Below are 56858 nucleotides of genomic sequence, written 5' to 3'. Positions count from 1 at the left end.
TGCCCACGGCACATCCGCTCGACGAATCTCATAGAAATCGACAGGAAGCTGCTTTTTAGAAATCTCGCTCAGTGTTCTGGTAACTACTTCATTAAGTTTTTCGCCAGGGAAAGTCTTACCGGCCCTGGCCAGAATAGCGCGCTTATCATCAGGTAAAAAAAGAATAGTGCCTTCACTCACGGCGGCATCTCCTGTCGCTCTTGTTATTCTTACATTATGCGAATGGAGCAATGAGTTGCACAACCCCAAACGGGACACTATGTGTAACCCACTACACTTCCTTCGGAAGTTGCGGGCCAGCGTGCCGCTGGACTGCAGGTCGCTGCGCTCCGAAAAGTCGCGCCCGCTTTGGGCGCCACCCGCCCAGGGATCGCCCTGGATGCTCGGGAGATGGGGGTAAGAGCTCTCCCCACCCCCCTTGCACAGCTTGCGATCAAAAAGGCGTCAAGGGTTCGCTACGCCACGATCCTCGCCCGTTCCTGCTCGCTTCGCTGTGCGGGCTGCGGCCTCCGGTCATGCCCTTGACCCCCACCAAGATCAGCTAAATGGTTTAGGTTCGGTGAAGGTATCCCGCCCATGCCGGATATACTCTAGCCAACGTTCAAATGGATATCGTGATGAACGCCTACCTCATTTTTATATTTCTGCCCGAGAACGACATCTAAACGGCCTCAGGAACCACCCGATTTAGAAAAACCTTTAATACACTACATACCTTAGCTACATCTTCAGGATATTTATCATTCAAGTAGATATATAAATCCTGATACGAGATTCTAAATTGTCTTTTTATGGCAGTGACGAGTTTTTTGTCTCGTTTTCCACCTACCAGCTCTTGCTCCAAAGGCGCAGGCAAAACAAACTTACCACTATCATAGTCTTCCAATATTTTCTTTTCGACACTTAAAAATGGGATGCAATATGTATTATTCTTTTGACCAACGCGCTTCCCCTCATAATCTCCATCAAGAATAGCTAGCACATTGGATTCTGGGCCAAAAAAACCTTCATAAATATTTTTCTCCCGAAGCTGGGAAACATTTTCACCCCCTCCGACTGGAATTATTTGGAACGAGTAGAAGCTAGGAATATTATGAGTAGCTATAAGGAATTTGAAAAAACCTTCCAGCACAGGATCTTCAGTTAAAATGTAACGATCCCACCCTGCAAAACCAAAAAGAACTGATTTAACGTAATTATATGATACCGGCTGTGTCGTTATAGCATCACCTTCACAGCCCATATAATAAAGCTCACCATCGTTCATGGTTCGCATTATGGCCATTGAATGTGTAGTAAATACTACACTCATTTTTTCCGTCTCGCAGAATCTCCTAAGCCACCCGACTAACCGACTTTGCGCGGCAGAATCCAATGAAATATCAATTTCATCAATTACAATCAGCCTAGATGCACCCTTTATTTTTCTGTAAAGTGAAATTAAGAAAAACTCCCCCGAACTTAGATGATCCTCTCTAACATACCTATCATCCTTCAAAGGCATTATATAGTAACTATTCTTGCCGACCTTCACCTCCTTCAAATCTGAAAACTTATTGCTCCCGTACACATCAGCCAGCAATGCTATCAACTCTTCAGGTACAAAATAATCACCCAACATGACAGCGGTTCTAATATCACTATCGGCAGAGCTAATACTTTGAAATGTGTTGAAGCGCTGCCCCCAGGGCATGGGCAATTCTACTTCAATTTGCCTCTTCAACTCCTGAGGAAAAACATCCTTGCTATTTAGATCATCCAGGCTTTGGTCGTATTCAAAATGATAAGCCGCATCATCGCAATAATAACTTATCTTACTACCGGGTTTAATCGCGCCAGGCTGAGCCATTTTTGAGAATGTATCAGCAACTTTAAGATTTCTAATCGACTTAATCAGCGTGGTTTTACCCACGCCATTTTTACCAACTATACAGGTCAGCCCATTCTTATTAAGATCCAAATCGATACGAAGAGAGCTAATATGCTGAATATTTTTAACTTCGATACATAGCTGCATCATGAAGCCACCGAAACATGTATCATCTTATCTACCGCAGCGGCGCCATACTTTTTTCTCATTTTATCTAGAAAGCTAGGATCCACGGTATTTATGTAATTGAGCTGACCTGAAAACTTTTTTAGCGCCCTTTCTAAATCCGGCTCCTTCAAGAAAGACGTGAACATTTTCTTATCCTTGATTAGAAAATGCATTGCTGTTTCGGAATCCTTTTTAAGCTTTCCATCGACAGAAACCTTTCCATTTGGAAGGATTGAGACACCAAGAATTCTAACTTTATCGCCTGGCTTAATGAACCTAGTCTTCTTCGGATTTAGCTTTAAGTCACCACCAAATTCGGCATATAAAAATTCAATAACCTTTTTACACGCCTGGTGCATAAGATCCTCGCTTTCCCCGGAGACTATTAAATCGTCAGCATATCTAGTATAGGTAAGCGAATTATCGTGACACCATGCCAAAAACACTCTATCAAACTTATATAGACAGGCATTACTTATAGCCGGAGAAGTTGGATATCCAGGTGGAAGAACACCGTCAACTGTTACAAGCTCCAACACCCTATCTAACCAGGCTTCTATGTCAGATATAGGGCATTGATCTACAGCAGCAAGAACACTTCTAGCAATCATTTTATTAGTGATGCTGCCGAAAAAATTTGCAATATCGGATTGAAAAAAATATTTATTGCCACTGTGTTTCTCTACGGCATCAACTACATTCACGCCCTTCCTATACGAAAACACCACATCTTTTTCGATAGGAAGCCGATCAAATAATACTCTACTCAAAAAACCCAGATAGAGCTTGAGAGCTTTTCCAGGACTATATACTGTTCGCCCATCAAACTCTTTTTTCGAATAAGCCTCGTTTACAACGAGATTTGAGAAGTCTGCGAAGTCCTGCTTCCCTCGAAATGTTGCGAAGAACAACTGCTCTAAAGGTCGTCTATTCATGACTTATTTGCTCAATATGCTGACCTTAAATCAGCAACTGTTTCTCTGATAAGTAAAAAGGCATATTAGACCAATATCGGTAAAAATTCGACATCTTCGATATATCCAGAGCACTGAAGAGGAGAGACTCATACGGACGCCACGCAGAATAAGCAGCTCCGGATATCTAGCTAGCCTTGGGGGAGTAGCGTCTTGGCAGCACATTGCGAATTTGCCATGTCTAAGAAAAGACGAAATCTACAAGAAAGCGTAGCTACAACCTGAGTTCGGTTTTTTTGACTGGATGGGCTATGGGGCGGGGCGGATGCTAGGAGGTGCTGGGAGGTGCTGGGAGGTGCTGGGAGGTGCTGGGAGGCGGAGGAAGTGTTCCTTACTATCTGTGTAGGCTTATGTTAGTAGAATATTTCCACCAAGCATAAACCTACACAAACGTAAGACGGAAACTAGACACCTGTAGAGGCCAGCATTACAAACCGACCGGAGATACTCCTAGTCACTGACATGCGTGGATGATAAGTGATGCTAAACCTATAAGCAAGCCTGAAGGGCGTGGGATTTCGGCTGTATGCTAGCGCTGTGGAACGCTTGAACCAGGTATGCCCACTACTGGAACCTACGCACTCGTGTCGACCTCCGGCAAGCCAGACAGCTGATAGGGCATAGCCGCTCGTCGGAAAAATCAAAGCACTCGTCCCGCCATTATTTTTACAACTCTACAGCTTATAGCCCAAGCGATGATCGAAAGACTCAATGCTTACAACCCTGTATCCCTTCCTGTATCCCTCTACTGAAAATCATGCTAAAAGCCCCGTTATTGCTAGGCTGGTAGAGTCCCCCTCGGGCACCATCTTAAAGAAAGACCTTGAAATTCAAGGTCTTTTTTTTCGCCTGCAAAAAAGTGCCAGGCGTGGCAGTGGAGGTAGCGGGACCATGGAGTTGACGCTTGAAGCGGTTGCGTTGTTCGCGTTGAAGCTGGTGCATGAGACTGACCACGGCAGCCCATTGCTGCGCGATGATCCCGTGATGGAGGGCTATGATCGCGAAGTGTTCGGGTTGTTAGTGCGCCAGGGAAACCTGGCCGAGATCCAGTTGAAGCTCGATGAGTGCATCACCCAGGCGTTGATTGCATTGGGTGGAGCGGACAGCGTGCTCGGGCGTGAATTGCAAAGGCTATCCACCGATGTGCAAAACATCGCTCGTCTTGATGAGTTGATCTGCCCACTGACCTTACTAAAGGGCTATCTGAAAGATGTGCAATGAATCGTTGATCAGCATAACGGCCAGGTAAACCATCAACACCGCCACCCCTGCATCCAGCCAGCGCCAGACCGCAGGCTTGCGAAACAATACCGTCAATCGCTGACAGCACAGCGCCAACACCACGAACCACACGAGTGATGCCGTCATGGCGCCTGTCGCGAACAGCGCCTGTTGGCCCGCAGGTTTCGTGGCACCGATGGAACCAATCAGCACCACGGTATCGAGCCAGGCGTAAGGGTTGGCAAAGCCGAGTATGACCGCCGAGCGCAACAGCCCTCTTTGCGAGTTGCCGCCTTGAGCATCCGGCATGGACTGATCCCGGATACAAGCCAACAGACGTTGGCCACCAAACCAAAGCAGATAGGCCGCGCCGGACAACAGCAATAGTGCCATCACCTCAGGCCGACTTCCCAACAACGAACCTAAACCCGTGACCCCGAAAGCGATCAGGAGAATATCGGCCAAAACGCAAATAGCGACAACGCCCCAGATCGGCCCGCGACCGACACCTTGGCGGATCACCAAGGTGTCTTTCGGGCCAGGGGCGGCGAACAGTCCGATACCCAAGAGCAAACCTTCGAGGTAAAGGGCATTGAAGTGAGGAAACATGGACTGTTCGAGCCCTCCAGGACTATTTAGCGCAGTTGAATCGGTTGATTACCGAAACCGGTATGACGAGCATTCACAGTACTGCCCAGATCAATGGGTTTCTGGCGGTAAAAGGTCGTTAGCAACTGATCCGGATTGGGGTTTGCAAAGTAGATCAATGAGCTTCTGGCAACCGGTTTGCTAGGTGCAAGTACAGCATGGTAGGCGGCAGGCACGGCATGATCGGAGAGTTCTGTCAGCAAGGAGCCCGCCAGCACCGCGACCTCATTCTCCAGAAGGCGTACCGGCTCCAACGATCGTCCTTTCATCAAAACCAGCCCTTCGCGGGTAGGCTTGATAAACGAAAGCATATGCCCGTCTTCATGAGGATCCTGGGCATATTTACGAGAACTGTCTTTGGCCTGTGGACCATAGACGCACAACTGGATGTACGATGCCGAGCGAAAGGGGGCCAAAGTTTGAACGCCAAACTCCGCGCAAATGCCATCCATCACTCCCTGGGCCAACTCGCTCATCTGTCGCTCATAACTGCCGACTGCGGCAACGAAAGTACTTCGAGTGAATTCGAAAGCGGTTCTTTTTGAAGCGTGGGCGGGCCAGTAACAAAACCGCTCGCACAGGTCCGGGTGTTCCTCGGCAAGGGAGTACTCGGCGCCAAAAGGGAAAAACCCATCTGTATCCTGGGCAAAGGAAAATTCATCCTTGATGGCCTGGGGAATGGCCGAATACCCATCAATGATCTTTTTGTAGTCCTGCAACATCGCATCAGGAATTTGCAGGATGCCAAAGCCTGATCGGGCTATGGATTCGCAGCATGCTTTAAATTGAGACATAGCTATATCCAAAGATAGTTGTAAAGGAATGCAACACACCAGGTTCGCAAGCATGCGAGAAACCGCGACACTGGATATAGTCAAACAGAAAGGGACCGATCCATGTCCTTCACAACGTCGCTAGCAGGTTGCGAGTGTGCACGGTCCAATACACGCAACGGCGAGCAAGTTGTCCTTTTTGGCGAACAAGTTGACGACTTTTTTCAAGGATTGGGGGATCACATACGGACATGAGCATCAAAACCCGCGACACCCTCCAGGCACTGGTCATACGACGCAGTCGGGAACTGGGAAAGTCCATGACTACCCTGGCTAAGGAAGCCGGTATTTCGCGAACCTATTTGTACGGATTGGCGGGTGGCATCTCAAAAGATCCGTCGGTACGCACCTTGATCAAATTGGCCAAGGCGCTGCAGGTGTCCCCCTTAATGCTGTTCCGCTACTTCGCCGATTTGTCCGGCTCGCCCGTCGATGCCCATTCAATGGCAACCACCAACCGAGCCATCGGCCTGCATGATCTTGGCGACGTTGTGGTATTCAACGCCGATGTCACCACCCCCGACCAAACCGTCGTGTTGCCAGGCGAAACATTTCAGAAAACCTGGGAGATCCAGAATGTGGGCACCCGCGCCTGGCGCGGTCGACGATTGGTACGAGTAGACGGTGAATACGTCATCGCCCGTCGAACGGCTACAGGCGCGCCCCTGGAAGTGGTGATGGACAGCCACCTGCGTAGCCTTGACAGCGAAGTACCGATCGCCGAAACCCTGCCTGGGCAGCCGGTGCATATCACGGTGGAGTTTGGAGCGCCGCGGGAGACCTGTACGGTCACCTCGATCTGGCGTATCGAAGATGAACACGGGCGCCCCTGCTACGGGCCTGCATTCATCCTGCATGTGATCGTCAACGTCATGGCACGCTGAAAGCAGATTTAGCGCCGCCCTTCCACCGCCATCCGCACCGCCAAGCCCATCAACACCGACCCCATCAGCCAGCGCTGCAGCACCTGCCAACCTGGCCGGGTGACGAAGAACACCGCGATGGACCCCGCCATGCAGGCAATCACCGCGTTGACGCTCACACTGATAACAATCTGCAGGGAGCCCAGCGCCAGGGATTGCATCAGCACACTGCCATGCCCATTCGGCTCGATGAACTGCGGCAGCAGCGACAAATACATCACCGCCACTTTGGGATTGAGCAGGTTGGTGACCAAGCCCATGGTGACCAACTTGCGCGGGCTGTCCTTGGGCAAGTCGCGCACCTGGAATGGCGAGCGCCCACCCGGCTTGACCGCCTGCCAGGCCAGGTACACCAAATACAGCGCCCCGCCGAGCCGCAGCGCGTCGTAGGCAAACGGCACCGCCATCACCAACGCCGTGATACCCAGCGCCGCGCACACCATATACACCACAAACCCCAGCGCCACCCCACCGAGAGAAATCAACCCGGCCGTGCGCCCCTGGCAGATGGAGCGGGAAATCAGGTAGATCATGTTCGGCCCGGGAGTCAGTACCATGCCGAGTGAAATCAGGCCGTAGGCGAGCAAGCTGGACATATCAGGCATGGATTGGCTCCTGGTTTTTTAGGCTGCCAGCGTGAAATCCTTCGCCGACGCGGTCGTGTTGAGCGTCATGCTAGGGGCTTGCAGGCCCAGGCGTTAGATACAGATCCGCAAGTAAAACGTCATACACCGGCACCACCACTTACCCAGGACAGGCACATGATCGACTTCAACAACAAAGGCTTCTTCAAACTCAAGCAAAACAACGAATACGCCGAACGCGTAGCGGCCCTGCTGCTGGACGACGAAGAAGTGGTCGACGCCTACAAAGCCATGCGCGACGGCGTCGTGTTTACCACCAAACGCATCATTGCGGTGAACGTGCAGGGGATTACCGGCAGCAAGAAGGACTTCACTTCATTGCCGTACAAGAACATCGTGGCGTACTCGGTGGAAACTTCAGGGACGTTTGATCTGGATTCGGAGTTGGAGATTTACTTTTCTTCGTTGGGGAAGGTGAAATTCGAATTCACCGGCAAGACCTCGATCGTGGAAATCTCCCGGCTGATTTCCAAGCATCTGCTGAGTTGATCCACATCGCTGTTCAAAAGTGAGCCACCGTTGGGGCGGAACCCTAGGTGGCCGTTACCTCAGGAATGGATATGTACTCGGTATAACTGTGTCAGCTGTCAGGCCGTCTTCGCAGGCAAGCCAGCTCCCACATTTGGATCGCAGCGCGTCAGCTAGACCAACGCCCGCTGTCAGGCCGTCACGGGAGCAAGCTCCCTCGCCACAGGTTCAGCGTCGCACAGCTCGCCTAATTTTAAGTCGCCCCTCAACCCCGTCGAAGTACACGATCATTCCCGCCCCCGACTCAAACGCCTGCCATACCAAACCGCCCCGCTCAACGCCGCTCCCAAAACCACAACCCCATTCCCAACCAACCAAAACCCAAAATTCCTGCTCTGATCGGCATCCCCTTGGTAAAACGGCCCAAAATACGCAGACACGGCCACCACCAAACCGTTAAACACTCCGAGCGCCACTACAACCACCCCGACGACAAACACCACGCCCTTAACCAGCTTCATATGACCTTCTAAAACCAGCGTATTTTTCACACGAACGTAGCAAACGCTTTGCCGATAATGGTGAGGTCAGGCGCAAATCAGAACGGTCCTACTTGTGTGTAGGCTTTGGATGCAAGCTAAGGCTCACACTGTGCTTTTTTTGTAGGAGCGAGCTTGCTCGCTCCTACAGAGGACAGAGCGCGGTGATGCGTGTCAGCCTGGGCCCCTCACTTGGGCTGGAATGTCGCTAAGTACGCCAGGATATTTTCAATCTTCTCCTGGTCACTGATCCCCCAGAAGATCATCCGCGTGCCACTCACCACCGACTTCGGATTTTCGATGTAGGCCGCCAGTTTTTCCCGCGTCCACACCACGCCCGAATTTTTCATCGCATCCGAGTACTGGTAGTCCGTGGTGGTACCGGCAGGCCGGCCAATGATGCCGTTCAGTTCCGGGCCAAAACCGCCCCGCGCGCCTTCACCGATGCTGTGGCAGCCGCCGCAAGTCTTGGTGAAGAGTTTGCCGCCCGCCTCGGCGTCGCCCGCAGCGAGCGCGGGGGCAGCGATAACGGTCAGGGCAAGGGTCAATAACACATACTTCATTCAGGTCTCCCTATCGGCTGTTGCCGTCGATTATGCCTGTTCGACCGGCCTTTCCCCCAGCCGCTGCACCAGGCGTACCAGATAACCGTCCGGGTCTTGCACGATAAACTGGCGTTGCCCGGCCTCCACGTCACCGGCTCGGTACCAGGCATCTTCAACATCGCGGAACAATGGCCAGCCGAGTTGCGCCAGGCGTTGCAGGATGGGCGCCACGGCGGGCACATCGACTTGCAGGTTGATGCCGCGCCCGAACGGTGGCTGCAACGGTGCGGTCAGCCACTGGCCGGCGTCGGGGTCGTATTGTTCGAGCATGATGTGCGCGCCGTGCAGGTCGAGGTAGGCAAAGCCTTCTTCTGCGCGCTGATAGGCAATGGCGAAACCTAACTGTTCGACCCAGAACGCCAGGCTGGCGCTGAGGCGGGTGACGATCAGTTCCGGCACGAGCGGGTTACGGTTAAACATGGCATTCCTTGGGCGGCAGGGTGGCGTTCACCTTAACGGATTGTCGTGCCCATGGCTCACAAGCGGCCAAACGACCACCCATCGATTAAAAAACATCCAATCGAACCTATCCGGCCACCTTCCACTCCACCTTACTGAACCCCCTGATGGTGGAGTAAGGATCATGGCTCAGCCATCGATTTTGGTATTGGAAGACGACGAGATCATTCGGGCGTTGATGGTGGATGTGCTGGAAGACTTTGGTGCGGTGGTGACATCGTTTGCATCGGCAGACGAAGGGATGATTTACCTGGAGCGCGGCGATGACCCGGTGGATTTGATTGTCAGTGATATTCAAATGCCCGGTTTGCTCAATGGTTATGACTTGAGCCGTGTGGTCGCCCATCGCTGGCCTGAAGTGCAGGTGGTGTTGACCTCAGGCAACACGAAAATCGCCGCCGAGTTGGGCAGTTCGGTGCGGTTTCTGCCCAAACCGTGGAGTACCGACCACTTGCTCGAGTGCGTGCAGACGGCATTGATGCACTAGGGCCCGCCCCTGCATTGATAGCAGCTCGATATCATTTCAACCGAACTTGAGGGCCCGGTCTGCGGTCATGTAAGGTGCAGGGAGCGACTTTTCTGATCCGCTGGTCAGCCTTTTCGCTTCTGCGTTCAGCTGACGACAATGAGTTGTGTAGAATCGTCGCCCATTTTCACGCGTCATTCATGGCCAACAGGCCCACAGTTCGAGCTCATTGAATGCATTCACAGGCCCATGACGTTGGTGCGCCCTCCTTGTTGGAAACGTTGCGCACGGGCACGGGCCTGCTGCATGTGGCGTTGGAACAGCGTCTGCCGTTTTTTTCCGAACGCCTGGATGCCCAGTGGTATCGGCGCTTGCTGCAGGCGTACTACGGCTTTTATCAGCCGATGGAAGCGGCGCTGTATGACAGCGGTTTGATTCCCGAGGGATATGAGTCTGCGTTGCGTGTGAAAACGCCAACACTGGTGCATGACCTGCACGCACTCGGCCTGACTGACCACGCCATCCATGCCCTGCCTCGCTGTACACAACTCCCCGTATTAGACACACCGGCTGCGTGCCTCGGCGCCCTGTATGTGCTGGAAGGCGCCACTCTGGGCGGCCAAGTGCTGCGCCGGGAAATGGCCTTGCGCCTGGATGTGAACGCCGACAACGGCGGTGCCTTTCTCAATGTATATGGCGCCGAGACCGGACGGCGCTGGAAAGATTTCCTCGATTATCTGGGCCGCCAGCCACTGGACACACATGCCGCCGCGCGCGCGGTGATGGCGGCCCGTTCGACATTCAGCGGCTTTGAGCAATGGCTCGACAGCCAGGAGGTATTGCTATGAAACCCGAAGATTTTGAAGAGCTGCTTGCCAACTGCGCCGACGAACCCATTCGTTTTCCGGGGGCCATCCAGCCCCACGGCGTGCTGCTGACCTTGTCGGAACCTGGTCTGAACATCATTCAGGTAAGTGCCAACGTTGGTACGTTGTTCGGCCACACCCCGGAGGCGCTGTTGAATCAACCGTTGCACAGGTTGATTGGCGAGGAGTACGCCCAGGCCGTGCAAACCATGGCCGAGGACAGTGCATTCCTGGACTCGCCGCCCCTGCTCATCACCTTCAAGGGTGAGCAGTTCGAAGGCCTGTTGCATCGCCACCAGGGCGTGTTGGTGCTGGAATTCGAACCACGGCTCAAGGATTTCAAACCCCGTGCGCACAATGGCCGCACCAGCGACCTGGGCAAAATGCTGCATCGCCTGCAATCGGCAAAGACCTTGCAGGCGCTCTACACCATCACCGTCAACGAAATCCAGGCCATGACCGGCTATGACCGGGTGCTCATCTATCGCTTCGAAGACGAAGGCCATGGCCAAGTGATCGCCGAAGCTTCGGCACCTTCCATGGAATTGTTCAACGGGCTGTTCTTCCCCGCGTCCGACATCCCCGAGCAGGCTCGCGAGCTGTATCGCACCAACTGGCTACGGATCATCCCGAATGCGTCCTACGAACCGGTACCGCTGCTGCCCAAATTGCGCCCAGACACGGGCCTGCCCCTGGACCTGAGCTTCGCCACCCTGCGCAGCGTGTCGCCGATTCACTGCCAGTACATGCAGAACATGGGCGTGTTGTCGTCCATGAGTATTTCACTGATGAAGGGCGACAAACTCTGGGGCTTGATCAGCTGCGGCAACCGCGAGCCACTGCTGGTGCCTAACGATTTGCGCATGGCCTGCCAAACCATCGGCCAGGTGCTGTCATTGCAGATCAGTGCCATGGAGACCCTGGAGCTGACCCGCCAGCGCGAAGAAAAAGTCGAAGCGCTGGCGCTGCTGGACCTGGCGATGAAGGCCTCTGCCAATAACGTATTCGACGGCCTGGCCCAGCAAGGCCGAATGCTGATGGACCTGACCCTCTCCGGCGGCGTGGCGATCATCGAAGATAAGCAATTGCACCGCTACGGCAACTGCCCGGAACCGGCGCAGATACGCGCGCTGCACAAGTGGTTGCAGGGCCACGGCGCACCGGTATTTTCCAGCCATAACCTGGCCTCGGTTTATCCGCCTGCCGCCGAGTTCCAGAGCGTGGCCAGCGGCGTGCTCGCCATGAGCTTGCCCAAGCCTGTGGATAACGGTGTGTTGTGGTTTCGCCCGGAAGTCAAAGAGAACATCCACTGGAGTGGCGACCCGGAGAAGCCGCTGAACCTGGAAACCTGCGACGCGGGCATGCGCCTTCGCCCACGTACCTCGTTTGAAATCTGGAAAGTGGAAATGGCCGGCATCTCCACCAAATGGAGCCATGGCGACCTGTTTGCCGCCAATGATTTGCGCCGCTCGGCCCTGGAGAACGACCTGTCCCGGCAGGTGCTGCGCGAGCAACAAGCGGTGCGTGCGCGGGACGAGCTGGTCGCGGTGGTTTCCCACGATCTGCGCAACCCCATGACCGTCATCTCCATGCTCTGCGGCATGATGCAAAAAGCCTTCAGCTCCGATGGCCCCCACACCTCACGACGCATCTCTTCCGCCATCGACACCATGCAACAGGCTGCCGGGCGCATGAACGTGTTGCTGGAGGATTTGCTCGACACCTCGAAAATCGAGGCCGGGCGCTATGTGGTCAAGCCGGTGGCGCTGGACGTCAGCCAGATTTTTGAAGAGGCGTATTCGCTGCTGGCGCCTCTGGCCTCGGAAAAGGGCATCGACCTGTCGTTCAATGTCGAGCCTGGCCTGCAGATCAAAGCCGACCCGGAGCGCTTGTTCCAGGTGCTGTCAAACCTGATCGGCAACGCGATCAAGTTCACCCCGCGTCAGGGCAACATCGGCATCAGCGCCATGAGCAACGGCGAGGAGATTGTATTTTCGGTGCGCGACTCCGGTGAAGGCATTGCGCCGCACGACCTGCCCCATGTGTTCGATCGCTATTGGACCCAGACTGAAAACAACCCCACCGGCAGCGGACTGGGACTGTACATCACCCAGGGGATTGTCCAGGCCCATGGTGGGCGCATCGAGGCCGAAAGCGAGTTGGGCCGCGGCAGTGAATTCAGGTTTACGGTGCCAAAGCCTGCTTGAAACGCGTACAAATCCTACAAATTCAACATATGGTTACTTATGGCCGGGAACGAAAAAACCGGCCAGCCCCACTCAATCAGTGCGCAGTCAAAGGGATTATTGATGCGACAACAATCCTTTAATTGAGTAAGAGGTTTACCATGATCATCGGCAATTCGTTTAGCAATCTCACCTATAACATCGAGCAATCCGTAAAAGATACTCAGCCCCCTGCCAATCCCGAATCAACCTCTTCGCAGACTGACACCCTCTCACAGGGGCAGAACACGCGACCAAAACCTAAATATTCGAGTACGACCTCTCTTGGCGGAGGCAAACTGCTTTAAACCGTGACCGGACACCGGCAACAAGTGCAGCGCACAGCGCTGCACTCCGTTAACAAAACACTGACATCCTCTGCGCTATCCTCCCCAGTTCCACTTGGAATGAGCAGCATTCTTCATGCTTCAACCCGACACTTTGCCCGCGGTCATTGCCGGCCCGCTCCTACGGCGCCTGGAGCCGCAGCGCCTGGTTATCTGGTTGGTGGGCAGTCGTGCCCTGCCACTGTCCTTGAGGCTGCAATTACCCTCGGGCGAGGCGCTGGATAACCCACTCGATGCAACGCACTGCCAAGTTGTGCCCGTCGGGCGCCACGCCTTTATCCACCTGATCGACATCGCCCTGAGCCACGCCCTGCCACAGGATGAAATCATCGGTTACGACCTGTTGATTGACGGCCTCGGCATTGCACAATGGGCACCGCACTTGCTGTATGGCGACGCCACTACGCCCAGCTTCGTGCTGCATAGCCGCATCCACCACTTGGTGCATGGCTCGTGCCGCAAACCCCACCACCGCGCCGACGAAGGCTTGTTGTGTGTCGACCGCCTGTTGGCAGATGCTCGTACACCGCTCGACCGCCCAGCCTTATTGATGATGAATGGCGACCAGATCTACGCCGACGATGTCGCAGGGCCCATGCTACGCGCCATTCATGGGCTGATTGCGCGCCTGGGCCTGTTCGATGAGTACCTGGAGGGCGCGGTGGTGAGCGACAGCGCCAGCCTCTATGGGCATCGCGCCAGCTACTACCACCGGGCCGACCTGCTTCCCGCACTGGACAGTAACGAGACCTTGCGCGAACGCTTTTTCGGCGGCGTGAAGAAGCCGATCTTCACCAGCAGCACCGCCGACAATCACCTGGTGACCTTCGCCGAAGTGATCGCGATGTACCTGCTGGCCTGGTCGCCAGCATCCTGGGCGCTGATCGCGCCAGAACCGCCGCCGCTGAGCGCGCAAGAGCAACAACGCTACGCCCGCGAACAGGTTCACATCGACCAGTTCCGCGACGGTCTGCCTGGAGTGGCCCGGGTGTTCGCGCACCTGTCGACACTGATGATGTTTGATGATCACGACATCACCGACGACTGGAACCTTAGCGCGCAGTGGGAGGAAACCGCCTACGGCCATCCCTTTTCCAAACGCATCATCGGCAATGCCTTGCTGGCGTATCTGCTATGCCAAGGCTGGGGCAACCAGCCCCAGGTATTTGGCGAACTGCTGGGGCAAACCCAGGCACTGACCGGCCAGGTACAGGCCAATCATCTCGACGCGGCGGCGCAAGACGCGTTGCTGGAGGCCCTGCTGAAATTCCAGCAGTGGCACTACGTATTGCCCACCACCCCGGCGCTGGTGGTACTCGACACCCGCACCCGACGCTGGCGCAGCGAGTTCACCCTCAAGCAACCCTCTGGCCTGCTGGACTGGGAAGCCTTGAGCGAACTGCAACAAGCGCTGCTGGACCACCCGTCAGCCATCATTGTCTCGCCCGCGCCGGTCTTTGGCGTCAAGCTGATCGAGACGGTGCAAAAGGTCTTCAGCTGGTGCGGCTTTCCCCTGCTGGTGGACGCCGAGAACTGGATGGCCCACCGCGGCGCCGCTCAAGTGATTTTGAATATCTTCCGCCATTCACGCACGCCGGGTAACTACGTGATCCTCTCCGGCGATGTGCATTACTCGTTTGTCTATCAAGTGCTGATCCGCCATCGCAACGGCGGCCCCAAGATCTGGCAAATCACCAGCAGCGGCATCAAGAACGAGTTCCCGCCGCGCCTGCTGGAATGGTTCGACCGCCTCAACCGCTGGCTCTACTCCCCGCGTTCGCCGCTCAACTGGTTTACCCGCCGGCGCACCATGCAGGTGGTGCCCTATATTCCCGAGCACGCCGAAGCGGGTGAACGGCTGTGGAACTCGGCAGGCATTGGCCAGGTGTTTTTCAATGAGCAGGGCCAACCGCAGACCATTTACCAGCACAACGCGGATGGAAGGCCTCGGACAAAGATGATGGCGCCAGAAAAATAGCGTTTCGCCACTCGTCAAAAGCAGCACACCTGCCCTATTCAAAGCGCGCAAGCGCCGATGTACAGTAGCCCCAGCCACGGAGTATCGGCGTCAACCATGACTGGCCTTGGGCGCCAGCCCCCGCAGGAAGCGCGCAGATGGACGATACATCCGGCAAAGAACCGCTACGCAATGAGGTGTCCGACCTTAACGTCGACCTGTTGCACGCCATCATGGAACTGGTCAGTGATGGCATCTGGGACTGGAACGCCAACACCGGCTTCGTCTACCGCAACCCCGGCTGGTACGAAATGCTTGGCTACTCCCACCACTCCCTGGAAAACAGCGTGTTCACCTGGGAGAACGTGATCCATCCCGAGGATTACCCCTGCGTGATGGCAGTGTTCGATGATTACATCAGCCAACGCGCCCCTCATTACCGGGCCGAATACCGTTGTCGCAAAGAAGACGGTACGTACCTGTGGATCGAGGACCGTGGCTACGTCATTGCACGCAACCCCGACGGTTCCGTGGCGCGCATGGTGGGCGCACACCGCGATATTCATACGCGCAAATGCTCCATCGAACAGCTGCAAAAGCGCAACCGGTCCCTGGAAGCGCTGGTCGCGGAGCGCACCCTTGAGTTGTCACGCGTCAACCAGCAACTGCAATTGCAACTGGATGAAAACCGCTCCCTGGCCGAGCGTGACGCCCTGACGCGCATCGCCAATCGGTACCGCCTGGAAAAAGTACTGCTGGAAGAATGCGACCGTGCCGAGCGCTTCCGCCTGCCACTGGCGCTGGTGGCCATGGATGTCGATGACTTCAAGCCGATCAATGACCAATACGGCCACGGCGTCGGCGATCAGGCACTGATACGGGTGGTGGAAACCTTGGAAACCTGCGTACGCGCAAGCGACTTGCTGGCGCGCTGGGGTGGCGATGAGTTTATGGTGGTGCTGCCCAAAAGCAGCCTGGACACGGCCAAAGAGCTGGCCGAAAGGATTCGCCATAAAATCAAGGAGGCAGCCCCCGTGGGCGCCTTGAACGTTACCCTGAGCCTGGGCGTGGTGGAGCGGCGCATGGGGGAATCGCCGGCAGCGCTGATGGCGCGGGCCGATCAAGCCTTGTACCGGTCCAAGGCGGCGGGCAAGGATGGGGTGTCGGAATAGCCGCAGCTCCTTCCAAGGTGGAATGACCCGGCAACTTTATTTCGTTTGCGGCAAGGCCGGGCGCGCGGCTTAGATAGCGCTGCGCCCACCACTGCCGAGTCCCAGAGTCATGAGCCACGCTAGCATCAGCCAGTCGATTTCCATCGTTCACCCCATCAGCCTGAGCCACGGTAAAAACGCCGAAGTCTGGGACACGGCGGGCAAGCGATATATCGACTTTGTCGGCGGTATCGGCGTACTCAATCTGGGCCATTGCCACCCGGCCGTGGTGGCGGCGATTTGCGAGCAAGCCACCCGGCTTACTCATTACGCGTTCAACGCTGCACCGCATACGCCCTACATCGAGTTGATGCAACGCCTCAGCGCTTTTATCCCGGTGGAATACCCGGTCAGCGGCATGCTCACCAACAGCGGCGCCGAGGCGGCGGAGAACGCGTTGAAGATCGCCCGTGGTGCCACCGGGCGCACAGCAGTGATCGCCTTTGACGGCGCCTTCCACGGGCGCACCCTGGCAACCCTCAACCTCAATGGCAAGGTCGCGCCCTACAAACAGAAAGTGGGCGTACTGCCCGGCCCTGTGTATCACCTGCCCTACCCCAGTACCGATAACGGCGTGACCTGCGCCGAAGCGCTGAAAGCCATGGATCGTCTGTTCAGCGTGGAAATCGACGTAAACGATGTGGCCTGCTTCATCATCGAGCCGGTGCAGGGCGAAGGCGGTTTTCTCGCCTTGGATACTGAGTTCGCCCAGGCTCTGCGGCGCTTCTGCGACGAGCACAACATTGTGCTGATCATCGATGAAATCCAATCGGGTTTCGGGCGCACCGGCCAGCGTTTCGCCTTCTCGCGCCTGGGCATCGAGCCGGACCTGCTGCTGCTCGGCAAAAGCATCGCCGGCGGCATGCCATTGGGGGCGGTGGTCGGGCGCAAGGCGCTGATGGATAACCTGCCTAAAGGTGGGCTGGGAGGTACGTACTCGGGTAACCCCATCGCCTGTGCGGCGGCGCTGGCGACCCTTGAGTTGATGAGCGACAAAAACCTGCACGCATGGGGCGTTGCGCAGGAGGCCGCGATTGTGGGCCGCTATGAAGCCTGGCGCGCACAGCAACTGTCGCCCTACCTGGGCCGCCTCACCGGTGTCGGCGCCATGCGGGGCATTGAACTGGCGCATGCCGACGGCACACCCGCCACCCAGCAACTGGCGCGACTGCTGGATCTGGCGCGAGAGGCTGGCTTGCTGCTGATGCCCAGCGGCAAGTCGCGGCACATCGTGCGCTTGCTGGCCCCGCTGACCATTGAGCCTGGGGTGTTGGAGGAAGGCCTGGATATTCTCCAGGCGTGTCTCACAAAGTTGGACGAATAGCGGCCTGCCTTGACCTGATCCCCTCACCCGCTGAAAATGCCCGACGTTTTTTTGTCTCTCCGCTTACTACGCAGTGAAATTTTAATGCCTGATTCCTACACCGAAAAATCCGCCGAAGAATCCGTAGTCGCCCTGCACGCCAAAGCCGAATACGAAAACGCCATCAATCTTTCACAGCATGTGCCAGCCGCCAAGATCATCAGCGAGATGGTGCTGGACGCGTTTCACACCTCCAAGGAAAGCGACCAGATCCGCGAGCTGCGGGTTGCCATCCGCCAGGCCCATGATGCCTTCGACGATGACAAAGCCTATGAGCTGATGGGCCAGCTCAAGCAATTGAAAGACGCCGAAGCCGCAGACAACGCCGCCCTGGAACACCTGAGCAGCCAGTTCTCGATCAGCCGCATCCTGTCCAGTTTCAAGGACGACCCCGAATTCCAGGAACTGGTCTACGGCCTGGCCCTCAAGGTCCTTAACCAGTCGCACCAGGCCATCAGCAACCCGAGCGCTGGCAAGGGCAAGGCAGCACGTGCCAAGAAAGACACCGAAGTGTTTGTGATCAGCAAGGATGGCATCAGCGTCACCCTGCCGCTGCGCACGCCGCGCTCCAAGCTCAATGTGGACCGCGAGGCGTTGGAATTCCTGGGCTTCACCTTTGTGGGCGAAGGCAGCGAGGCGGAGCTTGCGAGCGAAACCTTCATCGACAACAGCGGCGCCGAGCAGCCGGTCACGCGCAAGAGCATCGTGACCGCGCTGCAACAGCAAAGCGCGTTTGACGGCTACGCCATCGCCGCCCAGTAAATAGCTGACGCAACCCGGCGCGCGTGCAAGGCGCAGCGCCGGTTGCCGTCTACGCCGATTTGTTCCACAACACCGCCGAGCTTTTCATCATCCCCACGGCGATTGCGAACAGCACCAACACGCAGCCTGTCAGCAGCCACGGTGATGGCAAGGTTGGCCGGGCCAATAACATGAACGCCAACGAGGGCGCGATCATCACGCCGATGTTGACGCCTGCCGAGTAATAGCCAAGGTTGCGGCCCACGCTATCGCGGCTGGAAATGCTGCTGACATAGTGGGTGATCGCGGGGAACACAATCATCTCGCCCAGGCTCCATAACACCGTAGCAAGCATCAACAGCGCGCCGACCTGACCAAAGCCCATCAAGAAGAAACCGCTGCCTGCCAGCAAGAAGCCGATGATCAGCGAGCGGCTGCTCGACAAGTGCGCCATGCGCAGGTTGATCGGCACTTCAAACACAATCACCAGCAAAGCATTGATAAAGAAAATGATGCCCACGTAATAGGCCGGCAATTGGGTGTAGTTGATGATGTACGCCGACAGAAAAGTCGGCGGCAGTGCGTATGCCACGTGCACCGGCAGCGCCGCCAACAGGATCACCAGCAGTCGCGAACGCTCATGAGCCGCCACCTCGGGCAAGCCCTCGCCCTTGCCGGCGACGGGCGCGTCTTGGGTGGCTGGCCGGGGCCGTCCGAACCGCAGGCAGGCGGCGAAGGCCAGCAAGGACAACACGGCATTGATGTAGAACACCGCATCGGCATTGCGCAGAAAGATCAAGCTGCCCAGCAACGGCCCGATGGCCATGCCGATGTTGATCGCCAGCCGGTTGCACGAAAACGCCACTTTGCGTGACTCAAGGTTGCTGTGAGCCACCGTCTCGGAGAACGCGGCCGGTGTGAAGGCTTCGTAACAAGCGCCCCAGAGAAACGACAACAGGAACAGCGCGAGCAGGTTTTCCACCGAGGGAATGACCAGCAGCAACGCCGCGTTGAACACCAACGAACCGAGGATGACCCGGTTGGCCGAAAACCGCTTGATCACGGCGCCGATGACCAGGTCGGTACACAGGGCGCCCGCGCCATATACCCCGACCAACAGGCCAGCCGTGCCCGCCGATATCGCGTGTTGATGAATCAGGTACGCCGCGTAGAAAGGAAACGCCAGAGTGCCCATGCGGAACACCAGCGTGATCATGAACAGTGCTTGCAACCGCGCATTAAGGCCGCGCAAGGCGTGAAAAGTGCCCATCAGCGCAACACGCTGGCACAGGTGTGGAGCAAAGCTACAGAGCGGCTCATCCGAATGTCCTTTGGCAATGGCGGCGCCGGTGTGTCCGACGCCAAACTCCATAGCTGGGCAACCTAATGCAGCACTGTGCGGCGAACAAGCTACCCATTTGGACAGGTAGGTGCTGATTGCGACCTCAGGCCGGGTGGCGGATATAGCCCAATTGCAGGGCCTTGCCGATTGCTGACTTGCCGTTGGTGACCTGCAATTTGCCGAAGATATTCTTCATGTGAAACTTGACCGTATGGGAGGTCATCGAGGTCAGGAGCGCCACTTCGTTGTAGGTCTTGCCCAGGCTGACCCAGGACAATACTTCGGTTTCCCGTGGGGTCAGCACCGTCTGTTGAGCGACCGGCGCGGCGTGATCTTCCAGGGCCTCGTCGTACATCGAGACCAACAGCATCTGCAGTTCACTTTGATGGGCCAGCACGGTCTCGCGAAATTGCTGGTCGTCGCCGAAACTGCACAGATTGAGCACCGAATAGAAGCCGCGATTGCCATGCACGATAAAACTGGCGCCCTCGCCAACGGGTTTGTAGGGGCCCGGCACCGGCACCGCCTCATCGGCCACGGCCAGCAGGTGTTCATCACTCCAGAAAAACGGTTTGATCCGGGTGCGGGTCAATGAAACCAGCTCGCCACGCCGGTAGAAATCGTCGGCCGTGTCGGAAGGCTCCATGGCCTCAGGGTAATTGGACACAATCTGCGCTTGGTCCATCGGCGGCCCACACTGATAGACCTCAAAGTGCCCCAGGCCACGGCGGCTCAGCTCGGCATCGAGCAAGCGGCGCATCTCCTCGGGCAGCATGGGCGATTTCTTATCGGGTTGGCCATTAGGTCCCACGGGTATCTTCCTTGAGCATTCGACCCGATCGAGCATGAAGCATGCCTGGCTTACCTGTCCAGGCAGCGGATGACAAACACTGGGCCTAGACCTGCGCCGCGAACGCCTCGCGAAAGCGCTGCATCTCTTGCTCATTACCCACTGTCACCCGCACCCAATGCGGCCAGTCCTTCCATACCCGCCCAACCAACACATTCTGCGCCGCTAACTGCTCAATCACCTGCTCTGCCGGGCGCTTCACGTCGATCATGAAGCAATTGCTGTGGGAAGCGGTGCAGGTAAAGCCCCGGCCCTTGAGCCAGGCGATCGTCTCATCGCGCAACCTGGCATTGCGCGCTTTGCGTTGGCCCACCAGTTGCGAATCTTCCAGGCTGGCACGGGCGGCCAGCAAGCTGGCGCCGGCCGGGACGTTGTCGCCGCCAAACACCGCCAACCGCTCCAGCAGCGCCGGGTGGCCGATTGCCAGGCCCAGGCGCGCACCGGCCATGCCGTAGATCTTGGAGAACGTGCGCAGCACCAGCAGGTCGTCGTGGTCGTTGACCCAACTCACGCAACTGGGGGCATCACAGAAGTCGATATAAGCCTCGTCCACTACCAGCACGCTGCCCTTGGGTTTGTGCGCCAAGGCTTGGCGGATGGCCTCGGTCGAGGTGAGCGTACCGGTCGGGTTGTTGGGGTTGCACAGGTACAGCATGCCGGCCTGTGGGTCCGCCGCGAGCATGGCGGGCACATCGTGGGCATGCTGGGCATCGAGGCTCACTTCATGCACCGGCGCCTTGATCGATTCCGCCGCCTGGCGCGGTACTTCGTAGGACGGCGTGGCCATCACCAGGCCGCGGGTCTGGCTGGTGAACGCCAGCACCGCGTAACGCAGGGCGGCCATCGAGCCGGCAAACACTCCGACGCTGTCTTCGGCTATGCCCTGTTGTTGGGCGAACAGCGCGGCCAATGCATACATGTCCGGGTAAGGGTACCGCCCGGAGGCTGCAATCGCGCGCTGCATCGCCTGGCGAGCCGCGTTTGAAGGGCCGTAGGGGCTTTCGTTGTAATTGAGCAGCACCTTGTCAGATTTCGTCGGCGCCGGGCTGGCGACGGCCCAATTGAGCTGCCCCATCACAGGCAGGGCCGCGCCCAGGGCGAAAAGGGATCGACGACTGACACGCACCATGGTGACTACTCCTTGTAGAGGCGCGAGGGATTCGCGCAGGCCGTTCAGAAGAGTATGACGAGAAAGCCGTTGCCTGATTTACCACCAAGGCGTATCCCTGCACTCAGTACTTTATTGTTATAGCGGGCGCATGCAACACTTTCACTGCCGCCAAACCCGCAACATCGGGTTCTGCCGGCATGGACTGATGACTAAATGGAAGTGGTGAGCACTTGATACACAGACGGGAAAAAACCGAGCACTTGAAGAGCAACATCAAGTACTTGATCAAAAGTCGTGGCGAAACCCAGCTTTCGCTAAGCAATGCCGCCGGCCTGACCAGAACGACTATCTACAACATCCTGGAAGGCAAGGTCGTCAACGTGCAGCAGTCGACGATTCGCAAGATCTCGGACTTCTTTGGCGTGTCCTACGAAGAAATCGAGACCATCAGTTTTGAGGCCAAGGAAGTCATCGAGAGCAACGTTTCCCCACTGGGTAACAAGAACCCGGCGGCAGTGCCTGTGCTCAAGGAAAGCCTGCTCATGCAGAACCTGGGCAAGCGCATCGGTGAACTGGCCACGCTTCATCCGCTGACCTACTACTTTGGCAGCGCCTGCAACCTGATCGGCGTGCGCCTGGAGCACGGGATTCCCGGCCTTAATGAGCCTGGGGACTTGCTGATCGTGCAGAAAGGCTCATCCAGCGACGATAAAGAAAAGCTGGTGTACGACCGCGCCACCAAGAAGCTGTTCATCACCCTCGAACCCTGCGGGAACTCAGAGCGGTTGTGTGTCATCGGCGACATCCTTGAGGAGCGCTTCAATGACACCATCTGAGGGCGCCGTTGAAAACAGCAAATACAAGTTGCTGGGCTTTGAAAATGACAAGCGCCTGGCGGTGATCATGGTGATCGCCACCGGCAAGGTCCTCAAGATCAAGCTGAGTGAAGTGCTCAGCAGCGAAATGATGGACAACTTCAACAAGATGGAAATCAAGAACCTGTACAAGAAGTTCTATTCCCAAGGCGGAGCACTGACCGCTTACGAGATAAACGACCGCAATGAAAACTCCTGGATGATCTACATCATCCTGAACTTGCTGCTGTTCACCTTCTATATCTTCACCAGCATTGCCGCGACCAAGCCGATTTATCTGGAGTCCTTGGGCATCATCGTCACGCCGGGCACGTTCCTGTACCCGCTGACCTTTTTGATCGTGGACTTGCTCAACGAAAATTTCGGCTTGCGCCTGGCCAGGCGAGCCATTCTGTTTGCGTTTGCCAGCAACGCGATGATCATCATCCTGCTGTATGGCTCGACGTTCCTGCCGGGGCTACCGGGCTGGAAGCTGGATGGGCCTTATACCGACGTGATCCTGCAAGTGTCATCGGTGCTGGTGGCCTCTTCGGTGTCGTTCCTGGTGTCGGAGAACATAAATTCCTACCTGCTGTGCAAGATCAAGGAGCTGACCAACTCCAGGTACCTGTACCTGCGAATATTCCTCAGTACGTTCTTCGCGGTAATTATCGACAGCTTCCTGTTCTGCTTTATTGCCTTCTACGGGGCGATGCAGACCAGCGATATCCTCAGCATGATTTATGTGCAGATCGCGATCAAAGTCGGCTTTGCGTTCTTCAATATCCTGCCCGCCTATGGCGCACGCTCATTATTCAAACGCTATCAATAACTTGTAGGAGCGAGCTTGCTCGCGAAGAACGTCAACGATCACGCAGCGCATCGGATGGAACGCGGCGCTCTCAGGTTCTTCGCGAGCAAGCTCGCTCCTACAAGGGTTATTTGAGTTGCAACTTGTGCTTGAGGCTCTGCATGACAGGTGTCTTGTTCTGCAGGTAGTCATTCAAGCCACGGGCGCGCAGGTTGCATGCATCGCAGTTGCCGCAGCCGGTGCCAATCACGCCGTTGTAGCAGGTCAGCGTCTGCTCGCGCACCAGCTCCAGTTGCCCGTGGTAATCGGCCAGGGCCCAGGTCTCGGCTTTGTTCAGCCACATCAACGGGGTGTCCAGGCGCACGTCGTATTCCATGCCCAGCTTGAGGGCCTGGTTCAGTGCTTTGACAAATTCATCCCGGCAATCCGGGTAGCCCGAGAAGTCGGTTTCGCACACGCCGGTGATGACAGTCTCGGCTTTCACTTGATAGGCGTAGATCGCAGCCAGGGTCAGGAACAGGATGTTGCGCCCCGGCACAAAGGTACTCGGCAGGCTTTCACCCGAGCTGTTCACGGTCGGCACCGGAATGTTGTCACGGGTAAGGCTGCTGATCGCCAGCTCATTGAGCAGGGACACATCCATCACTTTGTGCACGGTGGCACCCAACTGCTTGGCCAACTTCTGGGCCACTTCGATTTCTGCCACATGGCGCTGGCCGTAATCAAAGGTAATGCAGTGCACTTCGTCATACAGCGGCAGGGCCTGGATCAGGCAGGTGGTCGAATCCTGCCCGCCACTGAAGACCATTACGGCTTTTTTACTCATTGCATTGCTTCCTGCATTCGAAGAATTAGGGTGTAGGAGCGAGCTCGCTCGCGAAAAACGTCAACGATAACGCAGCGCTCAATAAAAAACCCCGCGCGACTTTCGAAGGCGGGGCTTTTTTACTGCAAGACCACTCAGTGAGCGTAGGTCAGCAACAGCTCTTTCGGCACTTGGAAATCCAGGGACATCATCACGCTGAGCGCGGTGATGGTGAAGATCGAGAACACGAACAGCTTGCGCGCCCAGACGGTGTCATCCACCGCCTTGTAGCCGGTCCAGGCCATGTACAACCAGTACATGCCCATGGCGGCGGCAACAGCGAGGTAGCTCATGCCGGCGTAGCCACTGAAGGTCAACATCAAGGTCGCCACGAGGAAGGCCAGGATGTAGAGCAGGATGTGTTTCTTGGCCACCTGGATGCCACGTTTGACCGGCAATACCGGAATCGACGCAGCCAGGTAGTCATTGAAGCGGAAAATCGCAATGGCGTAGGAATGCGGCATCTGCCACAGGCTGAACATCACCAGCAGCGTCAGCGCGGCCATGTCGAAGCTATTGGTCACAGCCACATAACCAATCACCGGCGGCATCGCCCCCGACAGACTGCCCACCAGCGTGCCGTGAACCGACTTGCGCTTGAGGTACAGGCTGTAGAGGCCGACGTAGATGACAAAGCCGATCACGGCAAACAGCGCCGCCAACGGGTTGGCCACCTTGTACAACAGGGCCACACCGGCAACACCCAAGACGGTCGCGTAGATCAGTGCCAGCTTCAGGGAGATAAGGCCCTGGACCAGCACGCGATTCTTGGTGCGCTCCATCTTGATGTCGATGTCACGGTCGATGCAGTTGTTGAATACGCAACCGGAAGCAACCACCAGGGACGTACCGATCATTGCCGCCAGGAAGATGGCCAGATCGACATGTCCCTTGGAGGCCAGGAAGAAACCGCCCGCCACAGAAAGCACGTTACCGAAAATGATCCCCGGTTTGGTGATTTGGATAAAGTGCTTAAGCGACATCGGGTCTTACCTCACTTCGCCATCATGTAGGTGTGGATGCTGAACATGATCCACAGCGACAGACCAACCAGCAGAACGATCACCAGGCCTGCGAACACAAACGCGATCACGTTCTCGCGTTGCTCTTTGGAGCGGTCCAGGTGCAGGAAGTACACCAGGTGAACCAGAACCTGAATCACCGCGAACGCCAGGACGATCATCAAGGTGATCGACTTCGGCAAGGTTGGGTACATCACCAGGCCGAACGGGATCAGGGTCAGGATGACCGACAGGATGAAGCCGATGGCGTAAGACTTTACGCTGCCATGGCTTGAATCGTGGCTGTCATGGGAGTGTGCATTAGCCATTACAGAGTCCCCATCAAGTAAACGACGGTGAATACGCAGATCCAGACCACGTCCAGGAAGTGCCAGAACAGGCTCAGGCAGCTCAGGCGAGTCTTGTTGGTGTTGGTCAGGCCGTGCTTATTGACCTGATACATCATCACCGCCATCCACAGCAGGCCGGCGGATACGTGCAGACCGTGGGTGCCGACCAGCGTGAAGAACGCCGACAGGAAACCGGAACGGTGCGGGCCGTAGCCTTCGGAGATCAGCAGGTGGAACTCGTTGATCTCCATGCCGATGAAGCCCAGGCCGAACAGGAAGGTCAGGCCCAGCCAGGTCAGCACGCCCTTCTTGTTGCCCTTGTAGAAGGCCAACATGGCGAAGCCGTAGGTGATCGAACTGAACAACAGCAAGGCGGTTTCGCCGAGCACGTAAGGCAGTTCGAAGATGTCGTGGCCCGACGGGCCACCCGCTACGTTGTTTACCAGTACCGCGTACACCGCGAAGATCGACGCAAACAAGATGCAGTCGGTCATCAGGTAGAGCCAGAAACCGTAGACGGTTATCGGCCCCGAGTCGTGGTGGTGGTCATCGTGCCCATGGTCATCGACATGGGCGTGTCCAGCATTGGTCACTAAGTTCGACATGGTTTAAGCCTGTTCCAACGAGGTTTCTACACGGTTGGCCGGGATCTTCTTCTCGGCTACCAGGCGAGCGTGCTGCTCGGCTTCGATGCGTTCGATCGTTTCGACCGGCACCATGTAGCCTTGATCATCACGGGCAGCGTGAATGATGAAGTAACCGATAGTGCCCACCAGGCTCGCGATTGCCAGCCACCAGATGTGCCAGATCATCGCGAAACCGAACACGGTCAACAGCGCACCCATCACCACGCCAGTGGCGGTGTTGTTTGGCATGTGGATCGGTTCGTAGTGCTTGGGCTTCTGGTACGCAGTACCGTCTTCCTTGGCTTCGGTGAACGCATCAATGGTGTTCGCAGTAGGGATCACAGCGAAGTTGTAGAACGGTGGTGGCGACGAGGTCGACCATTCCAGGGTGTGGCCGTTCCATGGGTCGCCGGATTCGCACATGTTCTGCTTGCGATCACGCACGCTGACGTACAGCTGGATCAGCTGGCAGGCGATACCCACAGCGATCATCACCGCACCGAACATGGCAACGTACAGGTACGGTACCCACTCAGGGTTGGTAGTGGCGTTCAGACGACGGGTCATGCCCATGAAGCCCAGTGCATAGAGCGGCATGAACGCGACGAAGAAGCCCGAGATCCAGAACCAGAACGCAGCCTTGCCCCAACCTTCGTGCAGCTTGAAGCCGAACGCTTTCGGGAAGTAGAAGCTGAAACCAGCGATGTAGCCGAATACCGCACCACCGATGATCACGTTGTGGAAGTGGGCGATCACGAACAGGCTGTTGTGCAGCACGAAGTCAGCACCCGGGATGGCCAGCAGTACGCCGGTCATGCCGCCGATGGCGAAAGTCACCATGAAGCCCAGGGTCCACAGGACCTGGCTGGTCATGCGCAGACGACCGTGGTAGATGGTGAACAGCCAGTTGAATAGCTTCACCCCCGTCGGGATGGAAATCAGCATCGTCGCCAGGCCGAAGAAGGCGTTAACGCTGGCCCCCGAACCCATGGTGAAGAAGTGGTGCAGCCACACCATGAAGCCCAGTACGGAGATCGCGCCCGAGGCGTAGACCATCGAGTGGTGACCGAACAGGCGCTTGCCGGTAAAGGTCGAGATCACTTCGGAGAAGATACCGAACGCTGGCAGGATCAGGATGTACACCTCAGGGTGACCCCATGCCCAGAACAGGTTCACGTACATCATTGGATTGCCACCAAGTTCATTGGTGAAAATGTGGAAATCCAGGTAACGGTCAAGCGACAGCAGCGCCATGGTAGCGGCCAGGATCGGGAACGAAGCCACGATCAGCACGTTTGCCCAGGTGCAGGTCCAGGTGAAGATCGGCATGTCCATCAGTTTCATGCCAGGGGCGCGCATTTTCAGGACGGTGGCCAGGAAGTTGACCCCCGTCAATGTCGTCCCGAGCCCTGATAACTGTAGCGCCCAGATGTAGTAGTCCACACCCACGCCCGGACTGTACTGCAGCCCCGACAATGGCGGATACGCAACCCAACCGGTCTTGGCGAATTCGCCGACGCCCAGGGAAACGTTGATCAGCACCACGCCGGACACCAGCAGCCAGAAGCTCAGGGAGTTCAGGAACGGGTAGGCAACGTCACGCGCACCGATCTGCAGCGGCAAGGCAAGGTTCATCAAGCCGGTGAAGAAAGGCATCGCCATGAAGATGATCATGATCACACCGTGGGCGGTGAAGATCTGATCATAGTGTTCAGGTGGCAGGTAGCCAGGCGAACCCTCGGTGGCCATGGCCAACTGGGTACGCATCATGATGGCGTCGGCAAAACCACGCAGCAGCATGACCATGGCAACGATGACGTACATGACGCCGATTTTCTTGTGGTCGACCGAGGTCAACCACTCGGTCCACAAGTAGGACCACTTCTTGAAATAGGTGATACCCGCAACCAGCGCCAAACCACCCAGCGCGATCATGGCGATAGTCACCATTACGATCGGCTCGTGGAATGGGACCGCGTCCCAACTTAATTTACCAAACATCGTTTACTCCTCTGCCCCAGCAGTTGAATGCGCGCCCGTATCAGAACCTTCAACCACGGCCACTTCTTTCTTCTCGTGCTTGACCGGCTTGCCTGGCTTCATACCTTCGTACTTGTCGACGATTTTCTGAAACAGGTCCGGCTCATACGCGGAGTACAAGGCGACAGGGTTGTTCTGGCTCGGTTTGGTCAGAGCGTCGTATTCAGCTTGATCAAGCTGTTTAGGTGCGGCCTTGACTGCAGCTACCCAGGCGTCGAAATCTTCCTGGCTTGTCGAGATCGCTTTGAATTTCATGCCGGTGAAGCCAGCGCCGCTGTAGTTGGCGGAGATGCCTTCCATTTCAGCTTTCTGGTTGGCGATCAGGTGCAGGCGGGTCTGCATGCCTGCCATCGCGTAGATCTGGCCGCCCAGTGCAGGGATGAAGAACGAGTTCATCACGGCGTCGGAGGTGATCCGGAAGTTAAGCGGGGTGTGCTCCGGGAAGCGGATCTCGTTGACAGTGGCGATACCCAGGTCCGGGTAGATGAACAGCCACTTCCAATCCAGCGCGACCACCTGGATGTTCACAGGCTTGACGTCGGATTCCAGCGGACGGTACGGGTCCAGCGCGTGGGTCGACTTATAGGTGATGTAACCCAGGGCGATGATGATGAGGATCGGAACCAGCCACACCGCGATCTCGATCTTGGTGGAGTGCGACCACTTCGGCGCGTAGGTAGCGCTGGTGTTGGACGCGCGGTATTTCCAGGCGAAGGCGAAGGTCATCACGATCACAGGCACCACAACCAGCAGCATCAGCAGGGTAGCGGTGATGATCAGGTTTCGTTCATCCAGACCGACCTGTCCTTTTGGGTCGAGCAAGGTCCACTTGCAGCCTCCCAGCATTAACATCATGCCAAGCAGCGGCAAAAAGCCTAGTAATCGGGGGTACCTGTTTTTACTCATCTCACGACCTCTAAAGCAGCTTGCGCAATGCAGTTGGGTTTTGATCGCCAACACTTCACCCTGCCAAGGGTTGGCATTTCTCTTCGATTGAATAAGAGCCTGCCCGACACGTCATGACTGTACGTTTCACGGACCTGCAGTGAGTTCTTATTCGATTTCGTGGCTAAAGGCCTTGTTACAGACCAATTCCATTTGGTGCGGATAGTTGAAAGGCTGCCGGAACCTGGGGTCGCATTGAGCCTTCCATCTGCTCCTCGACCGCTCCAATGCTCAAATATTGAACAGCACCGGACATTCAGTGCGGGCGATTGTAGTTAGCTAGCGATGTATAAACCATGTCTTATAAAGAAATAATTTTTATCGATTCCAGCAACAATCCTTCACCAAAGTTGCAAAGATTCGCGATCTTATCGTGTTCGATTCTCAACAAAAACCACAAAAATTGCCGTGTTATTGGGCACAGTGCCACTTCCCTTACGGCTTGTAAGGGCATGCGGATGCCGTCCAAGTCCCCATAAAACAAGGCATTCATAGAGGCTGCAGGGGTTGGGGCCGCACACAAATCGGGCCACCGCACGAACCACGAACTGACAGCACAATTTGTGCGCTGGGTGCAAATTTAAGGGCCGATTTGGCGGGTCAGAAACGTCCTGCGACAGTGTCCGTGTGACAACATGTCGCACGCTGCGCGCACCTTCCGTTGCCCCTCGTCACGGTGCTTTCACAAATCCCTACAAACAAAAACGCTCCGGCCTTCATTCAGAAGGAACGGAGCGTTTGGCAGGCGCGGCGACTCAGGCTTTGGGGTGACGGTTGCGATAGATGCACAGGGGCACCAGGATCGCCGTCAGCACGAATGCCACCAGCGCCCATTGGGCCAGGGACAGGCCGAGGATCGGCGGGTAAGGAGTGCTGCAGAAGCCATCGACCTGGAAGCCCAGGGGAAACACCTTGGCCAGGGGCAGGTCGTCGACGATCGGTTGCAACACATCGATACCGCAACTGACCTGGGGGAAGAACTGGGTGTACACATGGTGGCCGGCCGCAGCCACGCCACCCAAGGCGCTGAGCACCACCAACCCTTCAAAGAACGTCAGCGCGCCCTTGGTGCGCATGGCGGCGCCAATGAACGCGAAGAGCGCAATCAGCAGCAAGGCGTAGCGTTGCAGAATGCACAGCGGGCACGGTGCTTCGCCCAGCACCACTTGCATGTACAGCGCCCCGCCAATCAGCGCCAGGCAGATGATGCCCAGCAACACCAGAAAGCGCCGCTCCCTGCCTAAACGCATGTCGTCAATCATCCCCGTCTTTCCCTTTCTCTGATTATGGTTGTGCCTGATGGCAACAAGTTTACACACAGGCAGTGGTTAAAACAGAGAGGGGTTAACTGCGGATTAATCGGGAGCAATAGAGGGCCAAATGTGGGAGCGGGCTTGCTCGCGAAGGCGGAGCATCAGAGACACATGTAGTGACTGACACGCCTCTTTCGCGAGCAAGCCCGCTCCCACATTTTGGACAGTGTTGTTGCTAGGGGGGATTATTCCAGCGCCGCTGCCGGCCCAAAGAACTCATAGCGCGCCTGCTCCTGCGGCACACCCAGCGCTTTGAGATGGCGCTTGACCGCCGCCATGAAGCCCTTGGGCCCCAGGAAATAGGCATCAATGTCGCGCTGCTCAGGCAACCAGGCCGCCAGTTGCTCCTGGTTGAGCATGCCGACCTTGTCTGCCGCCGGGCTGATGCCGTCATCCTCGGCGTAGCAGTAGAAACGCTTGAGCTGCGGATGCTGGGCCGCCAGCGTGTCCACCCAGTCACGGAACGCATGCACCCCGCCGTTACGGGCGCAATGGATGAAGTGCACCGGGCGTTCGGTTGCCAGGGCGGCTTCGAGCATCGGCAGTGTGGGCGTAATGCCTACCCCGCCGCTGATCAGCACCAGCGGTTTATCACTGGCAGCCAGGGTGAACTCGCCCGACGGTGGGAACAGGTCAATGGTCGCGCCGACATGCATCTGGTCATGCAGGTAATTGGAGACCCGCCCACCCGCTTCGCGCTTGACGCTGATGCGGTACAGGCCAGTGTCGGTGAGGGCCGACAGGGAATAGTTGCGGCGCACTTCCTCGCCATCGAGCACCAGTTTCAGGCCGATGTATTGGCCGGGGGCTGCGGCCAGGATCGGGCCGTTGTCCACCGGTGCGAAGTAGAAGGAGATGATCTCGTCGCTCTCCTCCACGCGCTTGACCAGCAGGAACGGCCGCGCACCCCGCCAGCCGCCGGGCGCCTGGGCTTTTTCGTCGTAGATAGCCGCTTCGGCGCCGATCAGAATGTCTGCCAACTGGCCGTAGGCCGCGCCCCAGGCACTCATGACCTCGGGGGTGGCAATCTCGCTGCCCAGCACTTCAGAAATAGCCCGCAGCAAGCACGCCCCAACGATAGGGTAGTGTTCCGGCAAGATCTGCAAGGCCACGTGCTTGTTGATGATCTTGGCCACCAGGTCGCCCAATTGGTCCAACTGGTCGATATGCCGCGCGTACATCAGCACGCCATTGGCCAAGGCGCGAGGCTGGTCACCGCTGGCCTGGTGGGCCTGGTTGAACAGCGGGCGCACCTCGGGGTACTCGGACAGCATCATGCGATAAAAGTGGGTGATCAGCGCTTCGCCGCCGCTTTCCAGCAGGGGCACGGTAGATTTGATGATTGCACGGTCTTGGGCACTAAGCATGGGAGACTCCTGGGTCTTCTTACTGATTGCCTTAAAGCAGTCAGTAATCGTGCCAACTTATAAATCCTTTAATTTCAACAAGTTAAATATTCTGTAGTCAGTATGACTTCCTACACTTTATAGTCATAAGGACTACAAGGAGTCATTATGACTGCACAACCCCTGCTCACCACCTTGCTGCCACTGGTCGCTGACCTGTCCCGGGACTTGCCCGAAGGCGAGCGCTACCGACGCCTGCTGCAAGCCATGCGCGCCCTGCTGCCCTGCGACGCCGCCGCGTTGTTACGCCTGGATGGCGAGTGGTTGGTGCCGTTGGCGGTGGACGGCTTGAGCGCCGATACCTTGGGCCGACGCTTCAAGGTCAGCGAACATCCGCGCTTCGAGATCCTGCTGAGCAGCCCCGGCCCTACCCGCTTCGACAGTGACAGCGAATTGCCCGACCCCTATGACGGCCTGGTCGCCGGTTTGCATGGCCACTTGGAAGTCCACGACTGCATGGGCTGCCCGCTGTTTATCGACGACCAGCCCTGGGGCCTGCTGACCCTGGACGCCCTCGATACCGAGCGATTTGAACGGGTCGAGCTGGACGCCCTGCAAGCCTTCGCCAGCCTTGCCGCGGCCACCGTCAACGTGGCTGAACGCATCGAGCGCCTGGCACTGCGGGCCGAAGACGAGCACCAGCGCGCCGAGATCTATCGCCAGGCCAGCGGCCAGCAGCACAAGGAAATGATCGGTCAGAGCAAAGCGCACAAGCGCCTGGTCGAGGAAATCAACTTGGTCGGCGGCAGCGACCTGACCGTGCTGATTACCGGCGAAACCGGGGTCGGCAAGGAGTTGGTGGCCCAGGCGATCCACGCCGCCTCTTCGCGCGCCGACAAACCGCTGATCAGCCTCAACTGCGCCGCCCTGCCCGAGACCCTGGTCGAAAGCGAACTGTTCGGGCATGTACGCGGCGCCTTTACCGGCGCGTTGAACGAGCGTCGGGGCAAGTTCGAACTGGCCAATGGCGGCACCTTGTTCCTGGATGAAGTGGGTGAGTTGTCGTTGACCGTGCAGGCCAAGTTGCTGCGCGTGCTGCAAAGCGGCCAGTTGCAGCGCCTGGGCTCGGACAAGGAGCACCAGGTGGACGTGCGCCTGATTGCCGCCACCAACCGCGACCTTGCCGAAGAGGTACGCAATGGCCGCTACCGTGCCGACTTCTACCACCGTTTGAGCGTCTACCCGCTGCAAGTGCCGGCGCTGCGCGAGCGCGGGCGTGATGTACTGCTGTTGGCAGGCTTCTTCCTTGAACAGAACCGTTCGCGCATGGGCCTGGGCAGCCTGCGCCTGACCGGCGACGCCCAGGCGGCACTGCTGGCCTACAACTGGCCCGGCAATGTGCGCGAGCTGGAGCACTTGATCGGACGCAGCGCGTTGAAAGCCCTGGGCAACTGCCGCGAGCGCCCGAAGATTCTCAGCCTGAGCGCCCTGGACCTGGACTTGCCCGATGTGAGTGCGGCGGTGGCCGAAGAAACAACGGCCCAAGCCCTGCCCATGGTCAGCGGCGACCTGCGCCAGGCCACCGAGCACTACCAGCGCCAACTCATCAGCGCCTGCCTGGAGCGTCATCAGCACAACTGGGCCAGCGCCGCCCGCGAACTGGGCCTGGACCGCGCCAACCTGGGACGCATGGCCAAGCGCCTGGGCCTCAAATAAAGCAGGCACCTCAGTCAAATGTGGGAGCTGTAGCAGCCGACGGTAACTACGATGCGAAGCGAGTCGCTCTTGATCTTGATCTGCTTTTGATCTCAGGCGCCCCGTTAAACCACGCTGGCCGGAATTCGCCAGTGATTTGGGGGGTAAACCGGCAGGGATGCCGGTTTAGCCGCCCCGCGCCATGGATGGCGCGTGGCGGCGGCCCCCCAAATCACTGGCGGATTACGGGCACACCGAGCCCAAGCGAGGTGCCGAGTGGTGGGGCGAGGACCTTTTGGTTACTTTTGGGTCCTTCCAAAAGTGACCCGCCGTCAGGGCGGAACCCTAAGCGGCCGTTACCGCAGCAATGGATATACACACAATCCAGCTGCGTTGACTGTGAGGCCGTCTTCGCAGGCAAGCCAGCTCCCACATTCAGGCTTGGCTAGCCTTAAGGTCCGGCACGATGGCCCGAGGCTTACGAAACACCAGCACATTCCCCAGCATCACCAGCACCAGCCCCATCAACGCCGGCGCCGTCCACTGGTAACCCTCGGCCACTGCCGATACATTCAGCGCCACCACCGGAAACAGCACCGTGCAATACGCCGCTTTCTCCGGCCCCATACGGCCCACCAGAGTGAGGTAAGCGGTAAAACCAATCACCGAGCCCGGGATCACCAGGTACCACAGCGCACCGATATACCGTGCACTCCAGTCCATCTCGAAGGGAATGCCACGCACCGCGCAATAGGTCGCCAACATCGCCGCCCCATAGGCCATGCCCCAGGCATTGGTGGTCAGCGGCTTGAGCCCGGCCTTCTGTTGCAGGCTGGACAGCAGGTTGCCCGCCGAGAAGCACAGGGTGCCCAGCAGCGCCAAGCCCAGGCCCAGCAGCGTTTGCGGGCTGGCGGTATGCCCAACCAGCTCCGGCCAGAACAAAAAGCCCAGCCCCAGCAGCCCAAGCGCCCCGCCCATCAGCACGTTGCGCGCCACCCGCTGGCCGAAAAACACCCGGGCATTGAGCGCGTTCCACAAGGTCGCCGTGGAAAACACCACCGCCACCAGGCCGCTGGGAATCCATTGGCTGGCGGTGAGAAAGCACATGAAGTTGACGCAGAACAGGCACAGCCCCTGCGCCAGGCAGATCAGGTGCCCGCGTCGGTTCATCACCTGCAACTTGCGGCTGAGCAACAACAGCACGAACAGCACCAGGGCGGCCAAGCCGAAGCGATAGACAATCGACACCGGAATCGCCACCACGCCCAACTGCCACTTGAGGGCGATCCAGGTGGTGCCCCAGATGAGCACCGTGAGTAAATACAGGAAAAGATTCATAGCCGGCTCCGTCGATTGAGCCACAGTGTGGTCCTCCCCCCGGATAACGTTCTTGCACATTCTTGCGCTTTTGTCGGGCGATGGGCTCACAGCGCCAGCGGTGGAGCGTAGGATGCAAAGTGTCGGAGAACACACCATGCCAGAGCTGCAATCGCTGCACGTCTTCCAAGCCCTCAACCGCTCGCCCCACGCACGCTTGCAAGCTTGCGCCGAGCTCGGTGACGGGTTGGCTGCGGCCGTGTGGAGCAACCACCATGACGCCCAGGATTACCAGGCCCCCAGCCATCACACTTTGTCCTGCTACATCGGCGGCGGCACGGGCACCTTTCGGCGTGATCAGCCGAGCCTCAAGGGCGGCCCCGACAAACTGTGCATCCTGCCGGCCGAGCATCAGTCGGCCTGGGTGATCAATGGCGATATTCGCCTGGCCCACCTGTATTTCAGCCCGGAACAATTTGCCCTCGGCTGCGTCACCCTGCTGGACCGTGAGCCACGGGAGCTGCACTTGCGTGAGGGCACCTTCCTCGAAGACCCCTTCCAGGCCCGGCGTTTTCACCAGTTGGTCAGCCTCAACTGGCACGAGCCCGGCGAGCGACTGCTGACCAGCAGCCTGGCCCATGAACTGCTCAGCCATACCTTGCTCAGCCAGGTCGGCGCCCGCGAAGGCTTGCGCTTGAAAGGCGGGCTGGCCGCGCACCAACGACGGCGGTTGGTGGAGTACATCGACCAGCATATGGAAGACGCCATCAGCCTCGGCCAGTTGGCCGCCATGTGCGCGCTGTCCGAATACCATTTCGCCCGGATGTTCCGCCAGAGCTTCGGCGTGCCGCCCCATCAGTACCTGCTGGCACGGCGCCTGGCACGAGCGCAAAACCTGCTGCGCAGCAGTGCTTTAGCGATCAGTGAGGTGGCCTTGCTGTGCGGTTTTTCCAGCGCCAGCCATTTCAACCAGCGTTTTCGCCACGCCATGGGCGCCACGCCGAGCCAATACCGCCAGGCATTTAGCGCCTAGACCATCAAGCCCAACGTCTTCGCCTTGGCCACCGCCTGGGTGCGTCGCTCTACCCCGAGTTTGCTGTGGATACGCCGCGCGTGCGTCTTGACGGTGTGCAGGGAGATATACAGGCGATCAGCGATTTCCAGGTTGGAGTTGCCGAGCGCGATCAGTTGCAGCACCTCCAGCTCACGCTGGCTCAACGGGTTCTGCGCCGCCCCGGCAGGCGCCGCCTGGGGCTCCAGGCCCAGCTCGCTTAAAAGCCCCGGCGCACGCAAACGCAACTCGCGGACCGCCTGCTGCACCTGGCAACGCTCCGCCAGCGCCAAGCCAGCTTGCAGCGACCGGCGCGCCAACGCCGGGTCGCCAAGCTGCCAGGTCACTTCACCGAGCACCAGGTGCAATTCGGTTTCCAGGCACAACATGCCGCGTTGCCGTGAGGTGTCGAGCAAAGCATTAAGCCGCGCGATAGGTTGCTCGGCACAGCCCAGCTTGACCTCGGCCAGCACCAGCAAATATTCCAGGCGCGGGATCAGTTCCAAGGTGGCCGGCGGTGCCTGCTTGGCGCAAGGCCCGCGAAAGTGGCGCAATACCCGGCGCACGGCTTGCACCGTCAACTCGGCGCGACCTTGCTGCAACCAGAAGTGCCCACTGACCAACAGCAATACCGCGCGGTACACCGTGTCGGGCACATGGCGCTGCTGCATCAGGCGCTCGGCGTCGCGCAATTGAATGAACGCCTGGGCGTAGTCGCCACGATTGGCTGCCAACAACGCAAGGCCCAGAAAACCATACAACACGCGCTTGTCCTGGCTCTGCAGGCACATGCTCAAGCCAGCCTCGAAACATTCGGCGGCCAGGCCGTCCTGGCCCTGACGCAAAGCCAGATGCCCGCGGCGCAAGACAATACGCCCCACCAACGGCCCGGCGGTGAGCCGTTGCCCGGCCAACATCGCCTGCACCGTCTCCAATAGGCTCTGTGCCCGGTACGGCGCGCCACGCTGCTCCAGCAATTGGGCGTGATCCAACTCCAGCAGGGCCTCCAATACCAGCGAACCGTGGGACCGGGCCAGGCACAGCGCTTCACGGTTCAAGCGTTGGGCGGCCTCCAGCTCACCGCGCAGCAAGGCTTGCTGGGTCAAGCCCGACAGGCACATCAGACGCGATGTCCAGGCGCTGTCGGGCAGCGCTTGCAGGGCTTCAAGAAAATGCTCGCGGGAGCGTTCGGCATCGCCGCTCAAATGCAGCAACCAGCCCCATTGCGCCTGCCAGCGCGCCAGCAGATAGCGTTGCGCGGCGGCCGTCGGTTGCGGGGCAAAGCGGGCCAGTTGCTCGATGCACAAGGCTGCCTGTTCGAAGCGCCCGGCAAACAACAACGCGGCCGTGAGCAGCCCCACCAACTGCGCCGAGCCCAACATCAATTCATCGCCCTGCTGTTCATGCAGGCGCAACAGCAGTACGGCGTTCTGCTGGCGAAACAAATCCTCGAAACTGAAGTGCTGCAACAGGCTCACCGCCACTTCATATTCCTGCGCCAGCAACGCCTGCTCGAAGGCCGCTTGCCAGTCGCGCTCGGCGCTGAACCATTGGCAGGCGCGGCGGTGCCACGAACGTTTGGCCGGCCAGGGTTCGTCGCGCAGCAGTCGCGTCAGCGGTGCAAACACCTGCAGCCAGTCGCCGGTGCCTTCCCAGGGCTGGATAAATGCACCGAGTGCTTGTAGCTCGCGCAGGTACTGTTCGCCGTCACCATGGCCGAACAGGTGTTCACACAAGCCTGGGTTGAAGCGTGGCAGGTGGGCCAATACATGCCAGGCTTCGACCAATGGCGCCGGCAAGGTACTGAAGAGTTCGTGTTGCAGGTAATCCAGCAAGGTCTTGTCGGGGTGGTTATCGCCCAGCGCGGCGATGCGTACACCGGCACACCAACCGCCGCTGAACTGCATCACGCTGTCAACGCTCTGCCCTGGGGCGAGCAGTGCCTGGACCTCCGCAGCGTTGAACGACAACTCACTGCATTCCAGCAGTTCGTCCTCCAACAACAGGCGCGGCCAGTTGCACACCGGGCGCCGTCGCGCACCCAGCCACCACGTCAGTTGCGCACTGCTGGCGCTGAGCAGACGGTCGAGCAACGCGTCCAATTCGGGAGCCGGCAGGCGGCAGAAATCATCCAGAAACAGCCATGCAGGATTGGACCAGTGGCTGAGGTCGAGCAATAAGGTGGCTTCATCGACAAACACCAGGCCCAGGTGTTGCGCCAGCCGTGTGCACAACTCCAACGGGCTGAGTGCTGCGCCATGGAGCGGCACCCAATGAACCAGGCACCCCGCCGGCGCCTGCAATGCACACTCGGCGAGCAGTGCACTCTTGCCACTGCCAGCGGGCGCGCACAGCAACTTCACACGCGCCTGCGCCGCGAGCAAAGGCTGTGACAAGCGCGGACGCAACAGGTGGTGGGCGGACAGCCGTGGCATGCATCCAGGACGGTCCAGGCAGCGGGTCATGGCGGTCATTGCTGCATCCTGCTGTTTTTATTGTTGCGTCACCCTAGACCTGTGGTTGGCGGTTGTTGAAGAAGTATTCAGCGGGGTGATTGAAGACCATAAAAATCGCGGTGGACACCATTCAGTGTGGGAGCTGGGTTGCCTGGGATGGCTTGCTCCCGTGACGACCTGACAGCCGACGCCTATCTATCTGACCCACCACGATCAAACTGTGGGAGCGGGCTTGCTCGCGAAGGCGGCCTGGCAGTCAACCCAGCTGGACTGTGTACATATCCATTGTTGCGGTAACGGCCACCTAGGGTTCCGCCCTGACGGCGGCTCACTTTCGAAAAGCGCGAAAGTAAGCAAAGCGCTCTTGCCCCACCACTCGGCACCTCGCCTGGGCTCGGTGTGCCCGTAATCCGCCAGTGATTTGGGGGGCCGCCGCCACGCGCCATCCATGGCGCGGGGCGGCTAAACCGGCATCCCTGCCGGTTTACCCCCCAAATCCCTGTCGAATTCCGGCCAGCGTGGTTTAACGGGGCGCCTAAGATCAAAAGCAGATCAAGATCAAGAGCGGCTCGCTTCGCATCGTGGTTACCGTTGATTGCGACAGCGTTGTGTAGAGACCTATGGCTAATGCAGGCAAGCCAGCTCCCACATTTTCAACCTCACTTCGATGCGGAGTCAGCGAACGCCCTCCGTCCTCAGTGCCGCCGGGGTGTAGTCCGCAGCCTTGGCGGCAAAGCCGAACACGAAGCTGCTCTTCTCTTCATTCTTCATGCCCAGCGCGATGTAGCGCCCGGCAATCAGGTCGTACAGGGTTTCCACGGTGTAGGCCGGCACCTGGTGGTCGTAGTAGAACTGCGCATGGCCTTCGGCGACGCGCCACAGTTGGCCGCGGCCGTCGTAGTGGTCCACCAGCGCGACTTGCCAGCTGTCTTCGTCGATGTACATGTGGCGCTTGGCGTAGATGTGCCGCTCGCTGGGTTTGACGGTGCCGACCACTTCCCACACGCGGTGCAGTTCGTAACGGGTCAGGTCCTGGTTGATGTGCCCGGCCTTGATGATGTCGTCGTACTTGAGGCTCGGCGAGTCGAGCTTGTAGCTGTTGTAGGGGATGTACATCTCCTTCTTGCCCACCAGTTTCCAGTCATAACGGTCGGGCGCGCCGGAGAACATGTCGAAGTTGTCGGTGGTGCGCAGGCCGTCGGAGGCGGTGCCTGGGCCGTCGTAGGACACCTGCGGCGCGCGCCGCACCCGGCGCTGGCCGGCGTTGTAGATCCAGGCCAGGCGCGGTTCCTTCACCTGGTCGAGGGTTTCATGCACCAGCAGCACGTTGCCCGCCAGCCGCGCCGGGGCGGTGACCGATTGCTTGAAATAGCTGAGCACGTTGGCGGCCTTGGCCGGGTCGATATCCGGGATAGCTTGCGGCACCGCCACTTCTTCTTCGAAGCGGATCGGCGTGTAGCTGCCATTGGTCTGGGGCGTGGCCTGGGTGATGATGCGCCGCAGGTTGCCGCCGTGGTAACGGGTGATGTGGTTCCACAGCACCTCCACGCCATTCTTCGGGATGGGGAACGCGTAGTAACGGTTACCGGTGAAGTTCTCCAGGCCGTTGCCATCGTTGATCGCCTTCACATTCACGGCGCTGCGCTTGATCGACTCGTAAATGTCCGCCGGCAAGTTGACCGTGCGGTGGCTGGGGTATACCGGGATTTTGTAGGTTTCTGGATAGCGCTTGAACATCGCCACCTGGCCGTCGGAGAGTTTGTCCTTGTACTTTTCCACCGTGGCGGCGGTGATCACGAACAGCGGTTTTTCGTTGGCGAAGGGGTCTGCCAGGAAGCCCTTGCTGTCCACTGCGCCGGCGTTTTTCGGGATACCGCCGGTCCAGGCCGGGATCGAGCCATCGGCGTTGCCGGCTTTTTCGGCGCCGACCGGGGTCAGGGTAGTGCCGAGCTTGGCGGCTTCTTCGGGCGATACCGCCGCCATTACGTTGGCGGCCAATACGCTCAGGGCCAACACTGCAATCATCTTACGCATAGGGTCTTGTCCTTCTTTTAAGCCAGATCAGAAGTTCACGCCGAAGCTGAGGGCGAGGAAGTCGCGGTCGGTCAGGGTGTTGTAGTCCCCGCCAAAAAAATCGGTGTAGCTCAGGCTTGCGGTGTAGGTGCTGCGATAGTCCGCATCCACGCCGACGCTGATGGCCTTGGCCCCTTTGTTGAACAGCCCGTTGGGGCCGTAACCGGCCACGTCATGGGACCAGGACAGGTTGGGCTTGAGGTTCACACCGGCAATGGCGTTGTTGTAGTCAAGGATCGCCCGCGCCCGGTAGCCCCACGAGGTGGAGGTGACAAAACCGTCGGTGTCACCTTGAAAACCATAGGCGCCGTATACCGAGTCTCGGCCGTAGCGCAGTTTGCTTTTGTCTTCCAGGCCGGCGACGTGCACCACCGCCGCTTCGCCCACCAGGGTCAGGCGCTCGGCGCCCAGTACCTGGTCGAAGAACTGGGTCATGGTGCTCTGGATCTGGGTGATTTCCTTGCGGCGGTAGCCTTTGTTGTCATCGCCGAAATTGCTGCGGATGGGTGAGGCGAGTTGGCCCGCAATAGGGTTGACCAGGGCCAGGGTCAGGTCAGTGGTGTTGAGCTGCACCGGCGCATTGGGCCGATAGCTGATTTCGCCGGTCCACGCCGTGCCCGTGGGCAAGGTGGTGGAGAAACTGGCGCCGAACAGGCGAATGTCTTCCGGGTAATCCAGGTAGTACTGGCCGCGGCCGAGCATGGTGCTTTGCGCCAAACCGCCCCCGGAACCGGGTGCCAGGGCGTTGGCAGTGTTGATGATGCGCCCGATGGTGGCCAGGTTGGTATTGGCGGTCAGGGTGCCGACGGTGGGTGTGCGGCTGTGGTAGTTCATGAAGTACAGGCCGTATTCAGTGTCATCGCCCAGCCAGCGCAGGGCCGCGCCGAACTGGCCCGAATCGCGCGCATCGCGGTCACCGGCACGCCGTACAATCATGCCTTCATTGGTCACGCCAAACCCTTGGCCAAAGGCCGCCGCCACCGGTTGCAGCGGTCGGATCGCCGGGCTGCCCACGGTGTAGTTATTGGTACAGCCATCCGCCGCCACGTCCCCGCCGAAGAAGGTGCCGCAGTTGTCGAGCACCGTCTGGTCCCATTCCAGTTGGTAGAAACCTTCCACGGTCAGTTGATTGGTGAGGCTCTGGGAGGCAAACAGCATGTTCACCGGGATCAAGCCTTCCTTGATCTCGGCACCGGGCCTGCGGAACGCCGACACGTCGATCGGGTTGATGCTGTTGATGGAGTTGCCGATGAAGGTACTTTCGCCCCAACTGACCACCTGCTTGCCGGCACGCACGGTGCCGGGCAGGTCGCCCAGGGAGTAGTTGTGGTAGACGAAGGCATCGAGGATCTGCGCACCGCTGGATTTGGCGCCTTCCTTGCGGTTGTGGTCGCTGATGGGCTTGAACTCGCGGTCTTCGTCCTTGAGTTCGAAGTCATACCAATACTTGCCACGCACGAACACGCCGGTGTCGCCGTACTTCAATTCAAGGTCGTGCAGCCCCTTGAAGATCTTGGAGAAGGTCTCGCCCTTCTTGAAGTTGAGTCGCCCGTCATCCCCGGTGGACGCCTGGCCCGTACCGCCATTGACGGTGCCGACCAGGCCTTTATCGGCATCGCGCATGCCCCAACTGGCGCCGACCGACAGCGAGGAGTCGAATTGCCCTTCGATCTCGCCAATATTGAACGAAACAGCCTGCGCCTGGGCACAGCAGCCCAGCGCAACCGCAGTGGCCAGCGCCTGTGGCGTGAAGATGGCGCGCATTGTTGTTTTTGTCATGCGTCTTCCCCGGTGAGTGACAGAAGGCCCCACCCTACTGCCGCCCTTGAGGAGCGATAAGCGCACCAAGGAGGTATTCGTGTTGTCGCCCGAAAGGATGACGGGGTTCGCTGGCCGGGCGTTGGCCTGGTGGCATGCATGCGATGGATGAAGGGTTATCAGAAGAATCGATGGCGCCCTGTAATTATTGCCGATCTGGTAACAGTCCTTGTCCCGATTTGCTATTACTCATTCTGTTACAACCGATTATTCTTGCCTGGCTTTCAGGGCAAAGAGCCCGCTCCCGCATTGGGGAGAAAAGCTGATTTATAACGGATTGATCCTGTAATCAGTCTGTTCCCGGTGTTCACTGACGTTGATTTGTCGCTCCTTGATCCAACGTCTTACTTCGGCCGCTGCCTATGCAGCGGCCTTTTTTATGCCTGCAATAAAACGGGGCGTCATCGACGCCCCGTGGGATTCATTGATTTACCGGCAATGATCAGAGGCTGAACTTCTGCAAGTTAGCCATCATTTCCTTCAATGCCTCGATGTTGTCCTTGGGGTGCGCAGCACCTTCAAAGTCGCAGATTTGCTGCCAATGCGCGGCCACATCCTCCGGCGAAAAACCGGCCTCGGGATCAAAACCCACACCCAGACTACGCTCCCAACGGGTCTTGCCGATCCAGCCGCCACCCACTTCAAACAAGCCTGCGGTTTCCTCACAGGCGTCACTGCCCAGGTAAACCACCAGTGGGCTGACCAGTTCTGGCTTGAGGCGCTCGAACACCTGCGGCGGGATCAGCCCTTCGGTCATACGCGTGCCACCGGTGGGGGCAATCGCGTTGACTAGGATGTTGTTCTTGCGCCCTTCCAGGGCCAGAGTGCGGGTCAAACCATACAAGCCCAGCTTGGCCATGCCGTAGTTGGACTGGCCAAAGTTGCCGTAGATACCGGACGTCGACGCAGTAAAGATCACCCGGCCATAACCCTGCTCGCGCAAATGCGGCCAGGCGGCGCGGGTGACTTTGTAGGCGCCTTCGACATGCACCCGGTAAACCAGGTCCCAGTCGCTGTCATCCATTTTATGGAAGGTCTTGTCGCGCAGGATCCCGGCGTTGTTGACTACCACGTCGACCCGGCCGAAAACATCCAGGGCGTTCTGTACGATCTTGTCGCCGTCGGTGACGGAGTCATGGTTGGCTTCGGCAATGCCGCCCGCCGCGCGAATCTGCGCCACCACCCGGTCGGCCGCCGAGGCATTGGCGCCCTCGCCTTGGGTTGACCCCCCCAGGTCGTTGACCAGCACTTTGGCCCCGTGCTTGGCGAACAGCAGCGCATGGGCCTGGCCCAAGCCACCACCGGCGCCGGTGACGATCACGACCTTATCCTGGAACTGCACTGACTCACTCATACCGAACTCCGCTGGCGACAATGGGAATAGGCAGAGTGTCACGCACGCAGCCTTTGGTCACAATAAAGACGGCCAAGGCTGAATGGTGCCTGATAAGGCAGCGGGATGATGCGCAGGCTCAGGAATAGGCCGCACGCGGTGAAGGCTGGCCGATGCGCTCACGAAACGCCTGGTAGTGCCTGAGTACCTGGACCGGCGCCTCGATCTGCGGGTAGTGGCCGATATTGGCCAGCCTTATCGTGTCGGGCTCGGGCACCAGTTGGCGATAGCGCTCGACCATATGGGCACCGGAAATCGGGTCTACTTCGCCGTCGATCACCCGCAACGGCACTTCGCCTTGCTGCATGGCCGCCAGCCAACGCTCGCGCAGGCGACGGCGTTGGGGAATGTAGGCGATGAGTTTGTGCAGAATACGCGGGCCGTCGTTGCAACTGATCAAACTCCAGAAATCATCCAGCACACTTTCACTGGGTCGCGTCTGGGGGCCGAAGATCTGGTTGAAACTGCTGGCCAAGGCATTGCGCCCAAAGGCCCGGCCGATCATCCAGCCCAACGGGCTGAGCAATAGCTTTTGCACCAGCGCCGGCCGATGGGTCTCCGGAAACAGCCCGCCGTTGAGAAATACACAGCTCGCCATCTGGAACCCTCCCTCGTAATGCCGGGCCAATAATTCCTGGGCGACGCTGTCTCCATAATCATGGGCCAACACATGCACCGGCCGCTCTACCCGCAGATGCTCAAGCAGCGCCTGTTGCAGATCGGCCTGTTCCAGCAGGCAATACTCGTGGCTCAAGGGTTTGGCCGAGTCGCCAAAGCCGAGCATGTCGCAGGCGATCACCAGGTTGCGCTGGGCCAGGGGCTGCCACAGGTAGTGCCAGTCCCAACTGGCCGTAGGGAAACCATGAATCAACAGCAACGGCTCGCCCTGCCCGGCCACCCAATACCGCACGGTGTGGCCACGAAAGACGAAGTCCTGGCCGCGCTTGCGCCAGGCTCTGAGCGGTATCTCGGCGAGTGGCATCAGCTTTTATACCCGGGGTCCTGTTGGTCCAATTTGCGCAGCAGTGCCGGCCAAGCCAGCGCACCGCCCATACCTTGGGCGCTTTTTGTGACAGCTGCCACCATCGCCTTGGCACCGGCCAGAATCTGCGGCCCGATGGCGATCAACTCGGTGCCGCCGCTCTGGGCCAGTACCTGGATCTCGCAGGCGCGCTGGAAGGTGAACATCATCAGGAAGGTGTCGGCGATGCTACCGGCGCAGGTCAGCAGGCCGTGGTTGTGCAGCATCAGGAAATTATTCTGGCCCAGATCCGCTTGCAGGCGGGCCTTTTCCTCGTGATTGAGCGCCACGCCTTCATAGGCGTGATAGCCAAGGCTCGACAGCACGAACAGCGATTGCTGGCTGATGGGCAATACGCCCTGCTTTTGCGCACATACCGCCACACCCGCAGCGGTGTGGGTATGCAGCACGCAGGTCACGTCATGGCGCACTTCGTGGATGGCGCTGTGGATGGTGTAGCCCGCCGGGTTGATCTCGTAGGGGCTGTCCATTTGCTTATTGCCGGCCTGGTCAACCTTGACCAAGCTCGACGCGGTGATCTCATGGAACATCAACCCATAGGGGTTGATCAGGAAATCTTCAGTGCCCGGCACCTTGGCCGAAATATGCGTGAAGATCAGGTCATCCCAGCCGTGCATGGCCACCAGCCGATAACAGGCCGCCAGGTCCACACGGGTTTGCCATTCGGCGGGGCTGACCTGGGCTTTGACGTTTTGTGGCGATGGAGCAGGGGCTAGGCTCATGGCAATGACCTCCTTGGCGCACTTCTTAGGGTGTCTAAAGTGAGAGCCAGTCTAGTCAGACGCCGAGGCGCAAGGAGTTGCCTTGGCAGCCAGCTTGATGACTGAGCGAGTCAGTCATGAGAATAGTACAGATATGGGTCAAACAAGCGCCGTCAATAACGGCGCTACCTGGGGTTCAGCCTCGCAGTGCAGTGACCAACTCGGCCAGCCAAGGCTCGGCGTCAGCTTCCGGGGTGACGCTCTCGCTGGCGTCCAGGCGCAGCATTGGCAGCACTTCGCGGATGCCCAGTTCGGCGAACAATTCGCGCATTTGTTCACCACCGCCACAGAAGGTATCGCCATAGCTGGCGTCGCCCAGGCCGATGACTGCACCTGGCAGGCCGCGCCAGGCGGGGGGCAGTTGGTCACGAATGGTCGAATACAGGGGCATCAGATTGTCGGGCAGCTCGCCCATGCCGGTGGTCGAGGTCACGGCAAGGAATGCATCGGGAGCAAAGGCCAGCACCTCTGCCAGCGTGGCACGAGAATTGTGCCAGGCGTTGAAACCTGCGTCCTTGAGGATGTCTTGCGCGTGGCGAGCGACTTCTTCAGCCGTACCGTAGACCGAGCCGGAAAGGATGACGACTTTCATCAATCTGATCCTGTAGTTGAGTGAAAGCGTGGGATATTAGCAGCCTGTGCCAATATTTCAGTGCGCACCGTGCAACATTCCAGACTTGCCATAAACTGGCAAGGTCAAAATCAGGCCAGGGACCGCTCTATGATTAACGCCAAACTGCTGCAAATGGTCGTCAATGCGTCCAATGACGGGATCGTCGTTGCCGAACGCGAAGGCCGGGACAAACCACTGATCTACGTCAACCCGGCCTTCGAACGGATGACCGGCTACACGCTGGACGAGATTCTCTATCAGGACTGCCGTTTCCTGCAGGCGGGCGACCGCGACCAACCGGCCTTGATGGCCATTCGTGACGCGCTCGACAGCGGCGGCGCCTGCCGAGAGATCCTGCGCAACTTCCGCAAGGACGGCACACCTTTCTGGAACGAACTGTCGCTTTCGACCGTGTACAACGAGGTCGACAAGCAAACGTATTTCGTCGGCGTGCAAAAAGACGTCACCACTCAAGTCAAAGCCCAACAGCGCGTCGCCCAACTGGAAGCCCAGTTAGCCGAGCTCAAGAGCGAGCTCGCGGCACTCAAGGCGACGAGTGGATTTAACAAACTGTAAAAAACGCGGTCTTTAGAGCGATAATGGCTTTTTAATGCCTCAGCCTTGAGCTAGATCAATGCAACGCGACACGCTATTGACGCAGGACGAACTGGATTTTATCCAGGACATGCAGCACAACCCGCAGCTCAACCTGCGGGATGCATGGTCGAGCCTGACGGTTAATGGCGGCGCTCAGATTCGCGACCTGCTCACGCGGCTAGCGGCTCACGACCAGGTCACCATCCAGGCGCAGTTCGACAACCAGCAACTCACCTTCCCGTTGCACCTGGTGGAAGATGAGTTCCATGCCGTGCATTTGCGCCTGGGCGTACCGAGCATTTTTGAAGACGGGCCGATGATCCGCCCGTGGCGCCTGGCCCTTGAAACGCCGGTGGCGCTGGAAAACATCAAGGGCTACCCCAGCGCGTTGTGGGTGCACGAAGTGTCATTCAAAGGTGTGTTGGTAGAAGTGCGTGGCCGGGTCAAACCGCCGAAGACCTTTTCCCTGTGGTTCAGCCCTTCCGGCTACGAGCGCATCGCCCTGCGCGGCACGCTGGAGCGCGAAACCGCCCGAGGCCTGTTCGCTTATCGCCTGAGCCAGAGCGATGCCGATGAGATCGAACGGCTACGCCAGTTCATCCTGCACCAACACCGCCTGGTGCATCCTCACGTTCACGCCTGAGGCTCGGTACCCGGATGGCCGCTGAGCAGTTGCTGCAAGCGGCGCGGCATCAAGCGTCCATCATTGCCCAGGCAACCAATCGACGACCCTGCCAGGCTGTGTTCTGCCAGGTCCGACGCTTCTCCAGCCAGCAGCAACGGGCAATCGAGGGTGAAGGCCAGGCGATTGAGCCGCGACGCCAGCTCTGCCCCTGGAGCGTGGTTGGAAAACATCACCAAGGCTTGCGGGCGGGTGCGCTCGCAGATCAGCGTCAACTCATCCAGTGGCTGGCCAACGCCCAGGACCTTGACCGCCAGCTTCTCGCTCGACATCAACAAGCCCGCCACCAGTAACTCCAGCTCACGGCACTCTCCGGCAATGGCTGACAGCAACACCCTGGGCACGGGCGAGGCACTGGCCACTTGCAGGCACCGCGCGACGCGCGAGCGCAGGAAATTGTCGAAGAACAGCCACTCGCTGGCTTGGCCAAAGCGGCCTTGGTGACGTAACAGCTGTTGCCACAGCGGGACCAAAATGTCCTGGAACACCACGGTCGTCGAATAGACGCTGAAGATCTGGCCGTACAACCGGTCGAGCTCACGATCATCAAAGGCACTGATGGCCAGCCGCAGTTGCGCCTGCCACTGGCGCCACTCCAGTTCGGTATCGCTGCGTGACGCCGTGGCCGGTTCGTTGGCCTGTGGGTCGCGCGCCAGGAGCTTGCCGACTTTGCTCACCGCCACGCCCCGCTCGATCCAGTCGAGGATGCGGTGCACGGTGTCGATATCGGTGCTTGAGTACAGCCTGTGCCCACTTTCGGTGCGTAAAGGCTGGATCAAACCGTAGCGACGCTCCCAGGCACGCAAGGTCACCGGGTTTACGCCTGTGAGTCTTGCCACTTCACGAATCGGAAACAGCCCCTCGCAGTCAGTGTGGCTGTCGGGTGTCGTTTCGCGAAGAGGCGCAGTGATTTCGGGCATCAGCGGTCAAAAAACTTGTATGAATTTGAATACCATTTAACGCCGATTGAACTGAATGATTCAAGATCTACGGCGATCCATCCGAAGTTTCTGGCGTATTTGGGCAAATCCGGAATAATCCTTGCCTGTTCTTTTGCGTCGCTGCACCACCCCGCAGCTTCGCCCGTGCACAGCCTACCCGGCTCGGCGCACTTGCTGATTTGGAGATATACGATGTCTACCTCACCCGTCACCTTGATGGTTGCGCGCCGCGTGGCCAAGGGTCGCTACGAAGAGTTGATGGCCTGGCTGCGCGAAGGCGAGCAATTGGCGACTGACTTCCCCGGTTACCTGGGTTCCGGCGTGCTGGCCCCGCCGCCTCATGATGATGAGTTCCAGATCATCTTCCGCTTTGCCGATGAAAAAACCCTGCATGCGTGGGAGTTCTCCGCTTCGCGCAGCGCGTGGCTGAGCCGAGGCAGCGAGCTGTTTGCCGACCCGTCGGAGCACCGTGTCAGCGGTATCGATGGCTGGTTTGGCGCAGTAGGTGCCCGCCCGCCACGCTGGAAACAGGCCGTGGCCATCTGGTTGGCATTTTTCCCGGTATCGTTGCTGTTCAACTTCGGCCTGGGCTCGCTGCTCAATGAGCTGGACCTGTTCAGCCGCGTACTGGTCAGCACCGCTGCCCTGACCCCGTTGATGGTCTACCTCTTTATACCGCTGTCGACCCATCTGCTGGCGAATTGGCTGCACCCCTCGCCCACTCGCAAGGTCACCGAAGCCGCCGCTTGAGTACAGGGAGGCCGGGGCGCTGGTATAGTTTGAGCCTGCCAGCGACTTGAGCCTCCCATGAATGCAACCAACGCTCCGATCCTGATCACCGGTGCCGGCCAGCGTGTCGGCCTGCATTGCGCCGAGCGCCTGCTGGATGAAGGCCAAGCCGTGATTTTCAGCTACCGCAGCGAACGCCCCGGCGTGCAGGCGCTACGTGAACGGGGTGCCATCGGCGTGTTTGCCGACTTCTCCAGCGAAGCCGGCGTGCTGGCTTTCATTGGCGCAGTCAAAACCCATACCCAAAGCCTGCGCGCAATCATCCACAACGCTTCAGCCTGGGTCGCCGAAACGCCGGGCGACGAAAGCCGTGCCTTTATCGACATGTTCAGCGTGCACATGCTTGCGCCGTACCTGATCAACCTGCATTGTTCACCTTTGCTGCAACGTTCGACACCCGCCGATATCGTGCATATCAGCGATGACGTGGTGCGCAAGGGCAGCCGGCATCACATCGCCTATTGCGCCACCAAGGCCGGGCTCGACAGCCTCACGTTATCGTTTGCCGCGCAGTTTGCGCCGCTGATCAAGGTCAACGGCATCGCCCCGGCGATGGTGATGTTCAACGAAGGCGATGACGCGGCCTATCGCACCAAGGTCCTGGCCAAGTCAGCCCTGGGCATAGAGCCCGGGCCCGAGGTGATCTACCAGAGCGTGCGTTACCTGCTGGACAACCCCTATGTCACCGGTACCACCCTGACCGTCAACGGTGGGCGGCATATCAAGTAAGCCGTTTTTGAGGATGTTGTATGACCTTATCCCTGCCCCACCACTACCGCGAAATCCTCAAGGGCCTGGGCGAAGACCCACAGCGCGAGGGCCTGCTCGATACGCCCAAGCGTGCCGCCAAGGCCATGCAGTACCTGTGTCATGGCTATGAGCAGAACCTGGAAGAAATCGTCAACGGCGCGCTGTTTGCGTCTGACAATGACGAGATGGTGATCCTCAAGGACATCGAGTTGTATTCGTTGTGCGAGCATCACCTGCTGCCCTTTATCGGCAAGGCCCATGTGGCCTATATTCCGACCGGCAAGGTGCTGGGCCTGTCAAAACTGGCGCGCATCGTCGACATGTTCGCCAGGCGCCTGCAGATCCAGGAAAACCTCACACGGCAAATCGCCGACGCCATCCAGGACGTGACCCAGGCCGCCGGCGTGGCGGTGGTGATCGAAGCCAAGCACATGTGCATGATGATGCGCGGCGTGGAGAAACAGAATTCAACCATGAACACCTCGGTGATGCTCGGCGCCTTTCGCGAGTCGAACACCACCCGCATGGAGTTCCTGCAACTGATTGGACGGAGCAAGTAGCAATGCCACAACTTCAACCAGGCATGGCGCGTATCCGGGTCAAGGACCTGTGCCTGCGCACCTTTATCGGCATCAACGAGGACGAGATCCTCAACAAGCAGGATGTGCTGATCAACCTGACCATCCTGTATGCCGCCCAGGAAGCCGTACGTGACAACGACATCGACCACGCCCTGAACTACCGCACCATCACCAAGGCCATCATCGCTCACGTCGAAGGCAATCGCTTTGCCCTGCTGGAGCGCCTGACCCAGGAACTGCTGGACCTGGTGATGAGCAACGAATCGGTACTGTACGCCGAAGTCGAAGTAGACAAACCCCACGCGCTGCGCTTTGCCGAGTCGGTTTCGATCACTCTGGCCGCCAGCCGCTGATAGCAAGTGAGCCTTATGAACGACCAACAACGCCTCGAACTCGAAGCCGCCGCCTTTCGCCGACTGGTGGCCCACCTGGACAGCCGCAAGGATGTGCAGAACATCGACCTGATGAACCTTGCCGGCTTCTGCCGCAACTGCCTGTCCAAGTGGTACAAGGCCGAAGCCGACGAGCGCCAGATCGAGCTCAGCCTCGATGACGCCCGTGAAGTGGTGTACGGCATGCCGTACGCCGAGTGGAAAGCCCAATACCAGCAAGAAGCCAACGCCGACCAACAGGCCGCGTTTGCCAAAGGCAACCCACAGGGTTAGGCGCTAAGCCCTCACGACGTGCGACCCGCCCGCGGGAAAAACCAGGAAAGCAAAAGCATGCAGATTCAAACCTTTGATACTGCGGATGTGGATCAGCAACTGGCGATTTCCGGCTGGCAGGAGCACTACCAGCAAATGTCCCCGGGGTATTTCCGGGGCAAAGTTGTGTACATGCAGTTGGACGGCATCGAGGTGTATGAAGAGCAGATGAACACGCGGGTGGAGCAGCATTTCCATGCGCCCGCCGGTTCATTGGTCTTTAGTTTTGATACGGGTGACGGATCTCTGTACCTGCTCAACGAGGACAGTCAGAACACCTGGGTGACCCCGCAAAACTATAAAGAAGTCGCGGTGGTGATCGGCCCTCAATACCTCAAGCAACTTGATTGCCTGAACTTGAGCAGCCTGGATGGCATGCTCCTCACCCCGCTGGTTTCCCGGCAGAGCCAGGTTTTTGGCCACTGGTTAAGCAGCACGCTTCAACGGTTGGCCGTGGGGCAATCCCCGGTGCCTGAAGCAGGGCTGGCACAACAGCTGGTCGACGATTGCCTGTATATCCTCGATTGCCCGAGTCAGACGCCGGACCTGGCAAGCCTGAAACACCGAGCCCATGACCGCCGCCTTATCCAACGGGTTTTCGACCTGGTCATGGCCAGCCCGCAAGAACACTTCAATGTGTTGCAACTGGCCAACGGCGCCGGGGTGTCTGTTCGTCAGTTGCAACAACGCTTCACGTCTTCTATCGGTGTATCACCCAGCCAATGGCAGCGGTTACGCCGATTGAACTTTGCCCGCCGCGACTTACTGCGCAGGGTGCCCGCAGAGACGACCGTGGCGGAAATCGCCATGCGCTGGTCATTCTGGCACCTGGGCCGTTTCTCCCAGGCCTATTACCAGCTTTTTGGCGAACTCCCCAGCCGCACACTCTTACGTCCCCGCTGAATCGGCCCCCAAGCGCTTGCGCACCAAAATGAGGCTCGCACGCAAGCGCAAATCGGATAGAGGCCAGCCTTCTTACGCCCGCATTATCGACTTCAAACAAGGAACCGTGCGTTCGCCGGCCATTGATGTGCTGCGTCGCTAAAACCTCAATAGAACAAAATCAATAAGGAGCTTTGAATGAAGCGATTGACCCCCTGTGTTCTGGCCGCGATGTTAACGGTGCCCTCACTGCAGGCCATGGCAGCAGCCGATCTGGTATTCACCAATGGCAAGGTTTTCACCGGTGTCCCCGGCCAAGCGCTGGCTCAAGCGGTGGCGGTGGAAAACGGAAAAATCCTCGAAGTCGGCAGTGATGCGCAGATCAATGCCCTCGCCGATACCAACACTCAACGGTTCGACCTTGCGGGCAAGGTGTTGATGCCCGGCATGATTGATACTCACAGCCATCCGGTGTCTGCGGGCCTCGCGAGTCTGGGTGCCAACTTGCTGGATGAAGAAAAGCCATTGCCCGAGCTTGAGCAATGGATCATCGAGCAAGATAAGGCAGGCCGGGCCAGATCCGGGGACGTCATCTTAATTGCCGGCACCAGCTCGGCCTATTGGGATAAAAGCCGCGAACTGGGCAAGATCTTCAACCACGGCCGCTGGGCCGACCAACCGCTGGTGCTCAGTGGCATCGACGGCCACACCGGCTGGGCCAACAACGCCATGCTCAAGCGTGTGAAAGTCGATGCAGCACTGGTAAAAGGCCTGCCTGCGAACGAGCGTGACTACATCGGTCACGAAAACGACTTCACCCCCACCGGTTATTTTGCCGAGTCTCGCTGGGATCAGGTCCGCAATAAGGTTCCTGCACCGAGCAAAGAGATCATGCTCAAGGCTGCCCGCGAAGCGGTGAAGGTCAATAATGGTTATGGCGTCACCGCGTGGATGGATGCGGCATCAAACGCCGGCAATGGCGACTCGCTGTTCGACTTCACCGCCACGGAGCAGAGCTACGGCGTGCTGCCGTTCTACCGCGAACTGGCCGAGAAGGGCGAACTCAGTGCCCACGTCGCCGCCTTGATGCTGACCAACTCCAAAAGCAAGCCGGCCGACCTGGAAGTCGTGGCCAAGGTGATGAAAAAATTCGAGGGCGTGCCCAATCTGACATTCCCCGGCATCAAGATCTTTGCTGACGGCATCATGGAGTTTCCAGGGCAGACCGCAGCGGTCATCGCCCCCTACAAAAACACTAATAAACGCGGTCAGTTGCTGATCGATCCGAAGCATTTCGGTGAGTTGGTGGTGGCTGCGGAAAAGCGCGGCTGGATCATGCATGTGCACGCGGACGGTGACCGCGCCGTACGTGAAGCCCTCAATGGCTTCGATTATGCGCGCCGCCTCAACCCGACGCCTGTGGCCCATAGCCTCGCCCACTTGCAAGTGGTCGATCCAGAAGACCTCCCTCGCTTCAAGCAACTGGGGGTCATTGCCTCCATGCAATTGCTGTGGGCCACCAGCGAGAGTTACACCGAAGAACTGGTCAGGCCTTACATCAGTACGTCTGCCTACGATCACCTGTACCCCGCCAAATCCCTGCATGACGCGGGTGCAACCATCGCGGGCGGCAGTGACTGGCCCGTCTCTGGCCCCAACCCGTGGAATGCCATTGCTCAGGCCAGCACGCGTAAAGGCCCATTGGGGGTGCTTAACGCCAAGGAAAGCCTTGATCGCCAGACCATGTTCTACGCCTACACCCTCAACGCCGCTAAAACCCTTCGCCTGGAACAACAGATCGGCTCTTTGGAACCCGGTAAGCAGGCTGACCTGATCGTCCTTGATCGCGATGTGTTCAAGGTCAGCGACGACGAGCTATTCGAGACCAAGGTCCTGAACACCTTCTTCTCCGGCAAACAGATCTGACTCACTCGCTCAATATTACGCAAACACCTGACGCCGCTCCCAGAGCGGCGCTGGGCACGGTCGCGCCTGGAATAACTCACACACTCATAACAATAAGAGACTCCTATGAACGCACTTTCCGTCTTCACGCTTGCAGCGCTCGCCTTGACGCCCCTGATCAACGCTCAAGCCGTCGAGCTCAACGACAGCTTCGAGCTCATCATCAACCCCGCGCTGGTCAGCGACTATCGCACCAGTGGCATCTCGCAAACCCTGGGTGACCCTGCCGCACAACTGGGGGTTACCCTCAACCACGCCAGTGGTTTGTACGCCGGCGTCTGGACCTCGAATGTCGACTTTGGCAATGGCTCCAAAACGCGCCAGGAAATCGAATATTTCGCCGGCTACTTTTGGCAAATCCATGACCGCATCAGCCTGGACAGCTTCTACACGCAGTATGAGTACCCGCGCCAAAGCGATTACAACCAGGGCGAACTCAAGACTGTCCTGGATGTTTACGGCGTTCTGCTTGGCGGCAAATACGTGCGCAACATGAAAGGCCCTGACTACGAGGATGAACATGGCGAGTTCCACAAGGGTAAACAAGACGAGGACCTGTCATCGTGGTTCATCGGTTACCACACCGTGCTGCCCGCAGAGGTCGGCCTGGAAGCTCGCTATGAATACGTGGACTACAAAGACGACGTGTTTTTCAGTAACAACGGCAACGGCCGTGCCGATTATCACAACTGGGAAATCAAGCTCAGCCGCGAGTTGGTCGGCGTTAACTGGTCGCTGAGCTATATCGACACCGACCTCTCGAAAGCCGAATGCACCAGCTTTACCGGCTTCGATAACCTGTGCAGCGCAACAATAGTGGCCGGCGCAAGTAAGACGTTCTAACCCGCCCGTCAGCTTGCATGTGGTCCGAAATAACCTTGAAAAAGTTACTATAGGTAATCTCACCTACACCCGTTAAGAAAGAGCCAGAACCGATGACTGATTTGAATACCCTGCGCGCCAGCCTCAACAGCGGCGAACATGTCTTTGCCGACACCCTGGCCTTTATCGCCGCCGGTTACGACTACCAACCGCAGGCCTTCACCAACGGCGGTGTGGAAAATGCCGCCGGGCAAAATGAAGGGTCGTGCAAGACCTTGGGTCTTGCGCTACTGGAAGGGTTGAGTGATCAGGAAGCACTGCTGGCGTTTGGTGAGCATTACCGGTCGGTGGTGGCCACTCCGGACGGCAGTGACCATGGCAATATTCGGGCGTTGATTGCCCATGGGTTGGCCGCAGTGAAGTTTGCTGAACAGCCTCTGACCCGCCGCTGATTTTATCGTCGACCCCGCTCAATGTGGGCGCCGGGCGTGCCCTGATGCCTGTAGGAGCGAGCTTGCTCGCGAAAAACTCAAAGGCGCCGCGTTCATTCAGCAAGCACGCGTTATCGTTAACGTTTTTCGCGAGCAAGCTCGCTCCTACAGAACGCGATGACCGCTTAACTGACCGGTAACCACGATGCGAAGCGAGTCGCTCTTGATCTGCTTTTGTTCTTAGGCGCCCCATCAAACCACGCTGGCCGGAATTCGACAGGGATTTGGGGGGTAAACCGGCAGGGATGCCGGTTTAGCCGCCCCGCGCCATGGATGGCGCGTGGCGGCGGCCCCCCAAATCACTGGCGGATTACGGGCACACCGAGCCCAAGCGAGGTGCCGAGTGGTGGGGCAAGAGCCCTTTGGTTACTTTGGGGCTTTTCCAAAGTGACCCGCCGTCAGGGCGGAACCCTAGGGGGCCGTTACCGCAGGAATGGATATACACACAATCCAGCTGTGTTGACTGCCAGACCGCCTTCGCGAGCAAGCCCGCTCCCAAAGTTTGATTGCGAGGTGTCAGGTAGATTGGCGTCGGCTGTTAGGCCGCCTTCGCAGGCAAGCCAGCTCCCACATTTGTTTAGCGGTGTAGGCTAGATCGCAGGCATAAAAAAGCCGGCTTCGCAGCCGGCTTTTTTTAAGTCAACGGGTTTAGAACGAAGCGTCCTTCAAACCGTCGAGGTAACGCTCGGCATCCAGGGCCGCCATGCAACCGGCGCCGGCCGAGGTGATGGCCTGGCGGTAGACGTGGTCTGCCACGTCGCCGGCAGCGAAGATACCTTCGATGTTGGTCGCAGTCGCATTGCCTTCACGGCCGCCCTGCACCACCAGGTACCCGTCCTTGGCTTCCAGCACGCCTTCGAACAGCGAGGTGTTCGGGGTGTGGCCGATGGCGATGAACACGCCGTCGACTTTCAGCTCGTCGAAGCTGCCGTCGTTGTTTTTCAGGCGGGCACCGGTCACGCCCATGTTGTCGCCCAGGACTTCATCCAGGGTGGCGTTGAGCTTGAGGATGATCTTGCCTTCAGCGACACGGGCGTGCAGCTTGTCGATCAGGATTTTCTCGGCGCGGAAGGTCTCGCGGCGGTGAACCAGGGTCACGGTGCTGGCGATGTTGGCCAGGTACAGCGCCTCTTCCACGGCAGTGTTGCCACCGCCGACCACGGCAACCGGTTTATTGCGGTAGAAGAAACCGTCGCAGGTAGCACAGGCCGACACGCCCTTGCCCATGAACGCTTCTTCCGACGGCAGGCCCAGGTAACGAGCACTGGCGCCGGTGGCGATGATCAGCGCGTCGCAGGTGTACACACCGCTGTCACCGGTCAGGCTGTAAGGCTTTTTCGAGAAGTCGACCTTGTTGATATGGTCGAAGACGATCTCGGTTTCAAAGCGCTCGGCGTGCTCTTTCATACGCTCCATCAGCACCGGGCCGGTCAAGCCGTGGACATCGCCCGGC

At 58.4% G+C, this 56858-nt stretch carries 55 protein-coding genes (2 of these 55 cut by a window edge); 25 read left to right on the top strand and 30 right to left on the bottom strand.

All coding sequences use genetic code 11. The annotated features are described in order from the left end of the window. The 3 genes from CRN80_RS14470 to CRN80_RS14460 form a co-directional block, all read right to left on the bottom strand. Positions 1 to 180, bottom strand: the beginning of a protein-coding gene (locus CRN80_RS14470; protein ID WP_098950423.1) for a hypothetical protein. It extends 297 nt beyond the left edge of the window; only the first 180 of its 477 coding nucleotides appear in the window; the start codon lies at positions 178 to 180; its stop codon lies off the left edge, out of view. Between the two features lie 481 nt (positions 181 to 661). After that, positions 662 to 2020 (bottom strand): ATP-dependent endonuclease, encoded by a 1359-nt coding sequence (locus CRN80_RS14465; RefSeq protein WP_256588866.1) that lies wholly within the window; start codon positions 2018 to 2020, stop codon positions 662 to 664. Next, positions 2017 to 2973, bottom strand: coding sequence for a reverse transcriptase domain-containing protein (locus CRN80_RS14460; protein WP_098950422.1), 957 nt, complete (start codon positions 2971 to 2973; stop codon positions 2017 to 2019). Before CRN80_RS14460 ends, CRN80_RS14465 begins: the two co-directional genes overlap by 4 nt. 930 nt (positions 2974 to 3903) lie before the next feature. Between CRN80_RS14460 and CRN80_RS14455 the strand changes: the two genes are divergently transcribed. Next, positions 3904 to 4233, top strand: a complete 330-nt coding sequence (locus CRN80_RS14455) for a hypothetical protein (protein WP_098950421.1) — start codon at positions 3904 to 3906, stop codon at positions 4231 to 4233. On the opposite strand, the gene CRN80_RS14450 is transcribed toward CRN80_RS14455, so the two are convergent. Beyond that, positions 4204 to 4842: a LysE/ArgO family amino acid transporter gene (locus CRN80_RS14450; protein ID WP_032895380.1), complete on the bottom strand. Its 639-nt coding sequence runs from the start codon at positions 4840 to 4842 to the stop codon at positions 4204 to 4206. The two genes, CRN80_RS14455 and CRN80_RS14450, sit on opposite strands and share 30 nt — an antisense overlap. Before the next feature lie 26 nt (positions 4843 to 4868). Continuing rightward, positions 4869 to 5675 carry a 2OG-Fe(II) oxygenase family protein gene (locus CRN80_RS14445; protein WP_032895379.1) on the bottom strand — a complete coding sequence of 269 codons (807 nt, stop codon included), beginning with the start codon at positions 5673 to 5675 and terminating at the stop codon, positions 4869 to 4871. A gap of 230 nt (positions 5676 to 5905) precedes the next feature. Between CRN80_RS14445 and CRN80_RS14440 the strand changes: the two genes are divergently transcribed. Further along, a complete protein-coding gene (locus CRN80_RS14440; RefSeq protein ID WP_098950420.1) occupies positions 5906 to 6598 on the top strand; it encodes an NBR1-Ig-like domain-containing protein in 693 nt (230 codons plus the stop codon). An 8-nt stretch (positions 6599 to 6606) separates the two neighbouring features. Here the strand turns inward: CRN80_RS14440 and CRN80_RS14435 are convergent, their stop codons facing one another. Beyond that, positions 6607 to 7242 carry a LysE family translocator gene (locus CRN80_RS14435; protein ID WP_098950419.1) on the bottom strand — a complete coding sequence of 212 codons (636 nt, stop codon included), beginning with the start codon at positions 7240 to 7242 and terminating at the stop codon, positions 6607 to 6609. A 156-nt stretch (positions 7243 to 7398) separates the two neighbouring features. On the opposite strand from CRN80_RS14435, the gene CRN80_RS14430 reads away from it, so the two are divergent. After that, positions 7399 to 7770, top strand: a complete 372-nt coding sequence (locus tag CRN80_RS14430) for a PH domain-containing protein (RefSeq protein WP_056788825.1) — start codon at positions 7399 to 7401, stop codon at positions 7768 to 7770. Between the two features lie 266 nt (positions 7771 to 8036). Here CRN80_RS14430 and CRN80_RS14425 read toward each other — a convergent pair whose 3' ends face one another. The 3 genes from CRN80_RS14425 to CRN80_RS14415 all read right to left on the bottom strand — a co-directional run bounded on the left by CRN80_RS14425 (position 8037) and on the right by CRN80_RS14415 (position 9313). Continuing rightward, on the bottom strand, positions 8037 to 8300 hold the full coding sequence (locus CRN80_RS14425; RefSeq protein ID WP_371861806.1) for a hypothetical protein: 264 nt from the start codon (positions 8298 to 8300) through the stop codon (positions 8037 to 8039). Between the two features lie 176 nt (positions 8301 to 8476). Next, positions 8477 to 8851: a cytochrome c family protein gene (locus CRN80_RS14420; protein WP_032895374.1), complete on the bottom strand. Its 375-nt coding sequence runs from the start codon at positions 8849 to 8851 to the stop codon at positions 8477 to 8479. Between the two features lie 30 nt (positions 8852 to 8881). Further along, positions 8882 to 9313 (bottom strand): VOC family protein, encoded by a 432-nt coding sequence (locus CRN80_RS14415; protein WP_098950418.1) that lies wholly within the window; start codon positions 9311 to 9313, stop codon positions 8882 to 8884. Between the two features lie 163 nt (positions 9314 to 9476). On the opposite strand from CRN80_RS14415, the gene CRN80_RS14410 reads away from it, so the two are divergent. From CRN80_RS14410 to CRN80_RS14380, 7 genes are all read left to right on the top strand, one after another. Continuing rightward, a complete protein-coding gene (locus CRN80_RS14410; RefSeq protein WP_044268271.1) occupies positions 9477 to 9839 on the top strand; it encodes a response regulator in 363 nt (120 codons plus the stop codon). Positions 9840 to 10051: 212 nt separating this feature from the next. Beyond that, the gene (locus CRN80_RS14405) at positions 10052 to 10666 is read left to right on the top strand and encodes a biliverdin-producing heme oxygenase (protein WP_098950417.1); all 615 of its coding nucleotides are present in this window, start codon (positions 10052 to 10054) and stop codon (positions 10664 to 10666) included. Next, positions 10663 to 12891 carry an ATP-binding protein gene (locus CRN80_RS14400; protein ID WP_098950416.1) on the top strand — a complete coding sequence of 743 codons (2229 nt, stop codon included), beginning with the start codon at positions 10663 to 10665 and terminating at the stop codon, positions 12889 to 12891. The genes CRN80_RS14405 and CRN80_RS14400 overlap by 4 nt, the downstream gene beginning before the upstream one ends. A gap of 441 nt (positions 12892 to 13332) precedes the next feature. Beyond that, entirely contained in the window at positions 13333 to 15234 is a 1902-nt protein-coding gene (locus CRN80_RS14395) for an alkaline phosphatase D family protein (protein WP_098950415.1), read from the top strand. Positions 15235 to 15371: 137 nt separating this feature from the next. After that, the gene (locus CRN80_RS14390) at positions 15372 to 16385 is read left to right on the top strand and encodes a sensor domain-containing diguanylate cyclase (RefSeq protein WP_098950414.1); all 1014 of its coding nucleotides are present in this window, start codon (positions 15372 to 15374) and stop codon (positions 16383 to 16385) included. Between the two features lie 109 nt (positions 16386 to 16494). Beyond that, positions 16495 to 17748, top strand: a complete 1254-nt coding sequence (locus tag CRN80_RS14385) for an aspartate aminotransferase family protein (RefSeq protein WP_098950413.1) — start codon at positions 16495 to 16497, stop codon at positions 17746 to 17748. Positions 17749 to 17832: 84 nt separating this feature from the next. Further along, positions 17833 to 18549, top strand: a complete 717-nt coding sequence (locus CRN80_RS14380) for a hypothetical protein (RefSeq protein WP_098950412.1) — start codon at positions 17833 to 17835, stop codon at positions 18547 to 18549. Between the two features lie 49 nt (positions 18550 to 18598). Here CRN80_RS14380 and CRN80_RS14375 read toward each other — a convergent pair whose 3' ends face one another. The 3 genes from CRN80_RS14375 to CRN80_RS14365 form a co-directional block, all read right to left on the bottom strand. Further along, complete coding sequence (locus CRN80_RS14375; protein WP_169918578.1) at positions 18599 to 19798, bottom strand: MFS transporter; 1200 nt, start codon at positions 19796 to 19798, stop codon at positions 18599 to 18601. Between the two features lie 175 nt (positions 19799 to 19973). Next, positions 19974 to 20681, bottom strand: coding sequence for a helix-turn-helix transcriptional regulator (locus CRN80_RS14370; protein ID WP_032895366.1), 708 nt, complete (start codon positions 20679 to 20681; stop codon positions 19974 to 19976). An 85-nt stretch (positions 20682 to 20766) separates the two neighbouring features. Next, positions 20767 to 21849, bottom strand: coding sequence for a pyridoxal phosphate-dependent aminotransferase (locus tag CRN80_RS14365; protein WP_098950411.1), 1083 nt, complete (start codon positions 21847 to 21849; stop codon positions 20767 to 20769). Positions 21850 to 22061: 212 nt separating this feature from the next. Between CRN80_RS14365 and CRN80_RS14360 the strand changes: the two genes are divergently transcribed. Beyond that, complete coding sequence (locus tag CRN80_RS14360; protein WP_098950410.1) at positions 22062 to 22667, top strand: helix-turn-helix transcriptional regulator; 606 nt, start codon at positions 22062 to 22064, stop codon at positions 22665 to 22667. Further along, positions 22654 to 23517, top strand: a complete 864-nt coding sequence (locus tag CRN80_RS14355) for a queuosine precursor transporter (RefSeq protein ID WP_044268316.1) — start codon at positions 22654 to 22656, stop codon at positions 23515 to 23517. Before CRN80_RS14360 ends, CRN80_RS14355 begins: the two co-directional genes overlap by 14 nt. 106 nt (positions 23518 to 23623) lie before the next feature. On the opposite strand, the gene queC is transcribed toward CRN80_RS14355, so the two are convergent. The 8 genes from queC to hmpA form a co-directional block, all read right to left on the bottom strand. Beyond that, the gene (gene queC / locus CRN80_RS14350) at positions 23624 to 24322 is read right to left on the bottom strand and encodes a 7-cyano-7-deazaguanine synthase QueC (RefSeq protein WP_098950409.1); all 699 of its coding nucleotides are present in this window, start codon (positions 24320 to 24322) and stop codon (positions 23624 to 23626) included. Positions 24323 to 24456: 134 nt separating this feature from the next. Continuing rightward, positions 24457 to 25344, bottom strand: coding sequence for a heme o synthase (cyoE, locus tag CRN80_RS14345; protein ID WP_003194050.1), 888 nt, complete (start codon positions 25342 to 25344; stop codon positions 24457 to 24459). An 11-nt stretch (positions 25345 to 25355) separates the two neighbouring features. Beyond that, a complete protein-coding gene (gene cyoD / locus CRN80_RS14340) occupies positions 25356 to 25691 on the bottom strand; it encodes a cytochrome o ubiquinol oxidase subunit IV (RefSeq protein ID WP_003194051.1) in 336 nt (111 codons plus the stop codon). Next, positions 25691 to 26317 carry a cytochrome o ubiquinol oxidase subunit III gene (locus CRN80_RS14335; protein ID WP_098950408.1) on the bottom strand — a complete coding sequence of 209 codons (627 nt, stop codon included), beginning with the start codon at positions 26315 to 26317 and terminating at the stop codon, positions 25691 to 25693. Before CRN80_RS14335 ends, cyoD begins: the two co-directional genes overlap by 1 nt. A gap of 3 nt (positions 26318 to 26320) precedes the next feature. Continuing rightward, entirely contained in the window at positions 26321 to 28339 is a 2019-nt protein-coding gene (gene cyoB / locus CRN80_RS14330) for a cytochrome o ubiquinol oxidase subunit I (protein ID WP_003194053.1), read from the bottom strand. Positions 28340 to 28342: 3 nt separating this feature from the next. After that, the gene (gene cyoA, locus CRN80_RS14325) at positions 28343 to 29284 is read right to left on the bottom strand and encodes a ubiquinol oxidase subunit II (protein ID WP_003194054.1); all 942 of its coding nucleotides are present in this window, start codon (positions 29282 to 29284) and stop codon (positions 28343 to 28345) included. Between the two features lie 794 nt (positions 29285 to 30078). Further along, positions 30079 to 30585 (bottom strand): disulfide bond formation protein B, encoded by a 507-nt coding sequence (locus CRN80_RS14315; RefSeq protein WP_003194055.1) that lies wholly within the window; start codon positions 30583 to 30585, stop codon positions 30079 to 30081. Positions 30586 to 30821: 236 nt separating this feature from the next. Then, positions 30822 to 32003 carry an NO-inducible flavohemoprotein gene (gene hmpA, locus CRN80_RS14310; RefSeq protein ID WP_098950407.1) on the bottom strand — a complete coding sequence of 394 codons (1182 nt, stop codon included), beginning with the start codon at positions 32001 to 32003 and terminating at the stop codon, positions 30822 to 30824. 147 nt (positions 32004 to 32150) lie between these two features. Here hmpA and norR point away from each other — a divergent pair, with 147 nt between their 5' ends. Next, a complete protein-coding gene (gene norR, locus CRN80_RS14305) occupies positions 32151 to 33698 on the top strand; it encodes a nitric oxide reductase transcriptional regulator NorR (protein ID WP_098950406.1) in 1548 nt (515 codons plus the stop codon). 414 nt (positions 33699 to 34112) lie between these two features. On the opposite strand, the gene CRN80_RS14300 is transcribed toward norR, so the two are convergent. Beyond that, complete coding sequence (locus tag CRN80_RS14300) at positions 34113 to 35015, bottom strand: DMT family transporter (RefSeq protein WP_098950405.1); 903 nt, start codon at positions 35013 to 35015, stop codon at positions 34113 to 34115. A gap of 136 nt (positions 35016 to 35151) precedes the next feature. Here CRN80_RS14300 and CRN80_RS14295 point away from each other — a divergent pair, with 136 nt between their 5' ends. Then, a complete protein-coding gene (locus CRN80_RS14295; protein ID WP_098952612.1) occupies positions 35152 to 36027 on the top strand; it encodes a helix-turn-helix domain-containing protein in 876 nt (291 codons plus the stop codon). Here CRN80_RS14295 and CRN80_RS14290 read toward each other — a convergent pair. The 7 genes from CRN80_RS14290 to CRN80_RS14255 form a co-directional block, all read right to left on the bottom strand. Further along, a complete protein-coding gene (locus tag CRN80_RS14290; RefSeq protein ID WP_098950404.1) occupies positions 36024 to 38519 on the bottom strand; it encodes a LuxR C-terminal-related transcriptional regulator in 2496 nt (831 codons plus the stop codon). The genes CRN80_RS14295 and CRN80_RS14290 overlap by 4 nt on opposite strands. 657 nt (positions 38520 to 39176) lie before the next feature. Continuing rightward, positions 39177 to 40535 (bottom strand): DUF1329 domain-containing protein, encoded by a 1359-nt coding sequence (locus tag CRN80_RS14280; RefSeq protein WP_098950403.1) that lies wholly within the window; start codon positions 40533 to 40535, stop codon positions 39177 to 39179. A 27-nt stretch (positions 40536 to 40562) separates the two neighbouring features. After that, on the bottom strand, positions 40563 to 42353 hold the full coding sequence (locus tag CRN80_RS14275; RefSeq protein ID WP_098950402.1) for a DUF1302 domain-containing protein: 1791 nt from the start codon (positions 42351 to 42353) through the stop codon (positions 40563 to 40565). A 481-nt stretch (positions 42354 to 42834) separates the two neighbouring features. Further along, on the bottom strand, positions 42835 to 43746 hold the full coding sequence (locus tag CRN80_RS14270) for an SDR family oxidoreductase (RefSeq protein WP_032895355.1): 912 nt from the start codon (positions 43744 to 43746) through the stop codon (positions 42835 to 42837). A gap of 118 nt (positions 43747 to 43864) precedes the next feature. Continuing rightward, positions 43865 to 44767 (bottom strand): alpha/beta fold hydrolase, encoded by a 903-nt coding sequence (locus tag CRN80_RS14265; RefSeq protein ID WP_098950401.1) that lies wholly within the window; start codon positions 44765 to 44767, stop codon positions 43865 to 43867. Beyond that, the gene (locus CRN80_RS14260) at positions 44767 to 45549 is read right to left on the bottom strand and encodes a class II aldolase/adducin family protein (RefSeq protein WP_098950400.1); all 783 of its coding nucleotides are present in this window, start codon (positions 45547 to 45549) and stop codon (positions 44767 to 44769) included. The genes CRN80_RS14265 and CRN80_RS14260 overlap by 1 nt, the downstream gene beginning before the upstream one ends. 175 nt (positions 45550 to 45724) lie before the next feature. Beyond that, positions 45725 to 46180, bottom strand: coding sequence for a flavodoxin (locus tag CRN80_RS14255; RefSeq protein WP_098950399.1), 456 nt, complete (start codon positions 46178 to 46180; stop codon positions 45725 to 45727). A gap of 129 nt (positions 46181 to 46309) precedes the next feature. Between CRN80_RS14255 and CRN80_RS14250 the strand changes: the two genes are divergently transcribed. Both CRN80_RS14250 and CRN80_RS14245 read left to right on the top strand, forming a co-directional pair. After that, a complete protein-coding gene (locus CRN80_RS14250; protein ID WP_098950398.1) occupies positions 46310 to 46777 on the top strand; it encodes a PAS domain-containing protein in 468 nt (155 codons plus the stop codon). Between the two features lie 58 nt (positions 46778 to 46835). Continuing rightward, positions 46836 to 47441: a hypothetical protein gene (locus CRN80_RS14245; RefSeq protein ID WP_032895350.1), complete on the top strand. Its 606-nt coding sequence runs from the start codon at positions 46836 to 46838 to the stop codon at positions 47439 to 47441. Here the strand turns inward: CRN80_RS14245 and CRN80_RS14240 are convergent. After that, complete coding sequence (locus CRN80_RS14240) at positions 47432 to 48400, bottom strand: MerR family transcriptional regulator (protein WP_098950397.1); 969 nt, start codon at positions 48398 to 48400, stop codon at positions 47432 to 47434. The two genes, CRN80_RS14245 and CRN80_RS14240, sit on opposite strands and share 10 nt — an antisense overlap. 213 nt (positions 48401 to 48613) lie before the next feature. Between CRN80_RS14240 and CRN80_RS14235 the strand changes: the two genes are divergently transcribed. The 9 genes from CRN80_RS14235 to CRN80_RS14195 all read left to right on the top strand — a co-directional run bounded on the left by CRN80_RS14235 (position 48614) and on the right by CRN80_RS14195 (position 55366). Continuing rightward, positions 48614 to 49171 (top strand): antibiotic biosynthesis monooxygenase, encoded by a 558-nt coding sequence (locus CRN80_RS14235; RefSeq protein ID WP_098950396.1) that lies wholly within the window; start codon positions 48614 to 48616, stop codon positions 49169 to 49171. Positions 49172 to 49228: 57 nt separating this feature from the next. Beyond that, positions 49229 to 49939 carry a dihydromonapterin reductase gene (gene folM / locus CRN80_RS14230; protein ID WP_098950395.1) on the top strand — a complete coding sequence of 237 codons (711 nt, stop codon included), beginning with the start codon at positions 49229 to 49231 and terminating at the stop codon, positions 49937 to 49939. 20 nt (positions 49940 to 49959) lie between these two features. Then, positions 49960 to 50520, top strand: a complete 561-nt coding sequence (gene folE / locus CRN80_RS14225) for a GTP cyclohydrolase I FolE (protein WP_003194072.1) — start codon at positions 49960 to 49962, stop codon at positions 50518 to 50520. 2 nt (positions 50521 to 50522) lie between these two features. Beyond that, a complete protein-coding gene (folX, locus tag CRN80_RS14220; RefSeq protein ID WP_003194073.1) occupies positions 50523 to 50894 on the top strand; it encodes a dihydroneopterin triphosphate 2'-epimerase in 372 nt (123 codons plus the stop codon). A gap of 15 nt (positions 50895 to 50909) precedes the next feature. Beyond that, positions 50910 to 51206: a DUF1244 domain-containing protein gene (locus CRN80_RS14215; RefSeq protein ID WP_056788738.1), complete on the top strand. Its 297-nt coding sequence runs from the start codon at positions 50910 to 50912 to the stop codon at positions 51204 to 51206. Positions 51207 to 51263: 57 nt separating this feature from the next. Next, entirely contained in the window at positions 51264 to 52148 is an 885-nt protein-coding gene (locus tag CRN80_RS14210) for a helix-turn-helix domain-containing protein (protein ID WP_098950394.1), read from the top strand. A 177-nt stretch (positions 52149 to 52325) separates the two neighbouring features. After that, entirely contained in the window at positions 52326 to 54053 is a 1728-nt protein-coding gene (locus CRN80_RS14205) for an amidohydrolase (RefSeq protein ID WP_098950393.1), read from the top strand. 105 nt (positions 54054 to 54158) lie between these two features. Then, positions 54159 to 54935, top strand: coding sequence for a TorF family putative porin (locus CRN80_RS14200; protein ID WP_098950392.1), 777 nt, complete (start codon positions 54159 to 54161; stop codon positions 54933 to 54935). A 92-nt stretch (positions 54936 to 55027) separates the two neighbouring features. Beyond that, on the top strand, positions 55028 to 55366 hold the full coding sequence (locus tag CRN80_RS14195) for a HopJ type III effector protein (RefSeq protein ID WP_098950391.1): 339 nt from the start codon (positions 55028 to 55030) through the stop codon (positions 55364 to 55366). 687 nt (positions 55367 to 56053) lie between these two features. Here CRN80_RS14195 and trxB read toward each other — a convergent pair. Further along, on the bottom strand, positions 56054 to 56858 hold the 3' portion of the coding sequence (gene trxB / locus CRN80_RS14185; protein WP_003194076.1) for a thioredoxin-disulfide reductase. 158 nt of this gene lie beyond the right edge of the window; 805 of the gene's 963 nt are visible here — the last part of the coding sequence; the start codon falls outside the window, past its right edge; its stop codon occupies positions 56054 to 56056.

It is taken from the genome of Pseudomonas sp. FDAARGOS_380, from assembly GCF_002591235.1.
Classification (GTDB): domain Bacteria; phylum Pseudomonadota; class Gammaproteobacteria; order Pseudomonadales; family Pseudomonadaceae; genus Aquipseudomonas; species Aquipseudomonas salmasensis.
This window is presented reverse-complemented; position numbering and strand designations above follow the sequence as displayed.

Excerpts from the sequence above, each read along its gene's own strand:
- CRN80_RS14435 (WP_098950419.1), bottom strand. The coding sequence starts at position 7,242 with ATGCCTGATATGTCCAGCTTGCTCGCCTACGGCCTGATTTCACTCGGC.
- CRN80_RS14295 (WP_098952612.1), top strand. The coding sequence starts at position 35,152 with ATGCCAGAGCTGCAATCGCTGCACGTCTTCCAAGCCCTCAACCGCTCG.
- CRN80_RS14455 (WP_098950421.1), top strand. The coding sequence starts at position 3,904 with ATGGAGTTGACGCTTGAAGCGGTTGCGTTGTTCGCGTTGAAGCTGGTG.
- CRN80_RS14245 (WP_032895350.1), top strand. The coding sequence starts at position 46,836 with ATGCAACGCGACACGCTATTGACGCAGGACGAACTGGATTTTATCCAG.
- CRN80_RS14200 (WP_098950392.1), top strand. The coding sequence starts at position 54,159 with ATGAACGCACTTTCCGTCTTCACGCTTGCAGCGCTCGCCTTGACGCCC.
- CRN80_RS14450 (WP_032895380.1), bottom strand. The coding sequence starts at position 4,842 with ATGTTTCCTCACTTCAATGCCCTTTACCTCGAAGGTTTGCTCTTGGGT.
- CRN80_RS14445 (WP_032895379.1), bottom strand. The coding sequence starts at position 5,675 with ATGTCTCAATTTAAAGCATGCTGCGAATCCATAGCCCGATCAGGCTTT.
- CRN80_RS14250 (WP_098950398.1), top strand. The coding sequence starts at position 46,310 with ATGATTAACGCCAAACTGCTGCAAATGGTCGTCAATGCGTCCAATGAC.
- CRN80_RS14460 (WP_098950422.1), bottom strand. The coding sequence starts at position 2,973 with ATGAATAGACGACCTTTAGAGCAGTTGTTCTTCGCAACATTTCGAGGG.
- cyoD (WP_003194051.1), bottom strand. The coding sequence starts at position 25,691 with ATGGCTAATGCACACTCCCATGACAGCCACGATTCAAGCCATGGCAGC.
- cyoB (WP_003194053.1), bottom strand. The coding sequence starts at position 28,339 with ATGTTTGGTAAATTAAGTTGGGACGCGGTCCCATTCCACGAGCCGATC.
- CRN80_RS14410 (WP_044268271.1), top strand. The coding sequence starts at position 9,477 with ATGGCTCAGCCATCGATTTTGGTATTGGAAGACGACGAGATCATTCGG.
- CRN80_RS14290 (WP_098950404.1), bottom strand. The coding sequence starts at position 38,519 with ATGACCGCCATGACCCGCTGCCTGGACCGTCCTGGATGCATGCCACGG.
- CRN80_RS14400 (WP_098950416.1), top strand. The coding sequence starts at position 10,663 with ATGAAACCCGAAGATTTTGAAGAGCTGCTTGCCAACTGCGCCGACGAA.
- CRN80_RS14395 (WP_098950415.1), top strand. The coding sequence starts at position 13,333 with ATGCTTCAACCCGACACTTTGCCCGCGGTCATTGCCGGCCCGCTCCTA.
- folE (WP_003194072.1), top strand. The coding sequence starts at position 49,960 with ATGACCTTATCCCTGCCCCACCACTACCGCGAAATCCTCAAGGGCCTG.
- hmpA (WP_098950407.1), bottom strand. The coding sequence starts at position 32,003 with ATGCTTAGTGCCCAAGACCGTGCAATCATCAAATCTACCGTGCCCCTG.
- CRN80_RS14365 (WP_098950411.1), bottom strand. The coding sequence starts at position 21,849 with ATGGTGCGTGTCAGTCGTCGATCCCTTTTCGCCCTGGGCGCGGCCCTG.
- CRN80_RS14260 (WP_098950400.1), bottom strand. The coding sequence starts at position 45,549 with ATGAGCCTAGCCCCTGCTCCATCGCCACAAAACGTCAAAGCCCAGGTC.
- CRN80_RS14355 (WP_044268316.1), top strand. The coding sequence starts at position 22,654 with ATGACACCATCTGAGGGCGCCGTTGAAAACAGCAAATACAAGTTGCTG.
- CRN80_RS14195 (WP_098950391.1), top strand. The coding sequence starts at position 55,028 with ATGACTGATTTGAATACCCTGCGCGCCAGCCTCAACAGCGGCGAACAT.
- folX (WP_003194073.1), top strand. The coding sequence starts at position 50,523 with ATGCCACAACTTCAACCAGGCATGGCGCGTATCCGGGTCAAGGACCTG.
- norR (WP_098950406.1), top strand. The coding sequence starts at position 32,151 with ATGACTGCACAACCCCTGCTCACCACCTTGCTGCCACTGGTCGCTGAC.
- queC (WP_098950409.1), bottom strand. The coding sequence starts at position 24,322 with ATGAGTAAAAAAGCCGTAATGGTCTTCAGTGGCGGGCAGGATTCGACC.
- CRN80_RS14280 (WP_098950403.1), bottom strand. The coding sequence starts at position 40,535 with ATGCGTAAGATGATTGCAGTGTTGGCCCTGAGCGTATTGGCCGCCAAC.
- CRN80_RS14335 (WP_098950408.1), bottom strand. The coding sequence starts at position 26,317 with ATGTCGAACTTAGTGACCAATGCTGGACACGCCCATGTCGATGACCAT.
- CRN80_RS14275 (WP_098950402.1), bottom strand. The coding sequence starts at position 42,353 with ATGACAAAAACAACAATGCGCGCCATCTTCACGCCACAGGCGCTGGCC.
- CRN80_RS14465 (WP_256588866.1), bottom strand. The coding sequence starts at position 2,020 with ATGATGCAGCTATGTATCGAAGTTAAAAATATTCAGCATATTAGCTCT.
- CRN80_RS14235 (WP_098950396.1), top strand. The coding sequence starts at position 48,614 with ATGTCTACCTCACCCGTCACCTTGATGGTTGCGCGCCGCGTGGCCAAG.
- CRN80_RS14380 (WP_098950412.1), top strand. The coding sequence starts at position 17,833 with ATGCCTGATTCCTACACCGAAAAATCCGCCGAAGAATCCGTAGTCGCC.
- cyoA (WP_003194054.1), bottom strand. The coding sequence starts at position 29,284 with ATGAGTAAAAACAGGTACCCCCGATTACTAGGCTTTTTGCCGCTGCTT.
- CRN80_RS14240 (WP_098950397.1), bottom strand. The coding sequence starts at position 48,400 with ATGCCCGAAATCACTGCGCCTCTTCGCGAAACGACACCCGACAGCCAC.
- CRN80_RS14300 (WP_098950405.1), bottom strand. The coding sequence starts at position 35,015 with ATGAATCTTTTCCTGTATTTACTCACGGTGCTCATCTGGGGCACCACC.
- CRN80_RS14270 (WP_032895355.1), bottom strand. The coding sequence starts at position 43,746 with ATGAGTGAGTCAGTGCAGTTCCAGGATAAGGTCGTGATCGTCACCGGC.
- CRN80_RS14375 (WP_169918578.1), bottom strand. The coding sequence starts at position 19,798 with ATGGGCACTTTTCACGCCTTGCGCGGCCTTAATGCGCGGTTGCAAGCA.
- CRN80_RS14385 (WP_098950413.1), top strand. The coding sequence starts at position 16,495 with ATGAGCCACGCTAGCATCAGCCAGTCGATTTCCATCGTTCACCCCATC.
- CRN80_RS14315 (WP_003194055.1), bottom strand. The coding sequence starts at position 30,585 with ATGATTGACGACATGCGTTTAGGCAGGGAGCGGCGCTTTCTGGTGTTG.
- CRN80_RS14215 (WP_056788738.1), top strand. The coding sequence starts at position 50,910 with ATGAACGACCAACAACGCCTCGAACTCGAAGCCGCCGCCTTTCGCCGA.
- CRN80_RS14415 (WP_098950418.1), bottom strand. The coding sequence starts at position 9,313 with ATGTTTAACCGTAACCCGCTCGTGCCGGAACTGATCGTCACCCGCCTC.
- CRN80_RS14265 (WP_098950401.1), bottom strand. The coding sequence starts at position 44,767 with ATGCCACTCGCCGAGATACCGCTCAGAGCCTGGCGCAAGCGCGGCCAG.
- CRN80_RS14390 (WP_098950414.1), top strand. The coding sequence starts at position 15,372 with ATGGACGATACATCCGGCAAAGAACCGCTACGCAATGAGGTGTCCGAC.
- CRN80_RS14440 (WP_098950420.1), top strand. The coding sequence starts at position 5,906 with ATGAGCATCAAAACCCGCGACACCCTCCAGGCACTGGTCATACGACGC.
- CRN80_RS14255 (WP_098950399.1), bottom strand. The coding sequence starts at position 46,180 with ATGAAAGTCGTCATCCTTTCCGGCTCGGTCTACGGTACGGCTGAAGAA.
- CRN80_RS14205 (WP_098950393.1), top strand. The coding sequence starts at position 52,326 with ATGAAGCGATTGACCCCCTGTGTTCTGGCCGCGATGTTAACGGTGCCC.
- folM (WP_098950395.1), top strand. The coding sequence starts at position 49,229 with ATGAATGCAACCAACGCTCCGATCCTGATCACCGGTGCCGGCCAGCGT.
- CRN80_RS14405 (WP_098950417.1), top strand. The coding sequence starts at position 10,052 with ATGCATTCACAGGCCCATGACGTTGGTGCGCCCTCCTTGTTGGAAACG.
- CRN80_RS14420 (WP_032895374.1), bottom strand. The coding sequence starts at position 8,851 with ATGAAGTATGTGTTATTGACCCTTGCCCTGACCGTTATCGCTGCCCCC.
- CRN80_RS14430 (WP_056788825.1), top strand. The coding sequence starts at position 7,399 with ATGATCGACTTCAACAACAAAGGCTTCTTCAAACTCAAGCAAAACAAC.
- CRN80_RS14210 (WP_098950394.1), top strand. The coding sequence starts at position 51,264 with ATGCAGATTCAAACCTTTGATACTGCGGATGTGGATCAGCAACTGGCG.
- cyoE (WP_003194050.1), bottom strand. The coding sequence starts at position 25,344 with ATGTCGCTTAAGCACTTTATCCAAATCACCAAACCGGGGATCATTTTC.